48 protein-coding genes and 3 pseudogenes (1 of these 51 running past the window's edge) are annotated in these 57,671 nt (G+C 60.1%); 22 read left to right on the plus strand and 29 right to left on the minus strand.

From position 1 onward, the window contains the following. Window positions 1-252 precede the first annotated feature (252 nt). Window positions 253-783, plus strand: coding sequence for a GNAT family N-acetyltransferase (locus CIB54_RS21355; protein ID WP_101220872.1), 531 nt, complete (start codon window positions 253-255; stop codon window positions 781-783). Window positions 784-925: 142 nt separating this feature from the next. Next, a complete protein-coding gene (locus CIB54_RS21360) occupies window positions 926-2,338 on the plus strand; it encodes an MFS transporter (protein WP_101220873.1) in 1,413 nt (470 codons plus the stop codon). Here CIB54_RS21360 and CIB54_RS21365 read toward each other — a convergent pair. Continuing rightward, window positions 2,325-3,293: a DMT family transporter gene (locus CIB54_RS21365; protein WP_101220874.1), complete on the minus strand. Its 969-nt coding sequence runs from the start codon at window positions 3,291-3,293 to the stop codon at window positions 2,325-2,327. The two genes, CIB54_RS21360 and CIB54_RS21365, sit on opposite strands and share 14 nt — an antisense overlap. Window positions 3,294-3,385: 92 nt before the next feature. Here CIB54_RS21365 and CIB54_RS21370 point away from each other — a divergent pair, with 92 nt between their 5' ends. Beyond that, window positions 3,386-4,294, plus strand: a complete 909-nt coding sequence (locus tag CIB54_RS21370) for a LysR substrate-binding domain-containing protein (protein ID WP_065952566.1) — start codon at window positions 3,386-3,388, stop codon at window positions 4,292-4,294. Window positions 4,295-4,324: 30 nt separating this feature from the next. On the opposite strand, the gene CIB54_RS21375 is transcribed toward CIB54_RS21370, so the two are convergent. The 3 genes from CIB54_RS21375 to CIB54_RS21385 all read right to left on the minus strand — a co-directional run bounded on the left by CIB54_RS21375 (window position 4,325) and on the right by CIB54_RS21385 (window position 6,474). Then, entirely contained in the window at window positions 4,325-5,617 is a 1,293-nt protein-coding gene (locus CIB54_RS21375; RefSeq protein ID WP_101220875.1) for a PQQ-dependent sugar dehydrogenase, read from the minus strand. Then, a complete protein-coding gene (locus CIB54_RS21380) occupies window positions 5,614-6,036 on the minus strand; it encodes a DUF2231 domain-containing protein (RefSeq protein WP_065952568.1) in 423 nt (140 codons plus the stop codon). Before CIB54_RS21380 ends, CIB54_RS21375 begins: the two co-directional genes overlap by 4 nt. A 114-nt stretch (window positions 6,037-6,150) precedes the next feature. Continuing rightward, a complete protein-coding gene (locus CIB54_RS21385) occupies window positions 6,151-6,474 on the minus strand; it encodes a hypothetical protein (RefSeq protein ID WP_065952569.1) in 324 nt (107 codons plus the stop codon). A 252-nt stretch (window positions 6,475-6,726) separates the two neighbouring features. Here CIB54_RS21385 and CIB54_RS21390 point away from each other — a divergent pair, with 252 nt between their 5' ends. From CIB54_RS21390 to CIB54_RS21415, 6 genes are all read left to right on the plus strand, one after another. Beyond that, window positions 6,727-7,755 carry an apurinic/apyrimidinic endonuclease family protein gene (locus CIB54_RS21390; RefSeq protein WP_065952570.1) on the plus strand — a complete coding sequence of 343 codons (1,029 nt, stop codon included), beginning with the start codon at window positions 6,727-6,729 and terminating at the stop codon, window positions 7,753-7,755. Window positions 7,756-7,795: 40 nt separating this feature from the next. Next, window positions 7,796-8,275: a P-loop nucleotide/nucleoside kinase family protein gene (locus CIB54_RS21395; protein ID WP_101220876.1), complete on the plus strand. Its 480-nt coding sequence runs from the start codon at window positions 7,796-7,798 to the stop codon at window positions 8,273-8,275. Next, a complete protein-coding gene (locus tag CIB54_RS21400) occupies window positions 8,272-9,048 on the plus strand; it encodes a nucleotidyltransferase domain-containing protein (protein ID WP_420094164.1) in 777 nt (258 codons plus the stop codon). The genes CIB54_RS21395 and CIB54_RS21400 overlap by 4 nt, the downstream gene beginning before the upstream one ends. Before the next feature lie 126 nt (window positions 9,049-9,174). Next, entirely contained in the window at window positions 9,175-10,584 is a 1,410-nt protein-coding gene (locus CIB54_RS21405) for an XAC2610-related protein (RefSeq protein WP_101220878.1), read from the plus strand. A 119-nt stretch (window positions 10,585-10,703) separates the two neighbouring features. After that, window positions 10,704-14,186, plus strand: coding sequence for an AAA domain-containing protein (locus CIB54_RS21410; RefSeq protein ID WP_101220879.1), 3,483 nt, complete (start codon window positions 10,704-10,706; stop codon window positions 14,184-14,186). Between the two features lie 144 nt (window positions 14,187-14,330). Continuing rightward, window positions 14,331-16,529: an OsmC domain/YcaO domain-containing protein gene (locus CIB54_RS21415; protein WP_101220880.1), complete on the plus strand. Its 2,199-nt coding sequence runs from the start codon at window positions 14,331-14,333 to the stop codon at window positions 16,527-16,529. 478 nt (window positions 16,530-17,007) lie between these two features. Here the strand turns inward: CIB54_RS21415 and CIB54_RS21420 are convergent, their stop codons facing one another. The 4 genes from CIB54_RS21420 to CIB54_RS21435 form a co-directional block, all read right to left on the minus strand. After that, the gene (locus CIB54_RS21420) at window positions 17,008-18,174 is read right to left on the minus strand and encodes a cystathionine gamma-synthase (RefSeq protein WP_101220881.1); all 1,167 of its coding nucleotides are present in this window, start codon (window positions 18,172-18,174) and stop codon (window positions 17,008-17,010) included. Continuing rightward, entirely contained in the window at window positions 18,171-19,547 is a 1,377-nt protein-coding gene (locus tag CIB54_RS21425) for a pyridoxal-phosphate dependent enzyme (RefSeq protein WP_065952577.1), read from the minus strand. The genes CIB54_RS21420 and CIB54_RS21425 overlap by 4 nt, the downstream gene beginning before the upstream one ends. Before the next feature lie 289 nt (window positions 19,548-19,836). Next, a complete protein-coding gene (locus tag CIB54_RS21430; RefSeq protein ID WP_065952578.1) occupies window positions 19,837-20,223 on the minus strand; it encodes an ester cyclase in 387 nt (128 codons plus the stop codon). Between the two features lie 16 nt (window positions 20,224-20,239). Next, window positions 20,240-21,445, minus strand: a complete 1,206-nt coding sequence (locus CIB54_RS21435) for an MFS transporter (RefSeq protein ID WP_101220882.1) — start codon at window positions 21,443-21,445, stop codon at window positions 20,240-20,242. 94 nt (window positions 21,446-21,539) lie between these two features. Between CIB54_RS21435 and CIB54_RS21440 the strand changes: the two genes are divergently transcribed. Further along, a complete protein-coding gene (locus CIB54_RS21440) occupies window positions 21,540-22,433 on the plus strand; it encodes a LysR family transcriptional regulator (protein WP_101220883.1) in 894 nt (297 codons plus the stop codon). 326 nt (window positions 22,434-22,759) lie between these two features. Continuing rightward, entirely contained in the window at window positions 22,760-24,781 is a 2,022-nt protein-coding gene (locus CIB54_RS21445) for a methyl-accepting chemotaxis protein (RefSeq protein WP_101220884.1), read from the plus strand. 89 nt (window positions 24,782-24,870) lie between these two features. On the opposite strand, the gene CIB54_RS21450 is transcribed toward CIB54_RS21445, so the two are convergent. Continuing rightward, on the minus strand, window positions 24,871-25,818 hold the full coding sequence (locus CIB54_RS21450) for a helix-turn-helix transcriptional regulator (protein ID WP_101220885.1): 948 nt from the start codon (window positions 25,816-25,818) through the stop codon (window positions 24,871-24,873). Between the two features lie 173 nt (window positions 25,819-25,991). On the opposite strand from CIB54_RS21450, the gene CIB54_RS21455 reads away from it, so the two are divergent. The 3 genes from CIB54_RS21455 to CIB54_RS21465 are packed head-to-tail and all read left to right on the plus strand — an operon-like array spanning window position 25,992 to window position 28,457. Next, entirely contained in the window at window positions 25,992-26,420 is a 429-nt protein-coding gene (locus tag CIB54_RS21455) for a hypothetical protein (RefSeq protein ID WP_101220886.1), read from the plus strand. A 3-nt stretch (window positions 26,421-26,423) separates the two neighbouring features. Continuing rightward, window positions 26,424-27,755 (plus strand): M48 family metallopeptidase, encoded by a 1,332-nt coding sequence (locus CIB54_RS21460; RefSeq protein ID WP_232790587.1) that lies wholly within the window; start codon window positions 26,424-26,426, stop codon window positions 27,753-27,755. A 33-nt stretch (window positions 27,756-27,788) separates the two neighbouring features. Then, a complete protein-coding gene (locus tag CIB54_RS21465) occupies window positions 27,789-28,457 on the plus strand; it encodes a hypothetical protein (RefSeq protein ID WP_232790588.1) in 669 nt (222 codons plus the stop codon). A 123-nt stretch (window positions 28,458-28,580) separates the two neighbouring features. Here CIB54_RS21465 and CIB54_RS21470 read toward each other — a convergent pair whose 3' ends face one another. Next, window positions 28,581-29,132, minus strand: coding sequence for an ankyrin repeat domain-containing protein (locus tag CIB54_RS21470; protein ID WP_101220887.1), 552 nt, complete (start codon window positions 29,130-29,132; stop codon window positions 28,581-28,583). A gap of 235 nt (window positions 29,133-29,367) precedes the next feature. Between CIB54_RS21470 and CIB54_RS21475 the strand changes: the two genes are divergently transcribed. Continuing rightward, window positions 29,368-30,420 carry a DUF1176 domain-containing protein gene (locus tag CIB54_RS21475; protein ID WP_101220888.1) on the plus strand — a complete coding sequence of 351 codons (1,053 nt, stop codon included), beginning with the start codon at window positions 29,368-29,370 and terminating at the stop codon, window positions 30,418-30,420. 73 nt (window positions 30,421-30,493) lie between these two features. Here the strand turns inward: CIB54_RS21475 and CIB54_RS21480 are convergent, their stop codons facing one another. Beyond that, complete coding sequence (locus CIB54_RS21480; RefSeq protein ID WP_101220889.1) at window positions 30,494-31,309, minus strand: hypothetical protein; 816 nt, start codon at window positions 31,307-31,309, stop codon at window positions 30,494-30,496. Between the two features lie 69 nt (window positions 31,310-31,378). Further along, window positions 31,379-31,873, minus strand: a complete 495-nt coding sequence (locus CIB54_RS21485; RefSeq protein ID WP_232790589.1) for a hypothetical protein — start codon at window positions 31,871-31,873, stop codon at window positions 31,379-31,381. A 425-nt stretch (window positions 31,874-32,298) separates the two neighbouring features. On the opposite strand from CIB54_RS21485, the gene CIB54_RS21495 reads away from it, so the two are divergent. Beyond that, entirely contained in the window at window positions 32,299-32,553 is a 255-nt protein-coding gene (locus CIB54_RS21495) for a hypothetical protein (protein ID WP_101220890.1), read from the plus strand. Window positions 32,554-32,740: 187 nt separating this feature from the next. Here the strand turns inward: CIB54_RS21495 and CIB54_RS21500 are convergent. Beyond that, window positions 32,741-33,211 (minus strand): annotated as a pseudogene (locus CIB54_RS21500) (GNAT family N-acetyltransferase); the annotation flags it as partial. A gap of 119 nt (window positions 33,212-33,330) precedes the next feature. Between CIB54_RS21500 and CIB54_RS21505 the strand changes: the two are divergent. The 3 genes from CIB54_RS21505 to CIB54_RS21515 all read left to right on the plus strand — a co-directional run bounded on the left by CIB54_RS21505 (window position 33,331) and on the right by CIB54_RS21515 (window position 36,535). Then, on the plus strand, window positions 33,331-33,846 hold the full coding sequence (locus CIB54_RS21505) for a GNAT family N-acetyltransferase (protein ID WP_101220891.1): 516 nt from the start codon (window positions 33,331-33,333) through the stop codon (window positions 33,844-33,846). A gap of 224 nt (window positions 33,847-34,070) precedes the next feature. Then, window positions 34,071-35,702: an AAA family ATPase gene (locus tag CIB54_RS21510; protein WP_232790590.1), complete on the plus strand. Its 1,632-nt coding sequence runs from the start codon at window positions 34,071-34,073 to the stop codon at window positions 35,700-35,702. A gap of 179 nt (window positions 35,703-35,881) precedes the next feature. Continuing rightward, window positions 35,882-36,535 carry a hypothetical protein gene (locus CIB54_RS21515; RefSeq protein WP_101220892.1) on the plus strand — a complete coding sequence of 218 codons (654 nt, stop codon included), beginning with the start codon at window positions 35,882-35,884 and terminating at the stop codon, window positions 36,533-36,535. 278 nt (window positions 36,536-36,813) lie between these two features. Here CIB54_RS21515 and CIB54_RS21520 read toward each other — a convergent pair. Next, window positions 36,814-37,046, minus strand: a pseudogene (locus CIB54_RS21520) (DUF6124 family protein). A 727-nt stretch (window positions 37,047-37,773) separates the two neighbouring features. On the opposite strand from CIB54_RS21520, the gene CIB54_RS21525 reads away from it, so the two are divergent. Both CIB54_RS21525 and CIB54_RS21530 read left to right on the plus strand, forming a co-directional pair. Then, window positions 37,774-38,211 carry a GNAT family N-acetyltransferase gene (locus tag CIB54_RS21525; RefSeq protein WP_198557212.1) on the plus strand — a complete coding sequence of 146 codons (438 nt, stop codon included), beginning with the start codon at window positions 37,774-37,776 and terminating at the stop codon, window positions 38,209-38,211. A 209-nt stretch (window positions 38,212-38,420) separates the two neighbouring features. Continuing rightward, window positions 38,421-39,635, plus strand: coding sequence for an aldose 1-epimerase family protein (locus CIB54_RS21530; RefSeq protein WP_101220894.1), 1,215 nt, complete (start codon window positions 38,421-38,423; stop codon window positions 39,633-39,635). Between the two features lie 55 nt (window positions 39,636-39,690). Here the strand turns inward: CIB54_RS21530 and CIB54_RS21535 are convergent, their stop codons facing one another. Beyond that, window positions 39,691-40,311, minus strand: a complete 621-nt coding sequence (locus tag CIB54_RS21535) for a LysE family translocator (protein ID WP_065952597.1) — start codon at window positions 40,309-40,311, stop codon at window positions 39,691-39,693. Between the two features lie 171 nt (window positions 40,312-40,482). Between CIB54_RS21535 and CIB54_RS21540 the strand changes: the two are divergent. Continuing rightward, window positions 40,483-41,021: pseudogene (locus CIB54_RS21540) on the plus strand (GNAT family N-acetyltransferase). 711 nt (window positions 41,022-41,732) lie between these two features. On the opposite strand, the gene CIB54_RS21550 reads toward CIB54_RS21540, so the two are convergent. The 14 genes from CIB54_RS21550 to CIB54_RS21615 form a co-directional block, all read right to left on the minus strand. Further along, a complete protein-coding gene (locus CIB54_RS21550) occupies window positions 41,733-42,353 on the minus strand; it encodes a hypothetical protein (protein ID WP_101220895.1) in 621 nt (206 codons plus the stop codon). A gap of 69 nt (window positions 42,354-42,422) precedes the next feature. Then, window positions 42,423-43,370, minus strand: coding sequence for a hypothetical protein (locus CIB54_RS21555; RefSeq protein ID WP_101220896.1), 948 nt, complete (start codon window positions 43,368-43,370; stop codon window positions 42,423-42,425). A gap of 138 nt (window positions 43,371-43,508) precedes the next feature. After that, complete coding sequence (locus CIB54_RS21560; protein WP_101220897.1) at window positions 43,509-44,654, minus strand: sensor histidine kinase; 1,146 nt, start codon at window positions 44,652-44,654, stop codon at window positions 43,509-43,511. Between the two features lie 159 nt (window positions 44,655-44,813). Beyond that, window positions 44,814-45,053, minus strand: a complete 240-nt coding sequence (locus tag CIB54_RS21565) for a hypothetical protein (RefSeq protein WP_065952603.1) — start codon at window positions 45,051-45,053, stop codon at window positions 44,814-44,816. 259 nt (window positions 45,054-45,312) lie between these two features. Continuing rightward, window positions 45,313-46,806: a methyl-accepting chemotaxis protein gene (locus CIB54_RS21570; protein ID WP_101220898.1), complete on the minus strand. Its 1,494-nt coding sequence runs from the start codon at window positions 46,804-46,806 to the stop codon at window positions 45,313-45,315. A gap of 173 nt (window positions 46,807-46,979) precedes the next feature. Continuing rightward, window positions 46,980-49,136, minus strand: coding sequence for a TonB-dependent siderophore receptor (locus CIB54_RS21575; protein ID WP_101220899.1), 2,157 nt, complete (start codon window positions 49,134-49,136; stop codon window positions 46,980-46,982). Between the two features lie 123 nt (window positions 49,137-49,259). Further along, a complete protein-coding gene (locus CIB54_RS21580; protein ID WP_101220900.1) occupies window positions 49,260-50,060 on the minus strand; it encodes a PIG-L deacetylase family protein in 801 nt (266 codons plus the stop codon). Between the two features lie 141 nt (window positions 50,061-50,201). Next, window positions 50,202-50,861: a glycosyltransferase family 2 protein gene (locus CIB54_RS21585; RefSeq protein ID WP_101220901.1), complete on the minus strand. Its 660-nt coding sequence runs from the start codon at window positions 50,859-50,861 to the stop codon at window positions 50,202-50,204. Next, window positions 50,858-51,457, minus strand: coding sequence for an SAM-dependent methyltransferase (locus CIB54_RS21590; RefSeq protein WP_101220902.1), 600 nt, complete (start codon window positions 51,455-51,457; stop codon window positions 50,858-50,860). The genes CIB54_RS21585 and CIB54_RS21590 overlap by 4 nt, the downstream gene beginning before the upstream one ends. Continuing rightward, window positions 51,454-52,212: a PIG-L deacetylase family protein gene (locus CIB54_RS21595; RefSeq protein WP_101220903.1), complete on the minus strand. Its 759-nt coding sequence runs from the start codon at window positions 52,210-52,212 to the stop codon at window positions 51,454-51,456. Before CIB54_RS21595 ends, CIB54_RS21590 begins: the two co-directional genes overlap by 4 nt. After that, window positions 52,209-53,207, minus strand: a complete 999-nt coding sequence (locus CIB54_RS21600) for an acyl-CoA dehydrogenase family protein (protein WP_101220904.1) — start codon at window positions 53,205-53,207, stop codon at window positions 52,209-52,211. Before CIB54_RS21600 ends, CIB54_RS21595 begins: the two co-directional genes overlap by 4 nt. Before the next feature lies 1 nt (window position 53,208). Further along, the gene (gene glgX, locus CIB54_RS21605) at window positions 53,209-55,368 is read right to left on the minus strand and encodes a glycogen debranching protein GlgX (RefSeq protein WP_065952611.1); all 2,160 of its coding nucleotides are present in this window, start codon (window positions 55,366-55,368) and stop codon (window positions 53,209-53,211) included. A 129-nt stretch (window positions 55,369-55,497) separates the two neighbouring features. Then, the gene (locus CIB54_RS21610) at window positions 55,498-55,758 is read right to left on the minus strand and encodes a DUF2934 domain-containing protein (RefSeq protein WP_101220905.1); all 261 of its coding nucleotides are present in this window, start codon (window positions 55,756-55,758) and stop codon (window positions 55,498-55,500) included. 21 nt (window positions 55,759-55,779) lie between these two features. Further along, a protein-coding gene (locus CIB54_RS21615) for a malto-oligosyltrehalose synthase (RefSeq protein WP_101220906.1) crosses the window boundary here: on the minus strand, window positions 55,780-57,671 show its 3' portion. Its footprint extends 859 nt past the window's final position; only the last 1,892 of its 2,751 coding nucleotides appear in the window; the start codon falls outside the window, past its right edge; its stop codon occupies window positions 55,780-55,782.

Raw genomic sequence — 57,671 nt, forward strand, 5'->3', positions numbered from 1 at the left:
CGCCGCAATGGGCCATCCCTGGCCCAGTGCGGCTAACCCGGCGTCCTGCCGGGTTGCCCACGGATTCAAGCCTGCGTTCGGCCAGCGTGGTTTAACGGGGCGCCTGAGATCAAAAGCAGATCAAGATCAAGATCAAGATCAAGAGCGGCTCGCTTCGCATCGTGGTGACGGGTGGGCGCTACAGAGTTGTGTAAATGCCTATGCTGGGTGGGTTTGAGAGCCATTAGTTTTTTACCCCAGTGGAGCCATCTGATGCCAGACAGCGTGTCACGTCTCGTCTATCGCACACCTGTTCCGGAAGACGTAGAGCGTTTATTCGCCATCTTCGGCGATCCCCAGACCAACCTGTTCAATCCTGCCGGCCCCATGGCCGGTATCGAGGACGCCCAGCGCCTGCTGGGCCGATGGATCGAGCAATGGTCCAGCGAGGGCTACGGCTGGTGGGCGATTGCGCGGCGCGAGAGCCCCGAGCAGATCATCGGTTTCGGCGGCATTGCACCGCTCGAGTATCTAACCGCGCGGCGCATTAATCTCGGTTATCGATTCGCCGTCGAAGCCTGGGGGCAGGGCTATGCCACCGAGGTCGGACGCGATGCCTTGGCGCTGGCGTTCGACTCGCTGGGTTTGCCTGAAGTGTTCGGCCTGGTACGGCCGGATCATGCGGCGTCGATCCGGGTGTTGAAAAAAATCGGCTTGCAGCCATTCGGCCTGCTGGACGATGTGCCCGGCCAAGCGCCTAGCCTGGTAATGCGCGCTTGTCATCCTACAACTCGCTCAGCCTGATTTTCGTCTCTCCCCTATACACCTTGGCTGACCTTGATTTTTCAGATTGACACCGTCAGAACAGCTCGATATAAAAGTCGCGGTTGTACGACGACATATGACGTTACATATGTCCTATCTAACAAAAATAAAAAGTGATGCCATGAATCTGAACGAGCCCATCAGTGCCCATCGTGTCGGCCAGGCGGTCGGCAGCTATCGCTGGACGATCTGCGCGATGCTGTTTTTCGCCACGACCGTCAACTACCTCGACCGTCAGGTGCTCAGCCTGCTGGCGCCGCAGTTGTCGACGCAATTTGGCTGGAGCAATACCGATTACGCCAACATCGCGGCGGTGTTCCAGTTCGTCTACGCGATTTCCATGCTGTTCGCCGGACGCTTTGTCGACAAGATCGGCACCAAGGCCGCCTACGTCGTGGCGATCGGCATCTGGTCCACCGGCGCGATCATGCATGCGTTCTCGGTGCAGATGGGCGAGGGCATTGCGGCAGTCAGCAGTGCCATCGGCCTGGCGGTGATTCCGGTGTCGATTGCTGGCTTCATGCTGTCACGCGCGGTGCTGGCGATTGGCGAGGCGGGCAATTTTCCCATCGCGATCAAGGCCACGGCTGAGTACTTCCCCAAGAAAGAGCGCTCCTTTGCCACCGGCATCTTCAACTCGGGGGCCAACGTGGGCGCGATCCTGGCGCCAATCTGTGTGCCCTTGATCGCCGGCATGTGGGGGTGGGAAGCGGCCTTTATGGTCATCGGCATGCTGGGCTTCGTGTGGGTGGCGGTCTGGGCCGCGGTGTACGAAAAACCTGAGCAGCAAAAGCGCCTGTCGGCCGAAGAGTTGGCCTACATTCGCAGTGATCAGACCGTACAACCCTTCGCATCAACCTCAGTGGGCCCTGCGGGCGCAACCGCGAAAAAAGTCTCATGGTTCAAGTTGCTCACCTACCGCCAGACCTGGGCCTTTGCCTTCGGCAAGTTCATGACCGACGGCGTGTGGTGGTTCTTTCTGTTCTGGCTGCCCACGTTCCTGTCGGCGCAGTACGGCATGAAGGGCGCCGATATCGTGATGCCGCTGGCCGTGCTGTACAGCATGACCATGGTCGGCAGCATCGGTGGCGGCTGGTTTCCCAGTTATTTCATGGCGCGGGGCGATGCGCCCTATGATGGCCGCATGAAAGCCATGCTGGTGATCGCGTTGTTCCCGCTGGTGGTGTTGCTGGCGCAGCCGTTGGGCTACATCAGCTTCTGGGTTCCGGTACTGCTGATCGGCGTGGGTGCTTCGGCGCACCAGGCATGGTCATGCAATATCTTCACCACGGTGTCGGACATGTTCCCGCAGAAAACCGTCGCGTCGGTGGTCGGTATCGGCGGCATGGCAGGCGGCCTGGGCGGTGTGGTGATGACCAAGATCGGCGGCTGGGTATTTGACTACTACAAGTCCATCAACGACATCCACACCGGCTACATGATCATGTTTGCGATCTGTGCCCTGGCGTACCTGGTGGCGTGGAGCGTGATGAAGGCGCTGGTGCCGCGCCACAAGGAAATCACCGACCTGTAGCGCGGCCTGGAAACGTCGCATCGGCCAGAATGATCCGCACCGACATCATGACGCCGACCAGCACTGCGGCCAGCCCTGCTGTTTCCATGGGGGTTGGCCAGCGCTGATGAAACCAGAGGCCGAGCAGCGTGGCGAACAAGGACTCAAGCGCAATCAATTGGCCACTGAGCACCATGGGCAGGCGCCGCGTTGCCGCGTTCCAGGCCCAGGCACCGACGACGGTGGACATCACGGCAATCACCAGGCTCCAGGCATACAGCGCCCATGCCTGGCTCCAGCCAGCGCCCAGGGTTGGCAAGCGCAACAGGCCCGTCGCGTATGTCCATGGGAGGATCAACAGCGTTGCGACACCTGCGCCCGTCAGCATCAGGGCGGTCCACAGGCCTGTCACGTTGGCGGGCAGGTGCGCCATCTGCTTCTGGTTGATCACGCTGAAGCCCACCCATAAGGCCACCGCGACCAAGGAGAAAAACAGCCCGGCCAGCCAGGATTGGGGGCTCGGAGAGGGCTGGTGGACGCTGCTGATATTGGTCAGCAACAGCCCCACCGTGATACAGCACAACGGCCTCACCAATTGGCGCCAGCGCAGGGTTTTATGGCTGGAGTTGCCGAGCAGCGCCAGTAGCACCGGTACCATCCCAACAAACGCCGGCGTCAATACCGGGCCGCCGACTATCACGCCGGCAGCAATGCATACGCCATAACCCAGGCAACCCCATGCGCCCAGTACTGCCGCGAGCAGGCATTGGCCAAGGCTCAGCGCACGCAGTTGCGCGCGGCACAGGATCACCCCGGCCACGCCCAGCCCACCGGCCATCAGAAAGCGCACGCTCATCAGGTCGTAGATGCTGTAGGCGCCTGTGACATAGGGCGCAATGAAATTCAGCGCCCAGCCGAGGGTGGCGACCATCGCGAATATCACGCCGGCAATTACAGGGGAGGGGGAAGTGCTCATCAGGCTGATCCATGAAGTAATGGGTCCATGGTGCCCAGCCACGCGGGTGTGCTACAAACGAGTTCTCGGTCCTGAGTACATAACCTGAGATTATGAATCTACTTGGAAAAACCCTACCGCCTCTTGCCAGTTTGTTGCCGTTTGAAGCCGCAGCGCGCCTGGAGAGTTTTTCCAGGGCGGCCGATGAACTGCACATCACCCAGGCGGCTGTCAGCCGGCAGATACGCGGGCTGGAAGACAATCTTGGGGTGAAGCTGTTCTGCCGACGCAACCGTGCAGTGTTCCTGACTCAAGAGGGGCGTGAGTTGGGGCGGGTGGTCAGCCTCGCGTTGCAAAGCATCAGTGAGGGCGCGGCCAGCCTGAGGGCGTCCCCGCGGCGCAATCGGGTGGTGCTGCTGTGTCAGCTGTGCGAGGCGTTTTATTGGTTGATGCCGCGGTTGGCGACGTTCCACCAGCAATACCCGCAGATTGAAATCCAGGTGGTGACCTGCACGCGGCCGATCACGCAGTTCAATGACCCTTTCGATGTCGCCCTGCAAAGTACCCGGCGCGCCAGTGGCGCCCACGCGCTGATGTTTACCGCCTCCGATGAAGTGTTCCCGGTGTGCAGTCCCGCTTACCTGTGCCCGGAACAACCGCTGGCGCTGGCTGAATTGGCGGCCTGCACGTTTTTGCACCACAGCAGCGAACCTCCGCACTTGATGGCGTGGGATGAGTGGCTGAACGTGTTCGGTCAGTCGTTGGCCCGTGACGCGCGCAGCGTCACGTTCGACAGCTACCCGCTGATGTTGCAGGCCGCCGTGGAAGGACATGGTATGGCCATGGGCTGGCGTCGTACCGCAAGCAGGCTGATTGAGAGTGGAGCATTGGTCAGGCCCTGTGCCGAGAGCGTGTTTTTGCCAGAGGCTATTTCGGTCTACAGGCAGCAAGGGGCAGGCAATCGGGATGAGGTCGTGGCACTGCTGGCCTGGCTCGAGGCGCAGTTGCAGCGTGACGGCTGACAGGGGCGCGACGGCCCCTGTCATCCCCGGTTATTGATTACGTGTCACGCGCCAGACCGTATTGGCCAGGTCATCGGCAATGATCAGCGCGCCTTTCGGGTCGACTGTCACGCCCACCGGACGCCCACGGGTCTTGCCGTCGTCACCGCGAAAGCCGGTGGCGAAGTCGACAGGCTCGCCGGCCGGTTTGCCGTTGCTGAAGGGCACGAAAATCACTTTGTAGCCCACCGGATTGTCACGGTTCCAGCTGCCGTGTTCGCCAACGAATACGCCGTCGGCGAATTTTTCGCCCATGGCCGGGATGGAGAAATCCACGCCGAGTGCGGCTACGTGAGAACCCAGGCTGTAATCCGGTTTGATCGCCGACGCGACCTTGGCCGGATTCTGCGGTTGCGCACGCGGGTCCACATTCTGGCCCCAATAGCTGTAGGGCCAGCCATAGAAGGCGCCTTCGCGTACCGAGCTGAGGTAATCGGGCACCAAGTCCGGGCCCAATTCATCGCGTTCGTTGACCACGGTCCACAACTGCCCCGAACCCGGTTGGATGGTCAGCGCCGTCGGGTTGCGCAGGCCGGTGGCGTAGGGTCTGTGCGCGCCGGTGGCGGCGTCGATCTGCCAGACCATCGCCCGGTCGATTTCCACTTCCATGCCGCGCTCGGTGATGTTGCTGTTGGAGCCGATGCCGACGTAGAGCTGGCGTCCGTCCTCGCTCACGGCCAGGGATTTGGTCCAGTGATGATTGATCTGGGCCGGCAGGTCGGTGACTTTGGTCGGGGCGCCGCTGGCCTTGGTCTGGCCGTCGGTGTAGTCGAAGCGCACCAGCGCATCCTGGTTGGCCACGTACAGTTTTCCATCGGCGTAAGCCAGGCCATAGGGCGCATTGAGGTTGTCGGCGAATAAGGTCTTGAGTTCGTAGGTGCCGTCACCGTCGGCATCGCGCAACAGGGTGATGCGATTGCCGCTCTTGACCTTGGTATTGCCCTCGGCCTTGATCAGGCTGGCGATCACGTCCTTGGGCTTGAGTTTGGCCGCGCTGCCGCCACGACCTTCGGCGACGAGGATATCGCCGTTGGGCAGTACCAGGGTCTGGCGCGGAATGGCGAGGTCGGTGGCAATGGCCGTGATGCTGTAGCCCTGCGGTACCTTGGGTTTCTGATCGCCCCAGGCGGCCGGCTCGGCGATTTTCATGCTCGGCAGCAGGCTGCTTTGTTGCGCTGGCAGCTTGGGATCGGGGCCGTGGACCTGGGTCTTGTCGCCTTCACCACCGCAGGCGCTCAGTACCAACGCTGCGCTTAACAAGGTCAATGTGCGGGTGGTTTTCATTGGGCAGCTCCCGAGCGCAGGTTAGTCAGGCCGATCCAGGTCGCCAGCATCGCCAGCAGGGTGACGACTGCCGACAGCACCAGGCCGGTCGGCATCATGGCGTAGGCATCCTTGGCGTGCTGGAAGGCGTTGATCAGCCCCAGCACCCAGGCGGCCAGCAACAGGAGAAAGTAGGCCGCAGGGCGCCCGGCCTTGCGGTCGGCGCGCAGCAGATTGACCAGCGCGAACAACAGGGCAAATCCACTGAACACCAACGCACCGGCGATCAGCCAGGAGGCGAAGTTGGCCCATTGGATCTGGTAGGTCTGGCCGTAGGCAACGTCACTGAGCAGGGCGCCCAGGAACAGCGGCACGCTGCCGGCGAGCAATGTCGCATGCAGCGGGCCTGGTGTGCAGCGATAGGCGGGGAGGGTAGTCATGGGCGGTGCAGCTCCTTATCGTTCGGCACGCCTTGGTGGCAGGTGTGCGATGACTTTGCAGAGTCTTTGCATAGAGACTTGCTTAGGAAAGGAGCGTGTCGTTTGTGAGAAAGTTCACTGGGGGTTCGTGTCGGAATGTTTATCGAACCAGTCGGCGTAGGGTGTGTTCACCACCTTGTAGCGATTGAAATCCGGGCTGCCATCCGTCCACCACACCGGCCCGCGCTCACCCAGTGCGACCTTCGCGCGCTGTACCTGCTCGCGGGCCTGCTTCAATTGTTGTGGGTCGCCGCAGGCCTTGGCCGCTTTGACGGCACGACGTGCATCCATCAACGCATCCACCCAGCGCTGGCGTGCGGGCTCATCCAGCGCCGGGTTGGTACGCCGCCAGAGTCGACCCTTGAGCACGAAATAGCGCCCATCCGGGGTGTTAATCATGGTGCCAGCGCAGCACCCGCAGCACGCCCCACATCATCGACATCACAATAGCCAGCCAACCGGCGAACAGGCTGAAGAGTGTCATTGCAAGGTTCATAACCACCTCTCTAACGTCGTCGTTCCAATGTTGTCCTGCAATAGGTGACCCCGCTCAGGGCGCAGGATTCAACCGAATTTGACGAATGAACCCTTGGCAGCATCCATCGCCTAAGCCTCTATAATCTCCCCGATGGCATATCACCAGGCGCTCCCATGACCCACCCCCGCATCGGCTTTGCATGCCAATACAAGCATCCGGAACGACTCCCGTCCGCCAGCGCCCTGAAGGTGATCGAAGGCCCGTTCAACCCGCGTACCACCACGCTGCGCTGGATGGACAGCGTCGAGCCGCAGGTGGCACGTGGCAAACTGGTCGAGGTGGTCACACACAATCTCGCCGCCCAATTGCGCCTGCTGGCCTACGTCGCCGAGCTGCCGCCGACCTTGCGCATGCTGCGCCTGAGCAGTGATCTGTTGCCGTTCTACAGCCATCCGAAAGTCGCCGCCGTGTATCAAGACCCTGCCATCGCGCGCCAGTTGCAGGACGGCTTTGCCGCCATCGGCGCGCTGGCGCGGGCGTCGGATATCCGCCTGTCGTTTCACCCCGGCCAATACTGTGTGCTGGGCTCGGAAAACCCAGGCGTAGTGGAAAACAGCCTGGCCGAATTCGAATACCACGCCGACATGATCCGCATGATGGGCTACGGCCGGCGCTTCCAGGACCTCAAGTGCAACGTGCATATCGCCGGTCGCCTGGGCGTGGCGGGTACCCGCGCGGTGTGGTCGCGCTTGTCCGACGTGGCGCGCAACTGCATCACCTTTGAAAATGACGAGAAGACCTACGGCCTGGACCATTGCCTGCAAGTCGCTGACCTGGCGCCGGTGGTGTTGGATATTCACCATTGCTGGATCAACGAGGACGAGTACATCGACCCGCACTCGCCCCGCGTCGCCAGGGTGATCGACAGCTGGCGCGGCGTGCGCCCGACCCTGCATTACTCCCAGCCCCAGGAAAGCCTGCAGGCATTGGGGTTTGACGCCGAGCACAAACTGGAAATGACCGCCTTGTTGAAGGTGGTTTCCAAGCGCGACCTCTACGGCCACAGTGCGCAAATGTGGAACCGCTGGACCAACGACTATGCGCTGCAGTTTCTGGATCGCTTCGACATCATGCTTGAAGCCAAGGATAAGAACGTCGCGGCACTGGCGTTCTACAGGTATTGGCAAAGCCAATCGGCCTGAACCATGGCATGCTTGACGGCCTGACAAAAGGAACCGTCCCATGGCTACCCTGCATCTGCTCTGCGGCAAGATCGCGTCCGGCAAATCCACCCTTGCCGGCCGTCTTGCCACCGATCACGCCGCTGTCCTGCTCAGCGAAGACCACTGGCTTGCTACGCTGTATCCCGGCCAGATCCAGACGATTGCCGATTACCTGACCTGTGCCCGGCAGATTCGCGGTGTGGTGGGGCCACTGGTGATCGATCTCCTGAAGTCCGGCGTCAACGTGGTGCTGGACTTTCCGGCCAACACCCTGGCCAATCGCCAATGGCTGCTGGGCCTGGCCCAGGCTGCCCAGGCACTGCATTGCCTGCATTACCTGGAACTGGATGACGCCGCCTGTCGTGCGCGGCTGCACGCACGCAACGGCAGTGGCGAGCATGACTTTGCAGCAACCGACGCCGAGTTCGACCTGATTACCCGCCACTTTTGTGTGCCGAGTGAGGAGGAGGGGTTGGTGATCGAGGTGCATCGGCCGTGAGCGCCGGACACTCCATGGGTGTAGACCTTAATGGCCACGTGGTCAGCGTCGGCACCGTCCCTGTGCAGGCCGAGTTCGAGCCTTTACTGAAGGATGTGTTGGCGACGCTTTCACAGCCCGCATTCGGCCTGGAGGGTATCTACCTGTACGGCAGTGTCGCCCGAGGCGATGCCCATGCCGAAGAATCCGACCTCGATCTCACCCTGGTCCTGCGTGACCCACCCCAGGCCGCGGTGCTTGAACAACTCGAACTGACGCGGCTGGCGCTGGAAAAGCGGCATTCCTGTGTTAGCAAAATCGATTTCGACATCGGCCACCGCGCACAGGTACTGGCGCCGGAAAACCACAATCGCTGGGGCTTCTGGCTCAAGCATCATTGCCGGTGTGTGTGGGGCGATGACCTCGGGTTGCGGCTCGAGCCATTCCGGCCAAGCCGAGACATCGCCCTGGCGCTCAACGGTGATTTTGCGCAGGTGTTGTCAGGCTATCGCGCGACTATCCTGCAGGCCGCGACCACACCGCAGCGCCTGCGCTTGCAGCGCGAAGCCGCACGCAAGTTGATCCGCTCCACGCATACGCTGCGTTCACCCGACGCACTGATGTGGCCGCAAACGCTGGAGGAGCATGTGGCGCTGTTCACCCGGCGTTATCCCACCAGGGTCGCGCAAATCGCGTATTTTCTCTTTGAGGCCAGAAATCCAAGCGCCGAGTGCGCGGCATTTTTGCAGCGTCTTGACGCTTTTGTTGAGTGGATGGCTTCGCAGTCGGAATAAATCAACACCTGGGGGCAGGAGGGCGATCGGCACAACTGAAACGGTGTAGGCGCGTAGCGATTTGTTCGATGCATCCAGCATTTGCCTTTACACTGCGGGCCCCGATTTTCAGCAAGGATGCTTTGAATGCGTTCGCTCGTCAGCGCCGTATGCCTGTTTATGACCTTTTCGGCCAATGCCCTGGCCGAGCCGCGCTCGTTTTCGCTCAACGATCCCAGCGGTCATTACCTGGTGGAAGTCCTGTTCCCGGATGCGCCTCAAGACCTGCAACAACTGGCACCGGCACTTATTACCCTGCGCGACAAAACCACCCTCGACATCCTGCAGCAGTTGCACACCCCGGCCGGCAATTTGCCGCTGGACCAGAACGGCAAGACCGATGCCTATCGTTTGATGGGGCAGTACGGTCTGCTGTACTTCCTGGATATCGACGCCGACGGCCGCCAGGATGTGGCGATCCGCAACGGCAGCAGCGACGATGACGACAGTCAGTACCACTACGATGTCTACCTGCAGGACCCGCAGCAAACGCAATGGCGGCGCAATGGCCCGTTGTCGGCGCTGGCGAACGAAACCTTCGGCGGGATGTTTTCGGTCACCCCGAACGACGGCATCATCCATTCCCAATCCGACCGAGGTTGCTGCTGGACTCGAGCCAGTCGCTTGCAGATGCGCGGCGGCGAGTTGGTGCGACTCGGTGCCTACACCCAGGAGCAGGTCCCGCCCACAGAGTTTGGCGAAAACTCCAGCATGCCCAGCGGCTATATGCTGCGCACGACCGGCGAGTGGAAAGACGGCCAGTGGGTGGAGACTTCCCGGCTCGAAGGACCGGTCAACGAAGACCCGCAATACCTGGTCGGTACGCTCGACGGCAAGATCCCGGTGCAGCTTTGGTACCAGCAGCAGGGCGCGGTGCTGATTGGCGAGTTGCGTTATACCAGGAGCGGCAGCGGCAACCCGATCAAGCTGGTGGGCGACCAGGACGAGTACGATGGCAAGCCGTTCGTGTATCTGCACGAGTATGCCGATGACGGCCATCAAACCGGCATCTGGCGCATCACCCGGCAGACCGTCGCACCTTATCTCTACAGCGGTACCTGGGTCAGCGACGCCAAGGGCAGCCCGCGCGAACTGGCCATCGACCTGCGCTACGAAGACCGCGAGCCGGAATACAAAAAACTCGGCGATGTACCCCGCGACCAGCGCAGTGGCCACTACCAGATGCGCGATGACTTCCTGGGCCGCGACGGTGACCTGGAGCTGAACATCCTGCCCGAGCGCGATGCCCAGGGCCGGGAAATCGCGGAATTGAGCCTGACGCTCAAAGACGCCGGCACCTCCAAGGTGATCGTCACGGCGCAGCACCGCGTGCCGATGGAAACCGACAACCTGATCATCGTGCGTGAACCCCTGGCGCCCAAATCCAACGGGCCATATCACATTCAACTGGTGAAGAACTTTGCCGTGATCAATCACAACTCGGCGCCGGACGCGCAGGATTATCTGACCGGAATGTACCGCAGGCAGCCGCGTTGACGCCCGATAACCCAAGACACAGGTGATTGCCCACTTACGCATGGAACCGTTACCCTCGGTTTTGACTTTACTAGCCACCGACCGTAACAGTGAGTCACGGTCTGCACCGAATCAGGACGATGAACGACTACTCTCTGAAGCTTGCCAACTACTGGCGAAACTCGCTGGCCGACGCGGAAAACGGCAACGGTGCCCTGTCCCCCAGCCATGTCAAAACCTACGCGGTCGTACCTTTGGCCGCCCTGGCCGCCGGTTGTCTGCCGGTCGAGCAGGTGGACCTGCTATTCGCCGGCGAACCTGCGCAACGGCTCCATGTAGATGTCACGCTGCGCCCGTTTGTGTATGCCTCACGCCAGGAACACCGCATGGCGCGCAGAGGGTTGCCGGCCTTTATCACACCGATCATTTGCCGGGTGTCGGTCACCCGTGACGGGCTCATCTATCCGACCGGCCCCACGCTGGTACCCCGCGACATCCTGGAACCGTTGGACCGCGACAATTTCACCATCGGCGCCCAACCTGACCTGGACAGGTTTTTAACCACGCAAGACGCACCCCGATTCGAAGTGCCTGCCCCCGGCACAGAGGTGCAGCCGGACGAATATCGCGACAAATGGCTCACTTACCTGCGTTACTGCAAGACGATGTTCCAAACGGTGTGCAACGCCTGGAACGGCGAGGACGACGGTTTCGATCCGGCCAACTATTGCTACGTGTTCAAGGAGCAGAAGGCGGACGGTTTCAGTCGCAATATCGTTGCGCTATACGATCACCTGCGCCTCGCCAAACCCGAGGCGCCGTTGTTCGAGCGCTTTGCACAACGTGAACCCACGCCCGATGAACCCTGCCTGCCGGCCAATGGCCTGTTCGCCGGACGAGGCGGGCATGCCGGTGACGAATACGCGCTGGCGCCGGCCCAACGCGACAGTCTCGCGCACCTGCTGGTGGGTAACACCGGGGATATCCTCGCGGTCAACGGGCCGCCGGGCACCGGCAAGACCACATTGCTGTTGTCCGTGGTCGCGTCGCTCTGGGCCAGGGCCGCCGCCGAGGGCGGCGAGCCGCCGGTGATTGTCGCCAGTTCGACGAACAACCAGGCGGTCACCAACATCATCAAGGCCTTTGGTAAGGACTTCTCCGAAGGCACCGGCCCCTTTGCCGGGCGCTGGCTTCCCGATATCAGCAGCTTTGGCGCCTACTTTCCGACGGCCTCGGCGGAAGCGGAGATGGCCCGCACCTACCAGACCAGGAGCTTTTACCTGGCGCTGGAAACGCAGGCCTACGTCGATAAAGCGCAGCAGGCTTATCTGGCGCGCGCCGCCATCGCTTTCCCGGGACAGTCGCAGCCCACGCTCAAAAACACCGTAGACGCGCTGCAGGCGCGGATTCGCCTGCGCCTGCAGCAACTGAGTGATATCGAGCAGGGATGGGCCCGATTGCGGGTGGCGCGCGACGCCCTCAAGGCCGTGCTGGGCGATGATCCACAGGCGGCGGTCGCGGGTCTAGACGCTCAACTGCGGGCACATTCGGAGCGGCTGACCAATGCCAAGGCACGTCTGAAAGATTTCAGGCATTACCTGGCCCATGAGTCGCTGGTGTATACGCTGTTCGGTTGGTTCGGCCCGATTGCCGCCAAGCGCCTGCGCCTGGCCAAACTGCACGTCGATGAGGCTGACGTACAGTTGCAGGAGGCCACCGACGTGCATGACATCGAGCGCCGGTTGACGGCCGCAGTGGCGCATCAGGCACAAAGCCTGAAAACCCTCGAAACCCAGCGTGAGCGTGTGGAGCAACTGCTGCGCGGCGAACAGCGTGAACTGTTGAACTGGCAGGCGGTGATTGGCCGGTTACCCCAGGCGGCCGGCAAGCCCGCCGCCCAGGTGACCCTGGAAGACTGCGATCGCTGGGCGGACACCTCGTTGCGCTTCGAGACCTTCCTGCTGACCACGCATTACTGGGAGGGGCGGTGGCTGTTGGAAGTCATCGACGAGCTGCCGCTGATTCTCAAGAGCCGCAAAAAAACCGGCCGCAAGACGTTGGAAAAAAACTGGCGCCGCTGGATGAAGCTCACGCCCTGCGTCGTGGCCACGTTCTACCGGCTACCGAGAGAGTTGTCCTGCGAGCGCCATGATGGCAACGGCCTTGTCGACGATTACGCGCTGAATTTCATCGACCTGCTGATCGTGGACGAAGCCGGCCAAGTGCTGCCCGAGGTGGCGGCGCCGTCGTTCGCCCTCGCGCGGCAAGCGCTGGTGATTGGCGACACGCAGCAGATCGAGCCCATCTGGTCGGTGCCGCCGGCGGTGGATATCGGCAATCTGCTCGCCACCGGCCTGCTGTCACGCAGCCGCGTGGACGATGAGTACGAGGCCTTTTGTGACAGTGGACGCAGCGCCGCCAGTGGCAGCGTCATGGCGATTGCACAGTCCACCAGCCGCTATCATTACGACCGCGACCTGGCGCGCGGCCTTTACCTGTACGAACACCGCCGGTGTTATGACTCGATCATCGATTACTGCAACGCGCTCTGCTACAAGGGCAAGCTGCAACCACGGCGCGGCGCCAAGCCCGATGGCGGCCTGCCGGGGCTGGGGTACCTGCATATCGACGGGATCTGTCAGCAAAAGCAGGGCGGCAGCCGCCATAACCTGCTGGAAGCCCAGACCATCGCCGCCTGGATCAAGGCCCATGAACAGCCACTCACTGAACGCTACGGCAAAGACCTCTGGGAAATCCTCGGGGTGATTACCCCATTTGGCGCCCAGACCCAGGCCATTACCCAAGCGTGCAGCGCGCTGGGTATTCGTACCGGCAAAGGCGACGGCGAACTCACCGTGGGCACCGTGCATTCCTTTCAGGGCGCCGAACGGCCGGTGGTGATTTTTTCCGCTGTGTACTCCAAGCATGCCGACGGGCCTTTTATCGACCGCCGCGACAGCATGTTGAACGTGGCCGTTTCCCGCGCCAAAGACAGTTTCCTGGTGTTCGGCGACATGGACCTGTTCAGCCAGATACCCGCCAGCAAACCCCGTGGACGTCTGGCGCAGTACCTGCTGAACAGCCCGGAAAATGAGCTCACATTCGACTTCCAACCCCGGGCGGATTTGCTCACGGTGCGCACCGGCTTGAGCCACCTGCATGAATTCGCCGAGCATGATCGGTTCCTGTTGCGAACCCTGGAAACTGCGCGCCAGCAGGTGCAGATTGTCACGCCGTGGGTCAAGTTGCGCGGGATGCGCGAAAGCGGTGCCTTGGACGCGATGGGCGAGACCGTGCAGCGAGGCGTGCCGGTGACGGTCTACACTGACCTGCGCTTCAACACCGAAGGTAAGCCGGCCAAGGCCGCTTACTTTCAGGATGCAATCGCAGCGCTGAAAAACCATGCCGTGCAGGTGCACGTGGTCAACAAGGTACACAGCAAGCTGGTAATGGCCGATGAGGAACTGCTGTGTGTCGGCTCATTCAACTGGCTGAGCGCTGCACGCTCGGGCGATTTTGTGCACCATGAAACGTCCATGGTCTACCACGGGCCGGACGTCAGCAGCGAGCTGGCCATCAACCGCAGGAGCCTGGCGCAACGCCTGAGCTCAAGCCAGCCCTAGTCCCGCGCAACGCTATGCCAGCGGCCACAGGCGGTTGGCATAGCGCTACCGATCAGCAGCCCATGCGCAAAACCCTGCGACTTCCCGGTGAAAATCTTCATAATGGCGGCCATTTTGTTTAGCCCGTTATTCTGGTGTGCCCGCATGGAAATTAAGGTCAACTTTCTCGACAACCTTCGGCTTGAAGCCAAGTTCGATGATTTCACGGTGATTGCCGACCAGCCGATTCGCTACAAGGGTGACGGTTCGGCGCCGGGGCCATTCGATTACTTCCTGGCTTCGTCGGCGTTGTGCGCGGCGTACTTCGTGAAGCTGTACTGCGCCACGCGCAATATTCCCACGGACAATATTCGCCTGTCGCAGAACAACATCGTCGACCCGGAAAACCGCTACAACCAGATCTTCAAGATCCAGGTCGAGCTGCCGGCGGACATTTCCGACAAGGACCGCCAAGGCATCCTGCGTTCCATCGACCGTTGCACCGTGAAAAAAGTAGTGCAGGCCGGGCCGGAGTTTGTGATCGAGCAAGTGGACAACCTCGACGCCGACGCCCAGGCGCTGTTGATGCCCAACTCGACGTCGGAGGCGGGCACCTACATCGCCGGCAAGGACCTGCCGCTGGAGCAGACCATTGCCAATATGTCGGCGATCCTTGCGCGCCTGGGCATGAAGATCGAGATCGCCTCGTGGCGCAATATCGTGCCCAATGTCTGGTCGCTGCATGTGCGCGATGCCCACTCGCCGATGTGTTTCACCAACGGCAAGGGTGCGACCAAGGAGGGCGCGCTGGCATCGGCACTGGGCGAGTTTATCGAGCGGCTCAACTGCAACTTCTTCTACAACGACCAGTTCTGGGGCGAAGAGCTGGCCAATGCGCCGTTCGTGCATTACCCGGATGAGCGCTGGTTCCAGCCGGGCCCCAACGACGAGCTGCCGAGCGAGATCCTCGACGCTTACTGCCGCAAGGTCTACGACCGCGAAGGCGAACTGCGCGGTTCGCACCTGTTCGACACCAACTCCGGTAACGAAGCGCGGGGCATTGTCTCGCTGCCGTTCGTGCGCCAGTCCGATGGCGAAGTGGTGTATTTCCCGTCCAACCTGATCGAAAACCTCTACCTGAGCAACGGCATGAGCGCCGGCAACACCTTGGCCGAAGCCCAGGTGCAGTGCCTGTCGGAGATTTTCGAGCGGGCGGTGAAGCGCGAAATCATCGAAGGTGAATTTGCCCTGCCGGACGTACCTGCCGAGGTATTGGCCAAATACCCCGGCATCCTCGCCGGTATTGAAGGCCTGGAGGCCCAGGGCTTCCCGGTGCTGGTCAAGGATGCGTCCCTGGGCGGTGAATTCCCGGTGATGTGCGTGACCCTGATGAACCCGCGCACCGGCGGTGTCTTCGCCTCGTTCGGCGCGCACCCAAGCTTTGAAGTGGCGCTGGAGCGCAGCCTCACCGAACTGCTGCAAGGCCGCAGTTTCGAAGGCCTGAACGACTTGCCGCAGCCGACCTTCGAAGGCCAGGCGGTTACCGAGCCGAACAACTTCGTCGAGCACTTTATCGACTCCAGCGGGGTGGTGTCGTGGCGCTTTTTCAGCGCCCGATCGGACTACGAATTCGTCGAATGGGACTTCTCCGGCCACGGCGAAGACTCCAATGCCCAGGAGGCCGCAACGCTGTTCGGCATCCTGGAAGGCATGGGCAAAGAATCGTACATGGCGGTTTACCAACACCTGGGCGCCACCGCCTGCCGCATCCTGGTGCCGGACTATTCGGAAATCTACCCGGTGGACGACCTGATCTGGGACAACACCAACAAGGCACTGTTTTTCCGCGAAGACATCCTCAACCTGCACCGCCTTGATGAGGACGCGTTGCAGGCCTTGGTCGAGCGCCTGATCGAAAGCGAGCTGGACGACTACACGGATATCACCACGCTGATCGGCATCGAGTTCGACGACAACACCGCGTGGGGCCAACTGACCATCCTGGAATTGAAACTGTTGATCTTCCTGGCGTTGAAGCAGTATGAAGAGGCCAAGGAGTGCGTGGAAATGTTCCTGCAGTACAACGACAACACCGTCGAGCGTGGGCTGTTCTACCAGGCGATGAATGCGGTGCTGGAAATGGAACTGGACGACGACCTGGAACTGGCCGACTACGAAGCCAACTTCCGGCGCATGTTCGGCAATGAGCGCATGGACGCGGTGATCGGCTCGGTCGAGGGCAGTGTGCGCTTTTACGGGCTGACACCGACCAGCATGAAGCTCGAAGGGCTGGACCGGCATTTGCGCTTGATCGACAGCTACAAGAAGCTGCATGCGGCGCGGGCCAACGTCATTCTTGGCTGATGTACACCGTCAATGTGGGAGGGGGCTTGCCCCCGATAGCGGTGGGTCAGTTGCCAGTAAGCTGACTGATGCACCGCCATCGGGAGCAAGCCCCCTCCCACAGTTTGAGCGATGTTTGACTTCAAGTATTTGCTAGGACCTGGGGCCAGATCTGCCCGCGCCGCCTAACCTCGCGCCGATTAGCACAAACAGTGTGGGAGGGGGCTTGCCCCCGATGGCGGTGGGTCAGATGTGAATAAGCCGACTGACACACCGCCATCGGGGGCAAGCCCCCTCCCACAGTTTGAGCGATGTTTGACTTCAAGTATTTGCCAGGAGCTGGGGCCAGATCTGCCCGCGCCGCCTAACCTCGGGCCGATTAGCACAACCAGTGTGGGAGGGGGCTTGCCCCCGATAGCGGTGGGTCAGATGTGAATAAGCCGACTGACACACCGCCATCGGGAGCAAGCCCCCTCCCACATTTGATTGATGCCTGACTTTAGATGTGTGCCAGGGCTTGGGCCAAATCTGCGCGCAGATCTTCCACATCCTCAACCCCCACCGACAAACGCACCAACCCGTCACCAATCCCCAACTGCGCCCGCGTCGCCGCCGGGATGCTGGCGTGGGTCATGATCGCCGGGTGTTCGATCAGGCTTTCCACGCCACCCAGACTCTCGGCCAGGGCGAAGATGTTCACATTTTCCAGAAAGCGTGTGGCGCCCGCCAGGTCGCTGTTCAAGTCCACCGAAATCATCCCGCCAAACCCGTGCATCTGCCGTTTGGCCAGTTCGTGCTGCGGGTGGGATTCAAGGCCTGGGTAGTACACCCGCGCCACCTGCGGCTGCTGCTCCAGCCAGGTCGCCAGTTCCAGCGCGTTGCGGCAGTGGCGCTCCATGCGCAGGGCCAGGGTTTTCACGCCGCGCAGGGTCAGGAATGCGTCGAAGGGGCCGGCGATGGCGCCCACCGAGTTTTGCAGAAAGCCCAGGCGTTCGGCCAATTCCGGGTTGTCGCCGACAACGGCGATGCCGCCGATCACATCCGAGTGGCCGTTCAGGTACTTGGTGGTGGAGTGCACGACGATATCGCACCCCAGCTCCAGCGGGCGCTGGATCCACGGGCTGGCGAAGGTATTGTCGGCCACGCAGAGAATGCCGCGCGCACGGCACACGCGGGCAATGGCGCTGAGGTCGGTGAGGCTCAGCAGCGGGTTGCTCGGGGTTTCGACCCAGACCATGCGCGTGTCGTCTTGCAGCGCCGCTTCGAAGGCCGACACGTCACTCAGGTCTACGTAGCTGAACCTGTGGCCGGCGCTGCGCTGGCGCACCTTGTCGAACAGGCGGAAGCTGCCGCCGTACAGGTCATTGCCGGAAACGATGTGCGCACCGGCATCGAGCAACTCCAGCACCGTGGAAATCGCCGCCAGCCCCGAGGCGAACGCGAAGGCCTGAGTGCCGCCTTCAAGGTCGGCCACGCAACGCTCCAGCGCAAAGCGCGTGGGGTTGTGGGAGCGCCCGTAGTCGAAGCCTTTGTGCACGCCAGGGCTGTCTTGCAGGTAGGTGGAGTTGGCATAGATCGGCGGCATCAGCGCGCCCGTGGTCGGGTCGGGGGACTGTCCGGCATGGATCACACGGGTGGCAAACGCGCTTTTATCGGGCTGACTCATGCAAGGGATCTCCGTAGATGGTTGAGCAGGTCGACGCGGGTGATCAGGCCATGGAAGCCCGAGGCGTCGGCAATGATGGCGACCAGGCCGCGATCCAGTTCCGCCTGCAGTTCGGCCAGGCTGGCGCCGGGGGCCAGGGTGTGTGGGGTGCGAGTCATGGCGCTGGCCACGCTCATGGAAAAATGCGCGGCGTCCTGATGCAGGCCCAGCAGCAGGTCGGACTCGTCGATGACCCCGGCCAGTTGCTGGCCGTCGATCAATACCGGCAGTTGCGAGACATCCGCCAGGCGCATGCGCTGGAAGGCGGTAAGCAGGGTGTCGTCGGGGCTGACGCTGATCACCCGGCCATCTTCGAAGCGGCGGGCGATCAGGTCGCGCAGGTCGCCGTAATGCTTGTACTGCAACAGCCCGGCGTCATTCATCCACTGGTCGTTGTAGACCTTGGACAGGTAGCGCGTGCCGGTGTCGCACACGAACGTCACCACGCGCTTGGGTTCGGTTTGCTCGCGGCAATAGCGCAGCGCGGCGGCGAGCAGGGTGCCGGTGGACGAGCCGCCCAGAATGCCTTCGGCCTTGAGCAGTTGGCGGGCATGGTCGAAGCTTTCTTCATCGCTGATCGAGTAGGCGTGGCGCACGCTGGACAGGTCGGCAATCGACGGAATGAAATCCTCGCCGATGCCTTCGACGGCCCAGGAACCCGGGGTTTCAAGCTGACCGCTGCGGCTGTATTCGGCCATCACCGACCCCACCGGATCGGCCAGCACCATGGCCAGTTCGGGCTGCACGCGCTTGAAGAAACGGGTCAGGCCGGTAAGGGTGCCGGCCGAGCCGACGCCCACCACAATCGCATCGACATCATGCTGGGTCTGCGCCCAGATCTCCGGTGCGGTGCTGGTTTCATGGGCCAGCGGATTGGCCGGGTTGTTGAATTGATCGGCAAAGAACGAGCCCGGAATATCCTTGGCCAGGCGCGCCGCCACGTCCTGGTAATACTCGGGATGGCCCTTGCCCACATCGGAGCGGGTGATATGCACCTCGGCGCCCATGGCCTTGAGGTGCAGCACCTTTTCCGTGGACATCTTGTCCGGCACCACCAGCACCACCCGATAGCCCTTGGCCCGACCGACCAGCGCCAGGCCCAGGCCGGTGTTGCCGGCGGTGGCTTCGATAATGGTGCCGCCGGGGCACAGGCGGCCGTCGCGCTCGGCGGCGTCGATCATGGCCAGGCCGATACGGTCCTTGATGGAGCCGCCGGGGTTTTGCGATTCAAGCTTGAGAAACAGCGTGCAGGGGCCGGTGTCGAAGCGGCTGACCTTGACCAGCGGCGTGTTGCCAATCAGTTCAAGTACGGCGGGGCGGGAGAGGGTAGGCATGTCGTCACCTGGGTTACGGGATGGGCACAGGGTGGGGGGACAGCAAATTACTGCATGGCTTGAAACATAGGCCGCTATCGCCAGGCTCGCAACCGAGCGGTCCGATGCATGACTTTTTTTGGCGCATGGGCGATCGGGAGGTGGGACTGGTGATGAGCAAATGTGGGAGCGCACGAGCCTTGGCGAGGCCGCGAAGGCGGCGGCACTGCTGGCATTCACGTTGCCTGACCTACCGCCATCGCGGCCTCGCCAAGGCTCGAGCGCTCCCACACCGTCAGTGGGCGTTGCCTCACAACTGCTCGGCGATCGCAGCCTTGTCAATCACCGACCAGACGCGAGCGAATTTACCGTCGACGCATTCATAGAACACGTTCTCGTCGAACACGACCGTCTTGCCATTGATCGGCAGCCCGAAAAACTCACCCCTGGGGCTGACCCGAAAGTTCAGCCGACTGGCGACCGTCGGCGGGTCGGCAACCAGCAACTGAATACGGAACACCAGATCGGGAATTTCCCGGAAGTCCCGCTCCAGCATCGCCCGGTAACCCTCCAGGCCGACCCGGCTCACGTTGTAGGTGACATCGGCGTGGACAAAATCACCCAGGTGCTGCCAATCCTGGCGATTCAGACAATCGATATAGCTTTCGTAGAAGCTGGCGAGTTGGTCGCGGGTCATGGGCTACTCTCTTCGGTTAAACGCGCTCATCCACTGTCGTCGGCAAATGGATGTCGGCGCAAGTGCGTGACCCCTTACGCCGCGAACGCCAGCCCAACCCCAGCACCATCAGCAAACCCAGCCCTGCCATCAGCGCACCGGCCAGGGAAATGGCCGGATAGCCCAAGCCGGCGTTGATCACCGCGCCGCCCACTGCCGCGCCAATCGCATTGCCAAAATTGAAGGCGCCGATGTTCATCGCCGAGGCCAGGTTGGGCGCAGCTTTGGCGGCCTCCATCACACGCATCTGCAACGGCGGCACCAGGGCAAAGCTGGCGGCGCCCCACAGCAGGATCGACAAGGCGGCCGGCAGCGGCCATTGCATCAGCACCGAGAAAGCCAGCAGCACGGCAATCAACACCACCAACGACGTAATGAGCGTACGGTCCACCGAGCGGTCCGCAGACTTGCCGCCCCACACGTTGCCCAGGGTCAGCCCGATACCGAACAGCACGAGCATGCCAGTGACGAAGTTAGTCGATGCGTGAGTAACGTCGCGCAAAATTGGCGCGATGTAAGTGAACACCGTAAACATCGCACTGGAGCCCACCACCGTCAGCGCCAATGCCGCCAGCACCGGCCCGCGACCCAGCACGCGAATCTCCGCCATCAGGCTGCCGCCTTTGGGCGCGGGCGCATTCGGCAATGCCCACCAGAGCGCCGCCATCACCACCGCGCCGAGCCCGCTGATGCCCCAGAACGCCGTGCGCCAGCCGAAGTTCTCACCAAACCAGGTCGCCAGCGGCACGCCTCCGATGGTCGCCAGGGTCAGCCCCAGAAACATCGCCGCGACCGCACCCGCGCGCTTTTCCGGTGCTACCACACTTGCCGCCACAATCGCGCCAATGCCGAAGAACGCCCCGTGGTTCAGCGACGTCACTAGCCTCGCGATCATCAAGGTCTGGTAATTGGTCGCCAGCGCCGACAGCAAATTACCCAGGGTGAAAATCGCCATCAGCCCGATCAGCAGATAACGGCGCGGCACCCTGGCCGTCGCCAGCGTCATGATCGGCGCACCGATCAGCACGCCCATGGCGTAGGCGCTCACCAACAGCCCGGCGGCGGGAATGGATACGCCAAGATCGGCGGCAATACCGGGCAACATGCCCATGGGTGCAAACTCGGTGACCCCGATGCCAAAGGCACCGACGGACAACGCTACAAGGGGTGGATTGATACGCATGGGTGACTCCTCATCTGTGTGCCGAATGCTACAATCCAGCCTTTTCCAGCAGTAGCCCCTGGTTGGGAACTACACCTTTGCGCAGGAGGCAAAAATGGACATGGCCGGCCGCTCAGGCGAGATGGAAGTGTTCACCCTGGTCGCCGAACACGGCAGCCTGTCCGGCGCGGCGCGCGCCCTGGGGCTGACGCCATCGTCCATCAGCCGCATCATCACCCGCACCGAACAGCGCATCGGCACCCGGCTACTGCTGCGCACCACCCGCGCCATCACCTTCACCGCCGAAGGCGAAGCCTACCTGCGCGGCGCCCGGCGCATCCTCGCGGACATGGCCGAAGTCGAAGACGCCATCACCGACCAGGGCGCCCCACGCGGCCGCTTGCGAGTCAGCGCGGCACTGGCCCATGGCCGCATGACCATCGTTCCACTGGTCGCCGCCTTCAGCGCCCGCTATCCCGCCATCGTGGTCGACCTGATGCTCGGCGACGAAGTGGTGGACATCCTCGGCGGCCAGGCAGACGTGGCCATCCGCTTCGGCCCACTCCCCGACAGCCCCTTGACCGCCCGCCATATCGGCGCCACCGGCCAAGTCATCGTCGCCTCCCCGGACTACCTGGTCCGGCACGGCACCCCGGTGACGCCGCAGGACCTACTTCAGCACAACTGCCTGCGCTTCAACTTCCGCCGGGCGGCTCCCGACTGGCCGTTTCGCATGGACGGGCGGGAGTTTTCTTTAAAGGTGGCGGGAACGATTGAAGGGAACAGCGGCGAGGCATTGGCGCAATTGGCGAAGCTGGGGGCGGGGATTGCGCGGGTAGGAACGTTCAGCGTGGCGCAGGATCTTGAACGCGGGGATCTGGTGCCGTTGCTGGAGGCTTATAACCCGGAGGATGTGGAGCCGATTCATGCGGTGTTTGTGGGGGGCACGGCGATGCCGGCGCGGGTGAGGGCGTTTGTGGATTTTTTGCTGGAGCGGCATGAGGGTTGACGATATCCCTGGCTGTATCGCTTGGCGGATAGTGGGTATATGTCGGTTAAGCCCGGGTGCTACGGTGATCATTCGTGACGCCGGGACCGGCGAAGAACTGCGCAGTTTCCTGCTTCTGACGAAGGGCTTGAGTCGGCTAAAAGCGGACACCAGGAGCGTCTACGAAACCCGGAGCGATTCACGCTCGGCCCAAAGCGGCCTGTCAATAAAGGAGAATTCCCTAAAACCGCGTCCATCCGTCACATCCCCCTCCAGCCCCCACCCAACCGGCCGATAACCCTACCAATCGCGTGCCTACCCCTATCCCCCCAAATCGAGTCCACCACATGAACCCACTCTCCCGTCTAAAAAAAGCCCGGGGTGATCGTCAAGGCACCGCCACGCTCACCAGCACTGCCAACGATCTGGACGCCTCCCTCACCGCCTTACGTATCACCCCCACCCTGATCACCGGCTTTATCTCGCCGCATCTGGACATCGACGTAATCTCCGCCAAGCTCAAACGCCGCTTCCCCCAATCCACCATCAGCCTGTGCACCACCTCCGGCGAACTCTGCAATGCACCCAATTCGCTGTATTGCGCCACGGGCGAGCGCTGGGACCGGGTTGTATTGCAGCTGTTCGACGACAGTCTGATCGCCTCGGCCGAGGTGGTGATGGTGCCGTTGGAGTGTGAGGACATTCGCGGTGGCGGTAAGCGGTTGGGGATGCAGGAGCGGATTGCCAAGTTGGTGGCCAATATCAAGCGAGTGCAGGTACGCATGTCGATTGATCATCGCGATACGTTGGCGTATGTGGTGTTCGACGGGTTGTCGGCGTCGGAGTCGTTCTTTATGGAGGCGCTGTATGAGTCGGGGCGGTTTCCATGTTTGTTTGTAGGGGGATCGGCCGGGGGTAAGTCGGATTTCCAGAAGACGCTGATTCATGACGGTCAGCGCAGTTATCAGAACCATGCGCAGATTGTGTTCCTGAAGACGGCGGCAAATGTGCGGTTTGGGGTGTTCAAGAGCCAGAACTTCAAACCGGCGGATTTGACCTTCAGTGTGCTGACCGCGTCGGTGGAGGACCGCACGATTGACCAGGTGATCGACAGCAACGGCAATATCAAGAGCATGGTGCAAGCGCTGTGTGATGCGTTCAGTTGCGTGCCCCAGGCGCTGGAGTCGAAGCTGGCGGACTATTCGTTTGCGATTCGGGTGGGCAGTGAGTTGTTTGTACGATCCATCGCGCGCATCGATTATGAGCAGCAGATCGTGCAGTTGTTTTGCGACGTGGCGCCGGGCGAGGAATTGGTGATGGTGCGGCGTACGCCGTTGCGTGAGGCGACGCGCCTGGACTATGAGCAGTTCCTGCGCGGCAAGGGTGGCCAGCCGGTGGCGGGGATTTTGAATGACTGCATTTTGCGCCGGCTGAACAACGGCGCCGAGCTGGCCAGCATGGCCGGCATTTTTGGTGATGTACCGTTGGCGGGTTTTTCGACCTTTGGGGAGATTTTGGGCTTGAACCTGAATCAGACGCTGACTGCGATTTTCTTCTTTCGGGTGGCCAAGGGTGCGAGTTTCAGTGATGAGTACGTGGACAATTTCATCGCCCATTACGGCGAGTTCAAGGCGTTTTTCCTACGGCGCCAGGTGAAGAAGTTGGCGGGGTTGAACCATGTGGTGGTCAAGCAGATTACCGCGTTCAAGAACAATGACTTCAGCAATACCCTCAATACCCGTGGGCTGGACCGCAATATCCTGCCGGTGTTCGAAGGCTTGGCAGATTTAGGCATGGTGTTGGCCCATGCCGAGCGTCAGCAGGAGGACATCGCCGCGCAGCTCAAGCATTACTCGGGTGAGTTGCACGCGTCGATGGATGAACTTGTGGGTACGATCAACCAGCAGAACGCCGTGTCTGCCCAGGCCGGGACAACGGTGGAAGGGCTTTCCAGCCAGGCGGATGTGGCGGTGGAAGGCGCGCGCACGCTGGCCGGGTCGAGTTTGCGTATCCAGTCGATTGTGCAGGTGATCCAGCAGATCGCCGGGCAGACCAACCTGCTGGCGCTTAACGCCGCTATTGAAGCGGCGCGCGCGGGCGACCTGGGCCGGGGTTTTGCGGTGGTGGCGGATGAAGTGCGCAAACTGGCGGAAATCACCCGTAAGAATGCGGCGGAAATCGGTGTGGATATTGACCTGCTGTCCAGTGAGATCCAGCGTGTTGCCCAGCAGATCGAAGACCAATCCACCGGCGTCGGCGCGTTGCGCGAAATGCTCGATGCACTGGGGGCGTCGAGCCGCGCGACCGAGGGTACGGCGCAACGCACTAAAACCATTGCGGATACGTTGACCGGGCTCACCCATGCGTAGGCGCAAGTCGAGTCGCCAGGGCTACAACGCTTATCCGCAATAATCGGTTGAAAAAGCATCATCAAAGCGGCTGCGGGGCGTAGCGAACGTCAGGACTGCGCCCCTGGCGGATGGCCGAAATACGCCTTATAGGCATGATTGAAGTTGGCAGGGTTGGCGTAGCCCAGACGGTGGGCAATCTGTGCCACGTGCCATTTGCGCTGGCGCAGCAGGTTGCGCGCCAGTTCCAGGCGCTGTTGGCGCACGTAATCGAGCATCGACTGGCCGTACACCCGGCTGAAGGCGCGTCTCAGGGTGGTTTCACCCACGCCCAGTTCCCGTGCCAGCGCCAGAGTGCCGGGTGGGTTCATCAGGTTGGCGTCGAGCTTGAAGCGTGCTTCGTGTGCCAGGTCCGAATGGCTGCGCAACGCGGTCTCAGGGGTGGCCGGCTGTGGCGCCAGGTGCGTCGCCAGCTCGACCAGCACGGCCAGGCTCAGGCTTTCCTGATTCAGCCGTTCCAACGTGCCCTGGTAGGGCGAGTGATAAAGGCGCTCGAACAAACGCCCGACGACACGGCAGCCGTGCAGTTCTGAAAAGTGCATGCCATCGTCGAGCAGCCTGGCCAGCGATTGCAGTGTCGGGTCTTCTTCGGCCAATTCGCGCAGGTAGTCGCCGCCGATGCGCAGCCCGGCCATGCGCGCATGGCTGCCGGCAGGCATCTGGTCCATGGCTTCCATGCTTTCGCTCAAGCCCAGCACATGAGGCGCGCCGAGGGTGTATTCATTTAGCCGACCGTCTACCCGATGCTGCCATTGCCCATTCAGTACCTGCACGATGCACACGCTGTCGGGCAGCACCTTGTGGATGCGTAACGGTTCGGGGAACTGCAAATCGCAGTCGAAATATTGCAGGTGCGACCGCACAGTCTGCGCGCGGTAATGGCCGACCGCGCTGCCGATGACCTGCCGCGCGCTGGCATCGAATACACCGGCCTGGTCCAGGGCCTCTGGGTGATCGAAGCAGAAGTGGGTGTCCAGATAGGGGTTGCGGCGGTCCATTGGTAAAAGCGTCCGTCAGGGCTGGTGGGCAGCGTTGCATGATATCGACATCGGGCAGTCCGATCAGTTGTTGTGACTCACGGCCTTATTGTTGTGCGCCACGGCCGGGCCGCTTGGCACGCGCCGGAGCTTTGATTTCAATGGTTGGCTTTCAACTCTCGAGGAAGCCATAAATGTTGATGTATCGCAAGTGGGCAGCGCTGCTGGGCCTGGTTCTGGCCGTGATCGCGGGCCTCGCCCATGCTGACAATCGTCCGGAAGTCGCGGAAAAAGTGCTGGCCTATGCCGGCGAAGGCGGCGTGAAAGTCTGGACCCTGCGCATCGGTGCGCGCGGTGACAATCAGGCGCTGGTGCAGGTGGAGGGCGTGGACCATGACTGGAACATGAAGATCCAGAAAATGGCCGTGGAAAAGACCAGCAAGGACACCCGTTATTCCACCACCGTGGACGGCCAGAAATTCGTGGTGCTGGTGCTGCAACAAGGTTGGGGCGAGCTGTACCTGCCTGGCGAATCGCAGGCGCTGAACGTCGGCTATGACGAGTTCCTGTCCAGCCAAGGCAATGCACAGGCTTTTTTGACCGATTATTTGCAGGCCAACTGAGCCATGGGCCGGTTCGCGCGGTGGTCGTGGCCGCTGACGATGTTGCTGCTGCCGCTGGTACTGATGGGCTGGGCCAGTGTGCAAGGCGGGCGCGTCGATGACGTGCTGCGCGAAGCACAGGGTATGGGCAGCGACTACGCTTGGCTGCGCGTGCTTGAGGTGCTGGCGGGGCTGGCCTACTGGCTGGCCCTCGCCGCGTTGGTGGCCGGACCTGCGACGTGGCTCAAGCTGAGGCTGGATGCCTGGCGCGCGCTGAAGTCCAGGGATTTTCTCTACGACCGCCTGTTCCTCTGCTGGCGTGCCTTGGGGCATTGGCTGGTGGCGTACACCGGGCTGTTGGTGGGCGCGTTGGCCCTGAGCCTGGTGTATGAACTGAGCTGGGGCTGGGACCACTTCAAGGCCGGTGGCGCGTTCATGCTGGTGGTGGCGGTGCCGCTGATTGCGGTGCTGTGGGCGGGATGTTTGTTGATCGGGCGTCTGCGCCAGCGATGGCATGCCCTGGATAGCCCGTCCTCGGCGCTTCTGGGGCAAAGGATCGGGCGTGACAAGGCCCCGGCCTTGTGGGCGTGGATTGAACAACTGGCCACAGCCACCTGCGCGCCGGTGCCCGACCATATCGTGGTGGGCATCGACCAATCGTTTTTCGTCACCAGCGTCAATGTGGCCCTGCAACCGGCCTGCGACTTGCTCTGCGGGCGTACCCTGTACCTGCCGCTGACCTACCTCTCGACCCTGAGCCAGGCCGAGACCGCGTCGATCATCGGTCATGAGCTGGGCCATTTCAGCCGCCGCGACACCGAGCGCGGCAGCCAGATCGGTGCGCAATTCAGCCTGATGTGCCTGCACTTTGCGTTTATCCGTGCCGAGGATGCCGACCCGGCGTGGATCGAGCGCCCGGCGATCTGGATGACGCAACGTTTCCTGCATTACTTTCAACTGGCGGTGCATCACTGGGGACGCGCTCAGGAATTGGTCGCGGATCGGGTGGGCGCCAATATCGGCGGTGAGCGCCTGTTCTGCCAGGCGCTGTTACGGGTGATCGCGTTGGACGGTGAAATCGCCACGCTGCTCGCCGAGCGTCACTCCAACCTGATCCAGGCCCTGGCCGACCACCTGAGCCACGCGCCGCTGCGCCTGAACGAGGCGGCGCTGGACCACGCCATCGCGCACCCTTTCGATACACACCCGCCGACGGCATTACGCCTCCAGCAACTGGGCGTAACGCTGGATGAGGCGCTGCTGGCCGAGGCCACCCGCGTGCCCACCGAGCACGACCGACACTGGTTCAGCCAACTCACCCGTACGGCGCCGCTGGCTGCCGCGCAGCCCGGATAACCGCAGATACCAAACGCTCAAGGAGAATGACCCATGACCCAACCCTTCGATCCGCTGTCGGATCTCGCCAGTTCACTCAGCCAGGAATATGCCGAATCCCGCGACGCCCAGCGCGAGCGTGCGATGGCCGAACTCGAGCAGGTTATCCAGCGCGTCCCCGAACAGACCGAATTCACCAACTCGCGCCGGTACAAGGTGCGCGGCCCGCTGTTTTTGCTGATTGCCCTGGGCTTGCTGGGGTACGCCCTGAATCGCGGGGCCACCGGCCTGGCCGTGTGTGCCGCGGTGATGGCGGTGGTGTTTGTATTGATCACTTGGCAGCACCGCAACGCCGGGCAACACGCGTTTATGCGCTTGACCCGCCGCCAGTTGTTTGTAGACACCCTGAGCGCACCGTTGAATCTGGTGGACATTGTCGACGTCTGCGCCGGTGAGGAAGGCTGGCTGACGGTGCAGAAACTGATGTTGCGGCCCGATGCGCCCCTGCCTGTTCATCGCTCCGCGCGACAACTGTTCGGCAACCAGGCCCTGGCCCTGAAAAAGCCCCAGCCGCAGATCCGCATCCAATCTGCCGGCCTGATGCATGAGGGCGTTACCCTGGATTGCGACCAGGTTGCACACATCCTCAACGCCTATTGCCAAGCCGCCCACGCGCAACGACAGCTTGATGCGCTGCGCCAGGGCACTCGGAGCGATTCCTGAGTGGTTGTACGGTGAAATCTGGGTCATGAAATCAGGGCAGACCACACTTCAGATAGTGGTGGTCTGACCCTGTTTGTATGGCCCCGCATGTATGCGATGGGCAAGGCCGATAGACAGGGCATTTCACATACGCAGCATCGATTCACCGTCCATTCCGCAGGGAGGATCGAATGTGCCATGCCATCCAATCAGCGGGCGCCCAAACGAATCTGCGTAATACCTGGCGTCGCTGGGAATTTGTACCACTCCTCCCGCATAGGCAACGAGCATCAACGTACTCGCTCGATGCTCATTCGCCTCCTGGAAAAGGTTACTGCTGGGCAGCAGAGCTGGGTTGGACGGAACTGACCACAAGGAGCGATCCTCAAAGCTTGACCGATCCAGTAGAAGAGCGAGTTCACTGTGTCCATGCTCCCGAGCCACCTCAATTGCGGACTTCCCTTTGGCGCTCTGCCTGGCAGCTGAACCACCAAGGCGAATGAGTTCAATGCATGCAGCCTCGTGCCCGAAATAAGCGGCTTGGTGCAAGAATGTCCAGCCGGAGGAGGGCGCCTGGTACAGGCTGCAAAGCCGGCCGAGCAAAGGCTCTTGCATCCACTGCGACATAACGCTGTCCCAGTCTCCATTTTTGGCCTGCTCGTAGATTTGACTTATCAGATAGTTCAGAGCGCTCATGCGTTTACGACCTATGATCGACAGTGTGGTTCTAATCGGGATCAGGTTGCGCGGGATTATCTACGATGGAGGTAACGCTGCGACATATCAGTTTTTCATTTGTTTAAAGTCTGCCCCCTTTTTTTATTGCCGATTGTTCATTACGGCAATTCTGTTGTGACTGACGGCCATGCAATAGGTATGAGCAAATAATTCTGTCCTAATAGGCTTTTACTGGTTCAAAGGCGTCTGTCTGATGATACGAAGCACTTTCATATTCCTTTTGGCTGCAGGCATTGGCTGCGTCCACGCGGCCGAGAAGGTGCCGTTGGAGCGCGAAATCAAGGACTGGATTATCGGCTGCGATAACACACGAACATGCACGGCCATCAGTGCCGTGCAGCAGCGCGATGACACTGGTTTTTCAACGTTCAGCGTACGAATCACACGTGAAGCCGGCCCGCAGGGCGCCTTGCATGTCGGGGTGTTCAGCTACACGAAACCCCTCGGCCAGCCAACACTTGATGACGAACCGCTGAAGTCTCAATTTGAGCCTGGCGAACTGAAAGAAGGCGATACACCCGAGGTGTTTGCGCTGAACGGTAAGTCAGCCCAAGCCCTGATCACAGAATTGCGCAACGGGAACTACCTGGTACTGCCGTTCAAGGAGGATAAATCGTACGCATCGCTAAGCGGGATGAGTGCGGCGCTGTTGCTGATGGACTCGGTCCAGGGGCGGGTCGGCACGCAGGACGCCCTGATCTCCAAGGGGCCGGCGCCCGCTGGCAGCGTGCCGCAAGCCGCCGCCGCTCCGCTAGCGCCAAGTTGGCAGGCACCTGCCGCGCTGACGCCGGACAAAGCAAAAGAGATCACGGATGCCGTGGTGGTCGCCACGCGCAAGGACTGGCAGGAAGATCTGAATGAAGGTATCGCGCCAAAAGCCAAAGCGTATGCCTTGAGTTCAGATCAAGCGCTAGTGATCATCGAAACCGGCTGTGGGGCCTACAACTGTTTCTACACTATTTACCAGGCGCCTCTGGACCACCCGGAGCAGGCGCGTGCGGCGCTGATCGCCGACGTGCCAAACCTGCCGGAAAGAGAGCCCCAGGGCTTTGTAGCGTTTGATCCGGCCACGGGTGAACTTAGCAGTCAGGTAAGGGCGATGAGTATGGGCAATTGTGGCACTGCGCTGCGCTGGCGTTACGATGGTAAGGGTTTCACGCTGACGCATGCGGCTGAAATGATCCCGTGCATGGGACTGGATCAGGTGTACTGGCCTGTGCTGTGGCGTACCCAGGCAAGCCGCTGATACTGTCGGATATCCCACCATGCTGACGTTCCTGATTGATCCGTGCAGTGACACATTGGTTGCTTTGGACTGGTCAGGCCGTCGAAAGAGCAATCGCTTTTTCTAAGACGGCTTGTAACATCTTCTCCGGTGATTGTGCCTTGTTGAAGACGCTCGGTGCCAATGTATCAGCGTCGTTTTCAGTCGATTGCCTGAGAAGGGCGAGCGGCCCCGAGTGTTCTAACTGCTCTTGGTAAAGACTTTTGATACTGTCCCTAAAGCCATCAGGGTATGCCGCTTTCTCGACCGCTGGAAGATCATCGAAATAGTCCATGATGCCTTTGAAGATTTCACTGTTGTCACCGCCGTTCGTGATAGTGGCGTACAACTTGGAAAAATAGGTTTCATCCTGCTTACTAAGCTCCCCATAGGCGGCATATCGTTCGGCATCCGTATAGGTTCCTGAATCATCATAAACAATATTGCTTAGCCCGTTTCGAGCCATACCTTCAAACGGGTTTGGAAGTTTTTCCGGGGGGAGTTTAGAAAGCCCAATTGCGTAATCCAGTGACTGCTGACCTAACGCCAAACGGGCAGGGTCGTCTGTTTTGGGAAGCAGGTCCTCATTATCAAGATTCCCGCCAGCAATCCGCTGCCCGAAATTGTACATATCGCTCTGACCTTTTGCATATTGTCCTTTTAAATCCTTATTGGACATAGAGGCTTGTTTATCATCAGCGTTACTTAATGCGTACAGTGCCCGTGCAGAATCGGAGATTGTGACGGTCTCCGTCGTCTTGAGGGCGACATCCCCTGAAGGTAAATTTACAGGGTTGGACGAAGGCGGCTTCTCTTGTGTAGACACTTTTGCCTGTGTGCTTGCTTGATACGATTTAATCGAAATATCCATGGTGATACTCCATACGCTGGAGATAGATCGAGAGCTATCTTTAGCTAAAGTGCCTATACAAATGTCGGATTATTTGATTTCAAATTCGACAGTGTAGTTATAGGGAGGCGTCGATTGAATGGCTGTGATAGTGGCATTGCAAGTAGCCATATCAGAACCAGTGCTGGTGCCCATTTTAGTCCAGCTAGGAGCTTTAGTCGTTGGATTGACTTGGTGGCTTGCTGCAAAACGACATTTCTTATTACCTGACGTATAGACGAAGCGCATTCCTGAAACCGTATCCGCCACACTGGTCAGGGCAAATGTGGTCGTTGCAGACGGCAGAATCGTACTTGGGGAGGGGGCTACACTCCCTGAAAAGTACTCGAAGGTGTAGGCGGCTGGACCGGTCGTAGAGTTCTTTACCTTGACGGTGACGATTATGCCTGCCTGGGCAGATGCAATCATAGAGGCGAATAGAGTTGCTGCCCCGAACAGTTTAGCGAATCTCATAAATATCCCTTTAATTTGATAATCACTATGACTCTTGTCCTTGCGCGTCGTCTTGTATAGAAAAGACAGCAAGACTCAACCTCTATAACGGCAGGTGACCAGAATTCTTTAAGCCAAGGGTTGCCTTTTTGACACATCGGATGAACAGCGAATTCACTACCTGCAGGAACTAACACATATCCAGCCTGCAACCCTTCAATTTCAATAGCTTGCGCAGTGGTCCTGGTTGCCGCTGCCGGCTATCACCCTAGTCACAGTACATAGGTTGAGTTATTCATTTTCGCCATTGCCTGCCGGCACCACTATGCTCTGCTCGTTTCGGTAGAAAGATGGCACTGCCGCCATCCTCCTGGCAAAGTGGGCGGGCGCGTGGGTAGCGGCCACCGTCGGCAATGAAGAGCAGGCCGCCGTCGCTCGGGCGGCGAGGGCAGATCTGGTGTTGGACCGTCTCGCCCACTTCTGGAGCAATCGCATTGAACGCTTTAAGGACATCACCTGTGAAGTACGCAATCTGCGCCACCTTGCTTCTGGCGCTGAGCGGCTGCGTGACCATGTCGGGTGAGTACACCGTGACGGCTCACGACGCATCCGGCGCTCAGATAACAAAGCTCGGGACCTTCGTTGCCCAGGGCCATAACATTTACCCCATACGCAACGCCTTCTGCCTTAACGCGCCAGGGGCGACGGTGATCATTCGCGACGCCAAAACCGGCGAGGAACTGCGCAGCGAGAGTCCTTACCACTGCCGCTAACCCTGCCAGCAAACCTTCCGCTTCACCCCAAAGGCGGGTCAGGACTATGAATTGATTCTGTTGAACGGTGGCCAGTGCCTGGTCGCGTTGCAGCGTTTGAACCCGGCTGGCCAAACTGAAAACGAGCCTGTTGAAAAGGCACAGCTTTGCGTACGCCGAGGTGCATCATATCCAGCTGGCAGGCTGGGCCAATCGCCGGAACATGCTGACGAACATAATAATTGTCGAATTCACTGCTTTCGATGAACTGGAAGCCATGGCGGGTATAAAAGCGATTGGAAGCGCTTTCTTTGAGAGCGCCCACTTTAAGAGGAAGCGCAGCTGCATCCGCCTCTTTGAAAATCTGCGTGAGAACAGCAGACCCCACCCCTGATCCTTGCGCGCTCGGCCTTACATACAAATGATCGAGCAAGAGTTCATTGTGGTGATGTTTGACCACTACGAAACCCACCCTCTCTCCAGATACCTCGATGTAACGTGTGTAGCGAGCTTCAAAGCCGCTAAGAAACCGCTCCCGCGCACGGACCGGATCAAACCGCCCAACACGCTCCAGACTTTCGCGCATGGCCTCAATTCGAATGGCTACCAGAGTATCCAAGTCGCTTTGTTGAGCGGGGACCAAAATGATGGGGGAATTTTGATTGGGTGTGACGGGCATTTGGTGTGCTCCAACTACCATCCTGGGGGCTCAGTATAGAGAGCCTGATTCTGATGAAGCGACCCGCATGGTATGTTCACGGCATAAATGGAGTAACGGCCGCCAGGAAGGAAATTGCAATGCCAGTCGACACCCACCCAATCCGCATTCTCTCGCAACGCCTTAGTATTGAGCCCTTCTGCGAACAGGACGCTGCTGAGTCTTTCCCTTGTCTCACACCGTCTCTGACTCGCTACATGTCCTGGGAACCGCCTGCCTCGCTAGAAGAGTACGCGCAAGTCTGGGAGCAGTGGCTGCCTGCGATAGCGGATGGCAGCGACATCGTGTTCACGGTCAGGGAACTGGTGAGTGCCCGTTTTACCGGCTTGGTCGGGCTGCACCATACCGGCAGTGAAACACCGGAGTTGGGTATCTGGATCCGTGAAGATAAGCACGGGCTGGGCTTTGGTGGTGAAGCGGTGCGCGCGGTTGTTCAGTGGGCTAGCAAGCGGGTGGCGGCGAAGTGCTTCATCTACCCTGTTGCGACGCAGAATCGTGCGAGTCGACGTATTGCCGAAGCTTTGGGGGGAGTCGTCATTGAGAGGCGAATGACGGAGAAATATGATTCGGTTGTGTACCAGATACCGGGGGGTTAACTCTGGGTAACAGGTTTGCCGATTGTTGTCCTTCACGAACGGCAGAAACCGGCCAGAACCGGTCATTCCATGAGCTACATCCATATTCAGAAAAAGGAATGTTTATCAAGCACGCGAATCTCGCAGCGTAGATTTCCAGAAATATGATTTGCCTACAGTTTGGCTATGCCTTCAATTGGGCTACCATCAAGAATTCTTGATAGAGCGAAATCGAAGGATCCGACGTGGAAAGAGAAGAAAACCATCTGCTAGTTGAAATGCAAATTCCAACGCAACTGGAACCCATTCGTGTCGGAGTGAAAGCTGGACGGCCCATTTTCATTCTGGGGCGCAACGGGACTGGAAAGTCGGCTCTTGTGAATAATCTTGCAGCGCAGTGGAGAGGGCAATGCGTCTATATGCCGGGGTCTCGGCCAAGCTATTTCGATCACGAAAGTTTGTCCATGACTCCCGCATCTCGTCGGGACTTCGGCACTAATCAGAGTTATTACGATTCGCCGGATAGCAGATGGAAGTCCTTATCGGGTACGACTCGAAACGAGAAAGCCATTCATGACCTTCAAGCAGCTGAAACTCAATACAAACTAGACGCAGCTAATCAGATAAAAGCCGAGGGACCAGGATCTTTGGCGATTGTGCGGCTTCAGGCTGATGATTCCCCGCTGGATATCGTCAACTCAGTATTGTCTCAAGCCAATCTAGCAGTGCAACTACAGGTCGCCGGCGGTGAATTACGAGCTATCCAAGCCGGCTCACTGTACAGCTATGCACGTATGTCCGACGGGGAGCGATCTGCACTTATTTTTTCAGCCGAGGTAGTTGCGGCACCGTCGGGCACAGTCTTCCTAATTGACGAACCTGAGCTTCACCTTCATCCATCAATCGTCATCGCACTTATCAAAGCGCTGATACTGACGCGTCCCGACTGCGGTTTCGTGGTTTGTACCCACGAACTTGAGTTACCTATTGCCATAAAAGGCGGGGAGATCGTTCTAGTGCGCGGCAGCGTTTGGCAAAATGAAAACATCTCTTCATGGGATGTTGATGTTATCCATGATCCAGAAAAAATTCCAGAATGGTTATGGGTCGATGTGACCGGCGCTCGACGCAAGCTTCTTTTCATTGAGGGAGATGATAAAACGAGCTTGGATCAACCGTTGTACTCGCTGCTATTCCCGGAAGTTTCGGTTAGAACGATGGAGTCTTGTAAAGACGTAATAAGAGCTGTTGAGGGGCTTCGCGCAGTTGAAGGAGTCCATCGAACTAGAGCATTCGGCCTGATCGATCATGATGGAATGTCCGCAGACCAAATGAGTAAGTTTGAAGATGGGGGTATCTACCCGCTGCCGATTTTCTCTGTTGAAAGCCTGATCTATTCTGAGGAAGCTCAAAGCGCAGTAGCCTTGTTACAGGCAGAAACCTTAGGTGTCGCCTCCCAACTACTATTGGACGATGCGACAAGGCGTGCAATCGATTCGCTGAAAAGTGAGGGTAAGAAAGAACATCTCGCAAGTCGCCTTGCTGAGCGACACATGAGAGACCGCCTGCTTTCGATGATACCTACACGTCAACAGTTGATGGGTCATGACGCTGGTGACATAAGTATCACATTCAGATCGCCATACCCCGACGAGCTTGAACGTCTGACAGCGTTGATTGAGACCAATAATTTAAAGGAGATTGTGAGCCGGTATCCAGTTCGCGAATCGGGCGTTCTAAATGGCATTGCCAAGGGGCTTCGTTTCAACAGCCGTGATGATTATGAGAGAGCTGTATTGAGACGCGTATATACTGACTCCAATCTGCGCAATGTGCTAAAGATGAAATTGAGCAATCTTGCTACGCAGTTGGGGTGAGATCGAGCCAGGATTTCGGCAAACAATAATAATAAATTTATTGCTGCCTGTTGATAAAGGCAGCTTGGGGTCTTATCTGCCCTCCGTGACGGGCAGAAGTCGGCCACTAACCGCCACTCGGCATCACGTCGAAAGCCAGATAGATTTCAAGTACAACGGGAATAACAAGGACCGAAGCAATGGATTACCCCAGTATCGATACGCTCGTTAATTTGTCTGTAGGACTTATCGGCGCAGGCATTGGCGGATTTTGTACACTCAAGGGAACCAATCATGCGCATCGGTTGGCGCTCGAGAAGGAAGCGGCAGCCGACCATGAAAAAATGGTCACTACATTGATGCTGTTGCGCACTGAGATAGAGACGGCGTGGCAGATCTTTGAGGGTGAGATGGGAAGTGAGATACTCGCTCAGGCCGCAGATGAACCCTACCTCGCGATATTCCCTATTGGGGACTCACCGTTTCCCTTTTTCAACTCTGCCCCACAAGCGCTCAATCTACTGCCGTACGACCAGGCCAAAGACGTTGTTCGGTTTTACATGCGCGCCAAAGGCATGATAGCGATGATTGAGATGAACAATCGTGACTACGAAAAGGCGCTTCAACACGCTCGTCATCTGCTGGATTCACATCTAGCACAGGACCGAGATATGCCTCAGAAGTTGCAACAGGAACTCTTCCAAGGCAGCGTCGAGTACATGGCTGCCATGCTGGGGATGGATGCTAACGCGGAAGGAATACGCGGGCTCGCCCGTGAGTTAGCTCCAGTGGTTAAACGCATAACGACTTCCGTCGACGAGCTACTGGCTCCGCACACCAACCGTATGGGCTAGGTGCCCCCGCTCCTTTAGCTCCGTCAAGGCGATAACGTAGGCCTTGGCATATGCCTTCAACCAAGAAGCAGACGCCAAGGGGAAAGTGAATAGCACCCGCTTGGTAGATACTCGACGTCCGCTATTGGCCGAAAGCATTTGCCGCTTTCGTCATCGCAGAGGGTTTTGTGCTGGGGCTGGAGTCCACCAAGGTGATCAAAGAACAAATCGCCGAGTCGTTGTACGTGGCTTACGACGACGCGGCGAGTTATCTAGCTATTGAGTCGAAGGGTTAATCATCAGCCAGGGCAGGGCGCTTCGCGGTCTAGGAGTCTGGCGGTGAGGAGTACGCCCAGTTCGCTCAGTTGGTGGATGGCGAGGCCGATGTCGCGGTGTTTGCCGTTGAGGTCTTCGGACAAGTCGAGCAGCAGGGTGCTGACGCTGGTGAAGGTTTCGTAGCTGTTGGTGATGAGGGTTTCGTTACTGGCGTTGGGGCAACGTTGAAGAGGGCACTTGAATCTGCTTTTGACATGAGTAGACATCCTGAGTGATGCCACCACCTTTCCGCTACTAAACAGTGGGTGGCAGCTGTACGCAGGTTAGTAGACCGGTGGATATCTAAAGCCGGCGCGCCCGGAGACGCCCTACGCACAGCCACCATCAAGCACAGACGCACTGTCTGACTGATGAAACTCATGCACTAATAGATACCCAAGCTCAGGCTACTAAACCCGAATCACTGAACAATTCAGCGACCGAGCCACCTTAGAGACGGCCACCCCAGCGCACAAGCCGGCGGATTCTGACGCACGCGTAGGCAATGGAGCAAGCCGCGGCGAGGGAATCGGATTTTGCCTTCAGGCGCTGCTCTGCGGTGCACTATAGGGGTCATGCACTATAGGGGTCAGACCACTATTAATCAGAAAGCCAGGGTCGGACCACACTCTATATAGTGGTGGCCTGACCCCGTTTGTACTTGCACACCTACAGCCAAAGCAGTTATTACACCCAGCCTGGCTGGAAAGTATTGGAGCGCTTTGAGGCCTGGGGGGAAAGAGCACTACCTTATGTCACGGCGTTTATAGTCAAGGCTGGCTTCAAATTTGTGCCGCTTTTTATAAGCAACAAAACTGTGATTTGACGTCTGCGTTTTCACACAGCCTTAGTCGATAGCTGCCACTGGCGTGCCCACGGCCCACATCAAGATCCCCAGAGACCTCAGAAGGGTCTCGCGCCCGGTCAGGAGAAGATTGACCTCAATGGAGATTCAACGGATCACGCATCTGCCGCCCCAAATCCTCGACCTGGAAAAAGCGGCAGTTGCAGAAGGCTTCAGGTTTCTCACCCGGCTGACTTCAGAATGGCAATCAGGCACCCATCGCTTTGATGCGCCTGGCGAATGCCTCATGGCGGCTTATCTGAACCAGCAGCTTGTGGGCATTGGAGGCCTGTCGGTTGATCCGTTCACCCATGACCGTACAGGAAGGCTGCGACGTGTGTATGTGGCGCCTGCGTCACGCGGGCAAGAGGTTGGCCGCAGATTGGTTGGCGCATTGCTTGCCCACGCCGCAGTGCATTTTGAACGTGTGCGTCTCTACACCGACACCTCCCAGGGGAACACTTTTTACCTGCGCTGCGGATTCATTCGAATAGAAGACGCTCATGCGAGCCATATCGTGCAGGTCACAAGCCTTTGAGTTGTTGGGCATCGGCAAGAATCGGTGACTCAGCTTTTAACAGGTTGCACTGCACGTTCAGATTCATTCGCGTATAGCTCAGGGCACCAAGGGAGCCGACCTACAGCCTCAACCCCTTTTCAGCGCTTGGCCAGATACCGCCTTTTAAGCTTGCTGAAACGTTTCATCGAGTTTATAAATCGCACACAACTCCAAAAAAGGCTATCGCCATGACCCCACTCAAATTCGTTGTCGCCCTCAGCGCACTCTCTGCCGCCTCCCACGCCATGGCCTGGGACTACGTGCTCCTCGACACCGACAAAGCCGCCCAGAACTGGCAGGTCACCAGCCAGCAACTCGGCGTGCAAACCGACAAACCCTTCAGCGTAACCTTGCGCACCTTGCACGGCGGTCGGCAGGAGGGCGTGAGCATTGTCGACATCGATAACGGCACGATGAAGCTCTCGGTAGTGCCAACTCGCGGTATGAATGTGTTGCAGGCTTCGGTCGGCGAGGTGCGCATGGGGTGGGATTCACCGGTCAAGGAAGTGGTCAATCCTTCCTTTATCGAGCTCACTGGCCGCGGCGGGCTGGGCTGGTTGGAAGGTTTCAACGAGCTGGTCACCCGTTGCGGCTACGAATGGGTCGGTCACCCGGGCATCGACAATGGCGAATTGCTGACCCTGCATGGTCGGGCGGCGAATATCCCTGCGAACAAAGTCACCCTGCACATCGATGAAAAACCGCCGTACGCCATCACTCTGCGCGGTGAGCTGAAAGAGCAGGCGTTCAAGAAGGTCGACTTCTCCGTGGCGACCGAACTGGTCACCGAGCCCGGCAGCGTTGTGTTCGCGCTCAACGACACGCTGACCAACAACGGCGACTATCCGAAGGAATACCAGGCGCTGTATCACAGTAACTTCAGCACCCCGTTCCTGGAGCAGGGCGCGCAGTTCGCCGCGCCGGTGAAGCAGGTGTCGCCGTTCAACGACAAGGCCAAGGGCGAATTGGCCGACTGGCAAACCTACCGCGCACCCACCAAGGACTACGACGAAACGGTTTACAACGTGGTGCCCTATGCCGATGCCAAGGGCGATACCTTGACCGTGCTGCATAACAAGGCCGGCAGCCTGGGCGTGTCGGTTGGTTTCAATACGCAGACACTGCCGGTATTTTCCCTGTGGAAGAACACCGATACCCAAGGGCAGGGCTATGTCACGGGGCTGGAGCCGGGGACAAGTTTTTCCTACAACCGTCGTTATCAGCGGCCGCTGAACCTGGTACCTACCATCGGGGCCAAGGAACACAAGCAGTTCCGCATCAGCTACAGCTTGTTGGCGGATAAGGCGGCTGTGGACAAGGCCTTGAAGCAGGTCAGCGAGATTCAGGCGGGTCGCGAGACCGAGGTGCGGCAGACGCCGTTGGTTGATTTGACCAAGGAGTAAGGCCAGCTAAAGCGCGGTCGGGCGCCTGCACTGCTTGCACACGCAGGCGCGGGGTTCACGCCCGGCGCGCGGTCAACAACACCGCCGCCGCCGCCGACAACAGCCCCGCGCAGCAACGATTGAAGAGCCGCTTGCCGCTCGGCTCGGCGAACCAGCGGCGCATGTGCAGGCCCATGTAGGCGTAGGCGCTGATGGCGATCCATTCCAGGGCCAGGAACAGTGCGCCCAACAAAGCGAATTGCGCGGTGATGGGTTGGCCGGGCACCACGAACTGCGGCAGGAAAGCGGTGAAGATCAGGATGGCTTTGGGGTTGCCTGCCGCCACCAGAAACTCCTGCCGCGCCAGGGCCCATAAGCCGACTTTTTTCGTCGCCGTTTCCGCTTCTGCCTGCGGGTCTGCACGCCACAGTTGATAGGCCAGGTAAAACAGATACGCCGCGCCGAGCAGCTTGATCGCGTAGAACAACAACTCCGATGTTTGCAGCACCACCGCCAGCCCGGCGGAGGCGAGGGCGATCATGCCGGCGAAGGCCAGCAAGCGGCCGATACCGGCGAGGCAGGAGGTGCGGTAGCCGTAACGGGTGGCGTTGCTCACCGACAGCAGGTTGTTGGGGCCGGGTGCCATGTTGAGGGCGAAACAGGCGGGCAGGAAGAGGGCGAGGGTGGCGAGGTCCATGGCGGCTCCGGAGTGGGTCGGGCGGGAGTGTCGAGAATAAGGGTTGTTGGGGCGGTGCGGCAATCCGTGCGCCGAAAGCGGGCGTTATCCAGCGGGTATTACCCCTAGTCAAACTTAATTTCGTCACAGGGTCGCGTGCATAGTCAGACGACAGCAAGATGGAGCAAACCCATGATCCGCAGAGCGTTACCTGCCGACGCCAAGGCTGTCGCCCAGGTGCATATCAGCAGTTGGCAAGACGCGTATCGCGATCTGATGCCTGCCCATTACTTGAGCGCGCTGAATACAACGCTGGCTCAACGGGAAACGCATTGGCGCCGCTTGATTGCATCGGGCGAGTCGACGTCTGGGTTGCGGAGTTGGACCAGCAGATTGTCGGTTGGATATCGGTCGGCGCGAGCCGCGATGACGATGCCGTTGGGGCAGATGCCGGTGAGGTCATGGCGCTCTATGTGTTGGCCCGGTATTGGCAAACAGGCGTCGGGCTGGCCCTGTGGCGCGCGGGCCTGCGGGATCTGATGGCGCAAGGATATGAGCGTTTGACGCTGTGGGTCCTGGCAGGTAATGAAAGGGCTATCCGATTTTATCGCAAGGCAGGATGTGTTGAGCAAACCGGAACAGAGCGCACGCTTGAGAGGGGCGGTGTCACCCTGGTGGAGGTGAGGTATGGGTTGCCGATAATCCGAGTGACTCAGCCAAGCTTCCTTTGAAAATAAACTGATAGCCCACAATATAAGAACCCACTGTGTTTGCCCGGGCAGTCACCCATACGGCATCCATGCCGCGCTGCCGTTGTTTGTCTAAATCCGATGGGTTTGTACAGAGTTCAGTCCAGCGTCCGGTGTTTATATCCTTGATGCGCAAGCCCGCCTCGCAACGGCTGAATTTGCCAGCGGCGGGCCCTGGGTAAGTGATTTCATACGCCGATTCGTAGTGGATGACGTCCCCGGGCAATAGGTAAGCGCAGACGGCGTAAATATTTAAGGAACACGCAAAACCCAAGCAAAATCCGCCGAAAAAAGGGTCTACGGCCCGTGCTGATGTCTGTTGAGCGGGCCGAGAGTAGAACGCCTTTGCTGCAAAGATCAGCCCTACGACACATCCGGCTGTTATATAAGTGGTCCATTCAGGGATTGACGCCATTAGAACCGTGCGCATGCCAATGCGCGCGGCCCACAGCATGTAAAGTATCCAGGCACCAAACAGTGAACATATGATCGCCAGGAGCGCTGCTTTTTTTAACCTGTTCTCCTGTAAAAAATCCTTCAATTTTTGCGTGCTCTGTTTGTTCTAATCATGAGGATGGCGCTGAGATTGCCCATCATACAGATGCGCTTCCAATGCCCGCGCCTGTGGGGTCACCTTCCTGCGATCGGGCGTGGCTGGGCTTATGTTTCCGAATCGCTGGTGCCGGAAGTTGTCTAGCCTTTGACCTCGTCCGCTTCAGTCGACTTAATCCTCTCCAGATTCGACAGTGCGACCTCTTTGAATCGTGATGAAAGGCGGCGTAATCGCTTATGCATAATGATCGAATACACGCATGTAACGGAGCAGATGACCGTTATGACGGTTTGGTACTCAGGGGGCGCATAAAAAAATGCGGTGACGGCTCCTGCAAAAGCGTTGAGGGCGGCGCCACGGGCAATTCGGTCTCTGCTGACATAGGCCTCCATTGTCCTGACGGCATCTGGAACTGAACGCGCTAGAATTGCCGCGCTTCGTTCATAGGAGTCTTTCTTCGGCGTCCCGGCAATAGCAAAATATATTGAAACGAGCTTAGTTCGAACGCCTTCGGCGATAGTCAGCTTTTCATCCAGTAGGCTGAATATTTCTCCACTTCTTCTTATGAGATAGGAGGACGTGGTGTCGATGTAAATGCCCAAAATGTAAGTGATGGGCAGGTAAATGATAATAAAAACCTCTTTGTAATCATTTATTCTATCGAGTGGCAGCGGATAGTAATGATGGAATATCGCGGTCAGCCACGCTGAGGCGACTACGCCGGAAATAAGATATTCGATCAGGGCTACGGCAAATTGCATTTATTTCTCCGGTAGAGCGTATTCGAGCGCCAATGTGGTTAGGTGTTGGGACGCGTGCGCGCCGAGCGCTCACATATATCCCTGTTGCGTTAGTAACTTGAATGGGGTGGCGTGGATGTCCTCGTAATCTTCTCGCTGGATGAGGATTTCGTTTTTCTTTCTGATCTGCTGGATTTTTTTCATTACGTTTCGGTGCGCTGACAAAAACATCGATTCGTTACCGAAGTAGGGCACAGAGAGAAGTTGTCTTTTCTTCTTTGCAGTGGGCAAAAGCATCTGCTCGTAGCATGGGCGGTACTGCTCGTCACAGCGGGCAAGCCAGCCGGCGTGCAGGCGCGCGGCGGGAAATTTGTCCTCGGTCATTGCGAGGTTCGTGACAGAGTCAATTGTCCCCCAAGTGGCGTCTTGCTGGTTTCTCTGTACTTTTACGGAGTCGTAAGCGATTCCGTGATGCGTTTCATAGTTGCAATAATCGTTGTAGACCCGTCTGATAACCTCATAAAATCTTTCGTCTTTAGTGGCAAATAAAGAACTCAGCAGTTGTGAAAATCTGGAGCCGTCGTGGGCTGCATACGTGAAGTGTGTATCTTTGCTGAACGTAAAATAACTGAATAGAAAATAGTCGCCAGGCTTGATGCCACATTCTTTTAATGCAATAAACGGATGGTCGGCCAAATAAAGCTTGCGTTCGCCCTCGGCGTTGAAGCGGCCGGCACGGACTTGCCCGGCGTTGGATGTTGGGGGGAAGAAGTCATCGACCATTAGAGGAGTTGATGACAGCTTGTCAAGTTTTTCTTCGCTGAGTTTTCGAACTCTTGAAAAGACCGAGCCTTTGCAGTAAGTGCGCGATACGATCTCAAACTCCGCAAAGCTGAAGCTGGCGGGTGATGAGTCTGGCATGAGAAATTTTCGGATCGCCGTGCAATATCCTTCAACCCCTCGGCAGGGATCAAACTTGTCGAAATTGGGTATAGGAGACGCGTAGAAGCGACGCGCGAAAGGCGGCTCTATTTTCATACTTAAATTCCTTTTAAATTATCGAACCTGCTGGCCCAGAGCACAGTCACCACGCCCGTTGTAGTCAGGCGGGTGCATTATGTCTTACTGCGTCTGCCCGCCGCAAAGTGTCTCTGCCAGCGTCAGGGATAATCGACTTCAGGCAACGCCGGGCTCCTGCCTATCAAGCGGCACTCTCACCCGAAACACCGTGCCCTGTTCCGTGTCGGAGCTGACCTCAATCGACCCACCATGGGAGGCGACGATTTCCGAGGCGATGAACAGCCCCAGGCCCAGGCCCTCCGTGGGGCCGTGGTCGATTGCGGTACGCTGGGAAAAACGGCCCATGGGGTTGAATATGAACGGGAGCGCATCCTCGGGTATCGCTTCACCGCTGTTGTGCACGGTGAATACCGCGAAATCCTCTTGTATACCCAGCTCGACCTGGATAGGCCGTGTGGTGTCGCCATGCTGCACCGCGTTACTGATGATGTTTGAAAACACCTGCTCCATCCGCCCGCCGTCAAACTTGCCTGACACGCTTGTGTTCGCGTCGAACGTCACGATGGCTTCGGGATGAAACGCGCGAATTTCCTCGATCACCCGCTGACACAGCGGCGAGAGGTTTATATCGGCGGTTTTGACCGGGATGCCCGGCCCCATCTGGCAGCGTGTCAGGTCAAGCAGGTCGCCGACGATCTGGCTCGCTCGGCGCACGCTGGTGTAGACCTGATTGGCGATCTTGGTCGCCCGGGCTCCGGCGTCCTGGGAGCGTCGCAGCACGTCGGCACCCAGCAGGATTGCGCCGAGTGGGGTGCGCAGATCGTGGCCGAGGATGCCCAGGAACATATTGCGCGAGGCCTCGACCGCTCGTGAATAGCTGGCAATCGATTCGGCCAGGGCCTGGTCAATGGCCTCGTGGAATCGGGTCATGTCGTCGACGTTGATCGGTGTGCCGTCCTTGACCTGGCGCATCCACTGGCTGACCACACTGGTGCGCAGCGCGCGGTATTCCGAGACCATCTGATCGATCGTGAACCCGGCCATCAGCCGCGTCATTGCATGGGTTTCCGCCGCGGTTTCCTGATCATCCGCCGGGGCCAGGCCCTGGGCCTTGTCGATTTGCTCCTGGCGGGTCTGCTTGGTGCGCAGGTCGCTGACGATGGCCAGCAACATCTGCTCGGCATGATCGCGCAGCGCGACGCTGTCGAGTGCCTCGCCCGGGGTGTCGAGGGTTCTGGCAAAATCTTCCCAGGCCTGCAGAATCGGCTCGAGGTTTTCCAGAATGAAGTCGGGCAGGCGCATGTCTGTAATCCTGATGGGAGGCGGGCAGAAAAGCGAGGCTGCAAAGATGAAGGGGCAATGCCCGGCAGTGTAGGAGGTTGTTCGTCGCTTTTAAAGCCCGGCCGCTAGCGTGAGGCCGCTGATCCCATCGGTGCACAGACAGCATTCATGGGGCTGACGCTACAGCCCCAATGTCAGCGACCGCAGCCTTTGTTCCACCACGCTGTCAAAATGGCTTGCCAGCTGCTCGCAGCGCTCCGGGGTGAGCCCTTCACAGCAGGTTATTCCCAACACAAAGCCCTGGGCCTTGGCACCGCCTTTGACGGCAAGAATCATCGACCCCGCCAGCTCGATCTCACGCAGAATTCTGTCAGCCTGTCGCTTTATAGGGCCGGGCAAGTCGTTCAAGGCTTCTTTCATGGCCGTTCTCCGCAGGCATTCACTACACACAAGGCAACAGAGGCACTGTCGGCCTCTTGAAAGCATCGACCGAAGGATGGTGCGAGAGTTTCGTCGTGCGCGATCGGGAGGCGATGATCTGCAGTGCAAAGCCAAACCTGCCCAACCTTTCAGTGTTCTGTAGGAGCGCTCGAGCCCCGGCGAGGCTGCGATGGCGGTGGGTCAAGCGATGAAGAGGTCGACCTTGCGGCCGACCCACGACTGTTCGTACACCCTTGAATCAGGGATGAAACCTGCGCCCCAGCGCATCCAGGCGTACGGCGATCGGTGGCAGGCGTTCGCTGCTGCGGGCCAGGGTTTCCACGTCGTCGGCGGTGTTTTGCGCGATGTGCTGCACCGATTGCAGGCGCTCGACAATTTCCAGGTTCGCCGAGCTTTGCTCGCGGGTGGTGGTGACGATGCGGCCATTGAGTTGGTCGATATGCGCAATGTCTTCGCCCACTGCGCGCAGCATATCGACGGCCACTTGGCTGTCTTCCACGCAACGCTCCACACCCTGGCGGCTGTCGTGCATGGCTTCGACGGCCTGGCGGCTGCCTTGCTGCAAGCCTTCGATGATGGTCTTGATTTCCTGGGTGGAGAGGGCGGTGCGCTGGGCCAGGCTACGCACTTCGTCGGCGACCACGGCAAAGCCACGGCCTTGCTCGCCGGCGCGGGCGGCTTCGATGGCGGCATTGAGGGCAAGCAGGTTGGTCTGGTTGGCGATGCTGCTGATCACCTCCAGCACCGAACCGATTTGCTCCGCCTGCACGGCCAGCGATTGCACGGTCGATTGCGTGCCATTGATGCGCGAGGCCAGTTGCGTGATTTCATGCTGGGCGCGCCCCACGCTTTGCTGACCGCGTTCAATCTGCTGGCTGGCTTGGCCGGCGTGCTCCACGGCCTGTTCGACGTGCACAGTGATGTGGCCCGTGGCGTCTTCCATGCGCTGCATCGAGCCGGTCATTTCATTGATTTGCGCCAGTTGATGCCGCGCGCCTTGTTCCAGGGTGCCGCTGGCCGTGGCCAGTTCCTGGCCGAGTTGGCCCAGGCCATGGGAGTCGCGTGCGACGCCGTCGATCAGGTGAGTGAGTTGCTGCAGGAAATGGTCGAAGCGCTTGGCGAGGGACACATGCTCCTTGTCTTCACCCTTGGCCGTGTCTTCGGTGAACTGCGAGGTGACGGCGAGCATTTTTTCCAGCATTTCCTGACTTTCGACCGCTTCGGCGTGGCTATGCACGGCGAGGTAGAGCAGGGCGACGGTTTCCATCACCACATAGAAGGCGTGGACGAAGATCATCGTCCAGCCGCCGTGATGTGCCATCACAAACACCGGCCAGCCTTGATGCTGCAGGGCATGGAACACCAGGTGATGCACGGCGATGGTCAGCGCCGCCACCAGGATCGGCAGCCAGTCACGGTAGAACGTCAATACCGCGAGCAGCGCGAAGATACCAAAGTGCGCTTCGATGACACCCTGCGCCTGGTTGATGTGCAAGGCGGCCATCACCATCAGGCCGGCACCGAGTGCGCAGCGCATCGCACGGGTGCCGCCAATGGCGCGATACAGCGCGGTCAGCACCACGGCGGTGCCGCCACCGACGATCACCGCCTGGGTGAAGGTGTCATGCCAGAACCCCAGGCCGAGGGAGAACAGGAACATCAGCCAGATCAACGCCAGCATGATGCGGTCGGCCTTGCGGTAGTGCTCCAGAAAGCGTGTGCGGAGGGGCATTGGCGTTTACTCCATGTGATTTAGCCAGGAATCAAGCACGCGGCGTGCCACGCGCGGAGCCGGTAAAGAGCCAGGCAGGTGCGGCGATAAGATCCGGCAAATCGGTTATCGGCACGTCGCAGGGAGACTTTAAGAACGGCTGCCCGGGCGGGCAGCCGAGGTTGCAATGACGATCAGAAGCTGTACTTGGCCGTCATCATCATGTTGCGCGGGCTGCCGTAGGAGTCGCCGCCGTAGCTGACGTCCTCGGAGATGGACTGGTAGTAGTGCCGATCAAAGATATTGTTGGCGTTGAGCTGCAGATCCAGGTGCTGGTTGACCCGGTACCCGGCCATCAGGTCGGTGACGGCGTAGCCGCCTTGCTTGAGCCGATAGGTGCTGCCGTCCGCCAGCTGGATGTCGTTGTACATACGGCTCTGCCAGGACACGTTGCCGCCCACCCGGAGTTTCTCCAGCGGGCCCTGGAAGTTGTAGCGGGTGGTGACCTTGAACAGGTGTTCCGGGGTGTCGGTATCGAACTGCTTGTTGACCTTCTGCGGGTTGGCGTCGTCCCTGATAGTGTGGGTGCGCGCGTAGGTGTAGCCACCGCCGACCTGCCAGTTGTCGGTCAAGGCGCCTTGCAGTTCGAAGTCGATGCCCTGACTGCGGATCTCCCCCGAGGCTTGATAGCAGGCCGCCTGCGGGCAGTCCGGCACAACGATCTGCACGGCACGGTTTTCCTGGTCGACACGGAACAGCGCCACGCTGGCATTCAGTGCGCCGCCCAGGTATTCGCCCTTGATGCCCACTTCATAGTTTTTGCCGACGATGGGCTTGAGCGGCGTCGCGCCGGTGCTCTTTTCTTTTTGCGGCGTGAAGATGTCGCTGTAGCTGGCATACACCGAGTGCTGGTCGTCCAGCTCATAGATCAGGCCTGCGTAGCGGGTGAGGTTGCGGGTGACCTTATAGTCGCCGTCGCCGTCGCGGTTGTCATAGTCGTACCAGTCCAGGCGCCCGCCGAGGATCAGCTTGAGCGGGTCGGCCAGGCTCAGGCGCGTGGTGACGTAGACACCGTCCTGGGTGGTGACGTCACGCTGGTTGGTGGTGCGGGTGAAGTTCGGCTTGCCGGCATTGATCGGCCAATCCAGACGGTACGGGCTGTAACCATGGGTGGTCATGTCGTAGATGCGTTTGCTGGCGCCCACCACCAGCTCATGGGTGCGCCCGAACGCCTGGAACGGGCCGCTGGCAAAGGCGTCGAGCCCGGCCTGGTTCTCATCGAAGGCGGCCTGGTACACCGTACGCGCCAAGGTATTTTCGACCCAGCGCGACTGGTAGGAGCCGGAGAACAGCGCGTTTTGTTCGGCGTAATTGGCATTGACCTGCAGTTTCCAGTCGTTGGCCAGTTGCTGGCGCAATTCGACGAAAACCGTGTTGATCTCCTGGTCCTTGTTCTCCCAGTCGGTGCCGGGATTGTAGGAGCGCGACAGGCCAAGGTGATGGCCGTCCAGGCCGACCATCGACGAGCCCCAGAAGTAGTTGGTCTTGTCTTTCTGGTTGGAGTAGCCGAGCGTCAGGCTCGTGTCCTCGCTCAGGTCGGCTTCGGTCACGGCGTAGAACAGGCCGTGATCCTGCTCGGCCTTGTCGATGAAACTGTTGGCGTCGCGGTAGGAGGTGACCACCCGGCCGCGCCAGGTGCCGCTGTCATTGAGGGGGCTGGAGGCGTCGAGTTCGCCACGGTAGTCGTCCCAACTGCCGGCGGCACCGGTCAGGGTGACTTTCTGCTCGTCCAGGGGCCGCTTGCGAATCAGGTTGATGGCCGCTGATGGGTTGCCGGCGCCGGTGACCAGCCCGGTAGCGCCGCGTACCACCTCGACGCGATCGAACATTGCCAGGTTCGGTTGAGCCCCTACGTCGACGCCGTTATAGCCACTGGGAATGCCGTCGTACATGAGGTTGTCGACGTTGAAACCGCGCGCAGTGTAGGCCTGCCGGCCGGGGCCGTTGGAGTAGTTGAGGAACAATCCCGGCGTGGCATTGACCACATCGTTGATGCTGGTCATCGCCTGGTCATCCATGCGCTGACGGGTAATCACGGTGACGGCCTGCGGCGTTTCGCGCAGTGTCAGCGGCAGCTTGGTCGCGGTGCTCATCGAACCGGTGGTGTACGACTGGCTGCCTTCGGTGGTTTCGCCAAGCTGTTGGCCGGAAACCTCTGTGGCGCCCAGTTCTATGGTGGCGGGCTGGGTGGCGACGTCGGCGGCGAAGGCCGCGTGGGAGGTGGTCAGACAGATGGCCATCGCTATCAAGCTGGGTGAAAACCCTTTATCGCCGTGGTGGTGCACAGACATGAATGTAACTCTCCCGGAATGCCGTCCGTGGCGAATAATAAAGCTGTTGATAATTATTCGCAGCAGTGTGGCAGATCAGGTCTGTGGGAAAAAGCCCAATGAATGAATCAGTTAACGAATTTTTCACGCGTGGGGAGGGCCAGTGCGTTTTGCTGCCTGTGCCGGGATGAATACGATTTCGTAAGGCTCACGCATGCGCTCCAGCAACACCTGGGCGAGCATCGGCGCCAGGCCGATCGCGGGGTCCCCCGTGAGCTGGCTGGCATAGGCATGCAAGGCGTGGAGTTTGTGCGCCACGCTCCAAGTGTCCAGGCACAACTTGCGCGCACGCTGCCACGGCATCACCGAGCCTTCGCGTGCGGGCCAGTGCCAGGCCCACATCGGCAGTTCATACAATTGCGCGCCCACCCGATTGCATGCCTCGGCGCTGGCACGGCCGACGGCTTCGTGATCATCGTTGCCGTCATGGCGCCACGTGGTAAACACCACATCACCTGGCGTCAGGTATCGGGCGATGAACTGGCTTATCCGTTGCCCGTGGTTGGCCAGGGCGTTGTCGCAAAACCCGCCACGAATCCATTTCAGGCTGTGCAACGGCATACCCAGGCGGCGCAGGGCCTCGGCGCTTTCCTGGGGGCGAATCACACTCAAGCGACCGGCCGACCAGACCCGCGAGCCGGGGTGGCTGGCGCTGCCATCGGTGACGGAGATCAGTTTCAAGGGGTGTTGGCGCGTGCTGAGCATTTGCAGCAGGCCCCCGCAGATGAGCACTTCATCGCCCGGGTGCGGCGCGATCACCACCACGCGAGCACCCGGCGGTATGAGGCTGGACAAACTGATGACGGGGATCTGCGCCAACTGTGGCGCGCTGTTCCAGATTTGCGCGGGGCCGCGACGGCCCTCGCTTAACGAGGCAGTTCTCATGGCGTATTACATCCTTGTCGGTTGACGCTCTTGTGCTCACCCCAGGCTCCGGCTGCGGTGAGCGCGCGGCGCTCCGATCCTGGAGCGCTGTGCGAGACGTTATGAGCATAGACAAGGACGAATGGGCGCAACGTCGTATTTTTACGAAACCTGCAGCAGGCCCTTCAAGTAGTCACCGAAACCACCCTGGGCGCGGCAATCCAGGCGCGCGCTGGTGATCACCTGGGGCGAATGGCTCCAGGCGATTGACGCGCCGCAACGCTCCAGATTGCGCACCAATTGCACATCCTCATGGCAGGCCACTGGTTCAAAGCCACCCGCCTGTAAATACGCGCTGGCGCTGACGCCCAGGTTGGCGCCGTGGACATGCCGATGCCCGTCGCGGGCTTCGTAAGCCTGGTGATAGCGCATCTGCGCCGCCGCGTCGAAGCCCTCGCTCCAGGCGTCTACGGTCACGGTGCCGCATACGGCGTCGCAGCCCAGCGCCAATTGCGCCACCAGCCAGTCCGGGGCAACGCGGCTGTCGGCGTCTGTACAGGCAATCCAGCGCGCGCCCAGGTCCAGCAAATGCCGTGCGCCCGCACCGCGGGCATGCCCGACATTACGTGCCTGCACCGCCAGGCTGTGCACCCCGTGCGTGCGGGCAATCGTCGCACTGGCGTCGCTGCAACTGTCGAGGACGACCAGGATGTGCACCGCTTCACCCTGCAATCCCGGATGGTTGGCGGCGATTGACGCAGCGTTCAGGCATTCGCCCAATAACGCTTCTTCGTTATGCACCGGAATCAGGATGCCGATCATCGCAGGCCCTCAAGACGTGCCACCGAGGTGCCATCTCGGCCCCACAGGTCGAGCAGGAAATCGTCTTCATGGTGGCGTACCACCGCGTGCAGCCCCAGTCGTTGCTCAAGCAGCGCGTGCACCTGTTCGGCGGTTTGCGGGCACCCTTCGATGGGCGGTCGCCAATGGCAGGCCAGTAGTTGGCCGCCCTGCGCCAGGGCGGCGCGGCAGCGCTCGGCCAGGCGCTCAAGATCAGCGGCGTCCAGGTAGTAACAGAATTCGCTCAATACGATGAGCTCGAATTGCCCCGATGGCCACTGTTCGGGCAAACAGCGCTGCTCTATCTGCACGTTGGAAAACCCGGCCAGCCGCTTGCTGGCCAGCGCCACCGCAGCGCTCGCCGTATCGCAGCACAGCAAGCGATCACAACGCGCCGCCAGCTCGGCGCTCAACTCGCCATTGGCGCAGCCGGGTTCGAACACCGAGGTGTAGCGCGCCCGGGTCAGGATGGCCAGGGTCAATGCGCGTTTGCGTTGCTCGTACCAGCGTTGACGAAACGCCCACGGGTCGTCGTTGCCGGCGAACATCTGGTCGAAATAAGGGGTCGTCACGCTCACACGAACACCACTTCAAAAGGTTGCAGCAAACGCTCCACTATATAGGGCGCCAATACAGGCGGCAGACCGGCCTGCGGGTCGCCCTCCAGCTGGCTGGCGAAGGCGTGGATGGCATGGCGTTTGCGCGCCACCCTTTCGGGCGTCAAAGGGATCTTGCGCGCACGGTCCCAAGGCACCATGCCATCTTCAGCGGTCGCCCAGTGCCAGGTCCACACAGGCAGTTCGTACAACGTAGCGCCCACTGCCTGGGCGGCTTTCGCGCTGGCGCGGCCGACGGCCTCATGGTCGCAATGCCCGTCTTCACGCCAGGTGGCGAACACCACATCGTCGGGCTTGAGGTAGCGCTGGATGAAAGCGGCGAGTTCTTCTTCACGCTCGGCAACTTTACTGTCGGTAAACCCGGCGCGCAGCCACTTCAAACTGTGCAGCGGCAAGCCCAGGCGGTGCAACGCCTGGGCCGATTCCTGGGGCCGTACCACGCTCAGACGTTGCACCGGCCACCGTTTGGAGCCCGGATGGCTGGCGCTGCCGTCGGTGACCGAGATCAGTTGAATGGGCCGGCCCAGTTCGGCCAGACCTTGCAGCAAACCGCCGCAGCCGAGCACTTCATCGTCCGGATGCGGCGCAATGATGACTGCGCGCCGCCCCTCGGGCACCAGTTGTTCAACGCTGATATGCGGCAATTCAGCCAGGCGCGACGAGGTTTGCCAGTAATGCAGCGACGTACCCTGGCCGACAATCGGGTTGGGTTTCATAACTGCCACCTCCCTGACGGTTCGCCGGCGACCTGTTCGCCCAGGGCGGCCAGGTCGCGTTCGGCGTGACTTTGACGCACATACACCGGCAAGTCCGCCATCAATTGGGCGAAGTGCGGGTCCTTGCAGTAAGGCCCCGCACCGACGGCACGCCCGACATGATGGATCACCTGCTCGACGGTTTCCTCGACGCACGCGCGCACCTGCTGGGCCAGTAGCCGGGCATCGGCGGTCGGTGCCTGGTCGACCTGCTCGGCACTGGCGCGCAGCACGCAGGCCGCGCTGTTGAGTGCGCTGTCCACCGCGCCGAGGTGGGCCAGGGCATGGGGCTCAGGGTGCTTGCCGCACTGCTCGCGCAACACTTCGGCCAGGCGCTGCGCCGCGCCATACCAGCACGCCGCAATGCCGATGCCGCCGTGCCAGAAGCCCGGGCGGGCCAGGTAGTCGCCTGGCCCGCCAACCGCAAGCCCCGGGGCCTCATCGAAGACGATCTCGACACTGCCAGTAGCCGCCATGCCCACCGCATCCCAGCCTTCATCCGTCACCGTGACGCCGGGCTGGTCCATCGCCACGGCAACCAGTTGCTGGCGATCTTCTTCATCCCACGCGGTCAACAACCCGTGCGAGACAACGGAGGCCCCTGAGCACCAGGCTTTACGCCCGTCGACAATCAGCCGTTGGCCATCGCGCCGCACGCGCGCCCTGGCGCTCGGCGGCTCGGCGGCCCACATCCCCCAGATGCTGCCCAACGGCGGCAGCGGGCTGTCGAGCTCGGCAATGATCGCCAGGGCGTCGGTGTGGCCCTCGAACAGCTTGCACAAGCGCAGGTCATGTCCGGCGACCTGCGCCAGCCCGCTGTAACGCTCCAGCGTCTGGCCGCTGCCGGGCAAGGGCAGTTGGTCCAGGCCTTCTTCCTGAAGGTCCCTTAGGGCATTACCCAGGGCTTGCGTATTCGCATAGCCCCGGTAGCCGGAAAGGAATCCGTGCAACGCCATTTCACACCTCGTCGTCGTGATGCAGCTCAAACAGAAGCAGCGAGCGGCCGGTTGCAGCGTACTCGTGCTCAAACTCAAAACGCTCCTGGCCACGGACTGCCGGGTCATTGGTATCGAGCAGGCAATTCCAGTACTCGCCCTGGGGCACCGGTGGCAGGCGGAAATTGACCATGTCGTGATGGGCGTTGACCACCAGCAGCAACGTCGCGTCGGCGCCGGCACGTCGAATCCCGGTCTCCTGGGCGCGACCATCCATCAGCATGCCCAGGCAACGACCATGGCTGTCTTCCCACTGCTCGGTGGTCATTTCATTGCCATCCGGGGCCAGCCAGGTGACGTCTTTTACGCCGATATCTTCGTTATAGTCGCCGACCAGGAAGCGCCCACGGCGCAGGATCGGGTACGCCAGGCGCAACTTGATCAGGCGCTTGACGAACTTGAGCAGCGCCTTGCCGTCGTCGTCCAGTTCCCAGTTGACCCAACCGATCTCACTGTCCTGGCAATAAGCATTGTTGTTGCCATGCTGGGTGCGGGCGAATTCATCGCCGGCCACGATCATCGGCGTGCCTTGGGCCAGCAGCAGGGTAGCGAAGAAGTTGCGCATCTGGCGCAGACGCAACGCGTTGATTTCCGGATCTTCGGTAGGGCCTTCGACACCATGGTTCCACGACAGGTTGTTATTGCTGCCGTCCTGGTTGTTCTCGTCGTTGGCTTCGTTGTGCTTGTCGTTGTAGGACACCAGGTCATGCAGGGTGAACCCGTCATGGGCGGTGATGAAGTTCACCGAGCTGTAAGGTCGGCGCCCACGGTGGTTGAACATTTCGCCCGAGGCGGTCATGCGCCCGGCGAAGTCCGCCAACTGGCCGTCATCGCCTTTCCAGAAGGCGCGCACGGTGTCGCGGAAACGGTCGTTCCATTCCGCCCAGCCCGGTGGGAAATTGCCCACCTGATAGCCGCCCGGTCCGCAGTCCCAGGGTTCGGCGATGAGTTTGAGCTGACGCAGGATAGGGTCCTGGCGGCACGCCACGAGGAAGCTGTGACGTTCGTCAAAGCCGTCGCGATAGCGTCCGAGGATGGTCGCCAGGTCAAAGCGGAAACCATCAACGTGCATCTCGGTCGCCCAGTAACGCAGGGAGTCGGTGACCATCTGCAGCACGCACGGGTGACTCAGGTCCAGAGTGTTGCCCGTGCCGGAATCATTGATGTAGAAGCGCTTTTCGTCGGGCATCAGGCGGTAGTACGAGGCGTTGTCGATGCCGCGCATGGACAGGGTAGGGCCGCGCTCGTTGCCTTCGGCGGTGTGGTTGTAGACCACGTCGAGGATCACCTCGAGCTTCTGCTCATGCAGGTGCGCGACCATCTCCTTGAACTCGGCGATCTTGCCGCTGGCCAGGTAGCGCGGGTCGGGCGCAAAAAACGCAATGCTGTTGTAGCCCCAGTAGTTGGTCATGCCTTTTTCCAGCAGATGCTGGTCGTTGACGAAGGCATGGACGGGCAACAGCTCGACCGAAGACACCCCCAACTGGCGGATATGCTTGAGCACGTCATCTTCCATCAGCCCGGCGCAGGTGCCGCGCACGGATTCGCCGACCGAAGGATGGCGCATGCTGATGCCGCGCAGGTGGGTTTCATAGATGATCGTGCGGTCCCATGGCACGCGCACCGGCTGGTCATTGCCCCAGGTGTGCGCCGGGTCGATGACCTTGCACTTGGGCACGAACGGCGCGCTGTCGCGCTCGTCGAAGCTGAGGTCGTCGTCGGGGTGGCCGATGGTGTAGCCAAACAGCGCTTCGGACCATTTGAGTTCGCCCACCAGTTGCTTGGCATAGGGGTCGATCAGCAATTTGTTGTGGTTGAAGCGATGGCCGTTTTCCGGGTCGTAAGGGCCATACACACGGTAGCCGTAAATCAGCCCGGGATGGGCGTCGGGCAGGTAGCCGTGGAAGATTTCATCGGTGTACTCAGGCAGCTCGATGCGCTCCAGTTCCACTTCGCCGGCATCGTCGAACAGGCACAGCTCGACCTTGGTGGCGTTGGCTGAAAACAGCGCAAAGTTGACGCCCAGGCCGTCCCAGGTGGCGCCGAGGGGGAAGGGCAAACCTTCACGAATCCGCGACGGCTCATGGTCCGGCGTGGTTGAGGCTTTATCGGGTTTGCTCATGGTGTTGCTCCTGCAAGGATTCTTTTTTCGGGCCGAACGCGGCCGTACTGACAGTTATTCAGCGTATGACGTAGACAGTTGAGGGCCCCCTGACGGCAATGCGGTCAGGAGGCGCGGCGATCGATGAGCTTAGGGCTTGGGTTTCTTCGGTGCCGCGGGCTTCTTCGGCGCAGGTTTGGCAGCGGCGGGCGCCGCCGGCTTGGCTTTGGCCGCAGGCTTGGGCGCGGTCTTGGGCTTGGCGGCCGGCTTGGGCTTGCTTGGCGTCAATGCCTCGGCTTCGGCCAGCTTGCGTGCCATTTCCCAGTGACGCGCATCTTCACCGTGGGGCTTGCCTTCGGACTCCCAGATCTGGTGTGCCAGTTCGCGGATGCGTTTGTCTTCATTACTCATCACACACTCCTCAGAAAATGTTCAGCTTTCTTGAATATCGGCATTGATAAAGACATTGACCGGGAAATCCCCCAGGGCAGCGCTGATCAACAGCTCCTTGTCTGGTGTGACTGCGCTTGTCTGAAAAAGTCCCTTCCAGTTTTGAGTTGTGGCGGCGAACGGTAATTTCACCCGCGTATCGCCCCAAACCTGGGCAGGAATCAGGGGCAGCAGCGCATTTTCGAGCAGGCGCCGGGGCCAGCGAGGCACCACCACCAACACGTGTTTGCCGTGAAGTTCGCGGCAGAACGCAACGACATGATCGGCCAGTGGGCCAACCACCTCCAGAGCGGTGTAGGCGCCGTCGCTGAACAGCTCGACGTTAGCCTTGCGCAAGGCGAGTACTTGCCCGATCACCGCCTGCTTGATACGCCCGTCGCGCCAGCTGGACAGCAGTTCACCGATGTCCGCCGGGTTTTCCAGGGCGCGTTGCCGCGCCTGGAAGTCCACCGGGCGCCGGTTGTCCGGGTCGACCAGGCTGAAGTCCCAGTACTCATCGCCCTGGTACACGTCCGGCACACCCGGCACGCTCAGATGAAGCAAGGTCTGCGCCAGCCCGTTCAAGGCGCCGGCGGGAGCGATGGCCTGGGCTGCGCCGGCAAGAGCGTCGCGCAACGGCTTGCCGGTTTCACTGAGCAATACGCGCTGCACAAAGGTCTCGACGCCGCGCTCGTATGCCTCGTTCGGCGCGCTCCAGCTGCTTTGCAGCTTGGCTTCGCGCAGCGCTTTCTGTTGCCACTGCCAGAGGCGTTGCTGATAGGCCTCAAGGTCAGGGTTCGGCTCCAGCGGCCAACTGCCGAGCAGCACTTGATAAAGGATCAACTCGTCGCCCGCCGAGGGGCTGTCTGGCGTCTCGCGCAACGGCGCGGCCAGGCTGCGCCAGTGTTCGACCTGCTCGGCGTACCAGGGCGCGCACTCGCTCAGTACCGCCAGACGCGCACGGGTGTCTTCGCCACGTTTATGGTCGTGGGTGGCGGTGGCCAGCAAGTTATGGGGGAAGCTCTTCAGACGCTGCTGATTCACTGCATGAAAATCGGCCAACGGTGCGCTGAACTGCTCGGTGCTGAAGCCTACGTCGTTACGCGACAGCAACACCGCCGAACGATAGAACGCCGTATCTTCCACGGCCTTGGCTGCGGCAGGTGAGGTCAGTTGCTGGAAGCGCACGCAGGCATGCTTGAGCATCTTGCGCGCACGGCCCAGCGGGCGATTGCGCCACGGTTGCCCACCCAGCCATTGTTCCAGGTGATCGAGTACCGGCCAGTCGCCCTCGTTCAGCGTGCTGCGCGCGCCCTCCATGGCCTGCTGGAAGATCTTGTCGTCAGCCGCGCTGCGCCCGCGAGCGCTGATGTAGGTGCGGTACACCGGAAAATGCACGATCAGTTCCTGTAACGCGCGGCGGATCGCGCCCAGGGTCAGGTCGCGGGTCATTACGTCGTCACGGGCCACTTGCAACAGCGCCTGGGCCACACTCTCGAAATCGCCGCCCAATGAACCGTTGAGGATTTGCTGGCGGGCCAGCCGCGCCTCTTCGATAAACGCCGACGGCCGTTCGCTGTGGCGCGACCATAACTCGGCGAGCGGCGCGAAACCGTCCGGGTGATGCTGCAGCAATGACAGCTGGTTCATGAATTCGTAGCCGGTAGTGCCGTCCACTTGCCAGTCTTCGCGCAGGGTCTCGCCGTCACCGAGGATTTTTTCCACGAAGATCGGCAAATGCCGCTGCGGCGACAGCGCATCCACCCGGCGCCGCAGCTTGCGGCAGTAACCACGTGGGTCGGCCAGCCCGTCGATATGGTCGATGCGCAGGCCATCGATCAGGCCTGCGCTGATCAACTCGAAAATCTTCCCGTGAGTGGCCTCGAACACCGCCG

Origin of the sequence: Pseudomonas fluorescens, from assembly GCF_002837185.1 — a bacterium.
GTDB lineage: Bacteria > Pseudomonadota > Gammaproteobacteria > Pseudomonadales > Pseudomonadaceae > Aquipseudomonas > Aquipseudomonas fluorescens_AM.

Bases quoted from the DNA above. Each gene is read 5' to 3' on its own strand.
- CIB54_RS21355 (WP_101220872.1), top strand. From the start codon at position 253: ATGCCAGACAGCGTGTCACGTCTCGTCTATCGCACACCTGTTCCGGAA.
- CIB54_RS21360 (WP_101220873.1), top strand. From the start codon at position 926: ATGAATCTGAACGAGCCCATCAGTGCCCATCGTGTCGGCCAGGCGGTC.
- CIB54_RS21365 (WP_101220874.1), bottom strand. From the start codon at position 3,293: ATGAGCACTTCCCCCTCCCCTGTAATTGCCGGCGTGATATTCGCGATG.
- CIB54_RS21370 (WP_065952566.1), top strand. From the start codon at position 3,386: ATGAATCTACTTGGAAAAACCCTACCGCCTCTTGCCAGTTTGTTGCCG.
- CIB54_RS21375 (WP_101220875.1), bottom strand. From the start codon at position 5,617: ATGAAAACCACCCGCACATTGACCTTGTTAAGCGCAGCGTTGGTACTG.
- CIB54_RS21380 (WP_065952568.1), bottom strand. From the start codon at position 6,036: ATGACTACCCTCCCCGCCTATCGCTGCACACCAGGCCCGCTGCATGCG.
- CIB54_RS21385 (WP_065952569.1), bottom strand. From the start codon at position 6,474: ATGATTAACACCCCGGATGGGCGCTATTTCGTGCTCAAGGGTCGACTC.
- CIB54_RS21390 (WP_065952570.1), top strand. From the start codon at position 6,727: ATGACCCACCCCCGCATCGGCTTTGCATGCCAATACAAGCATCCGGAA.
- CIB54_RS21395 (WP_101220876.1), top strand. From the start codon at position 7,796: ATGGCTACCCTGCATCTGCTCTGCGGCAAGATCGCGTCCGGCAAATCC.
- CIB54_RS21405 (WP_101220878.1), top strand. From the start codon at position 9,175: ATGCGTTCGCTCGTCAGCGCCGTATGCCTGTTTATGACCTTTTCGGCC.
- CIB54_RS21410 (WP_101220879.1), top strand. From the start codon at position 10,704: ATGAACGACTACTCTCTGAAGCTTGCCAACTACTGGCGAAACTCGCTG.
- CIB54_RS21415 (WP_101220880.1), top strand. From the start codon at position 14,331: ATGGAAATTAAGGTCAACTTTCTCGACAACCTTCGGCTTGAAGCCAAG.
- CIB54_RS21420 (WP_101220881.1), bottom strand. From the start codon at position 18,174: ATGAGTCAGCCCGATAAAAGCGCGTTTGCCACCCGTGTGATCCATGCC.
- CIB54_RS21425 (WP_065952577.1), bottom strand. From the start codon at position 19,547: ATGCCTACCCTCTCCCGCCCCGCCGTACTTGAACTGATTGGCAACACG.
- CIB54_RS21430 (WP_065952578.1), bottom strand. From the start codon at position 20,223: ATGACCCGCGACCAACTCGCCAGCTTCTACGAAAGCTATATCGATTGT.
- CIB54_RS21435 (WP_101220882.1), bottom strand. From the start codon at position 21,445: ATGCGTATCAATCCACCCCTTGTAGCGTTGTCCGTCGGTGCCTTTGGC.
- CIB54_RS21440 (WP_101220883.1), top strand. From the start codon at position 21,540: ATGGACATGGCCGGCCGCTCAGGCGAGATGGAAGTGTTCACCCTGGTC.
- CIB54_RS21445 (WP_101220884.1), top strand. From the start codon at position 22,760: ATGAACCCACTCTCCCGTCTAAAAAAAGCCCGGGGTGATCGTCAAGGC.
- CIB54_RS21450 (WP_101220885.1), bottom strand. From the start codon at position 25,818: ATGGACCGCCGCAACCCCTATCTGGACACCCACTTCTGCTTCGATCAC.
- CIB54_RS21455 (WP_101220886.1), top strand. From the start codon at position 25,992: ATGTTGATGTATCGCAAGTGGGCAGCGCTGCTGGGCCTGGTTCTGGCC.
- CIB54_RS21460 (WP_232790587.1), top strand. From the start codon at position 26,424: ATGGGCCGGTTCGCGCGGTGGTCGTGGCCGCTGACGATGTTGCTGCTG.
- CIB54_RS21465 (WP_232790588.1), top strand. From the start codon at position 27,789: ATGACCCAACCCTTCGATCCGCTGTCGGATCTCGCCAGTTCACTCAGC.
- CIB54_RS21470 (WP_101220887.1), bottom strand. From the start codon at position 29,132: ATGAGCGCTCTGAACTATCTGATAAGTCAAATCTACGAGCAGGCCAAA.
- CIB54_RS21475 (WP_101220888.1), top strand. From the start codon at position 29,368: ATGATACGAAGCACTTTCATATTCCTTTTGGCTGCAGGCATTGGCTGC.
- CIB54_RS21480 (WP_101220889.1), bottom strand. From the start codon at position 31,309: ATGGATATTTCGATTAAATCGTATCAAGCAAGCACACAGGCAAAAGTG.
- CIB54_RS21505 (WP_101220891.1), top strand. From the start codon at position 33,331: ATGCCAGTCGACACCCACCCAATCCGCATTCTCTCGCAACGCCTTAGT.
- CIB54_RS21515 (WP_101220892.1), top strand. From the start codon at position 35,882: ATGGATTACCCCAGTATCGATACGCTCGTTAATTTGTCTGTAGGACTT.
- CIB54_RS21525 (WP_198557212.1), top strand. From the start codon at position 37,774: ATGGAGATTCAACGGATCACGCATCTGCCGCCCCAAATCCTCGACCTG.
- CIB54_RS21530 (WP_101220894.1), top strand. From the start codon at position 38,421: ATGACCCCACTCAAATTCGTTGTCGCCCTCAGCGCACTCTCTGCCGCC.
- CIB54_RS21535 (WP_065952597.1), bottom strand. From the start codon at position 40,311: ATGGACCTCGCCACCCTCGCCCTCTTCCTGCCCGCCTGTTTCGCCCTC.
- CIB54_RS21550 (WP_101220895.1), bottom strand. From the start codon at position 42,353: ATGCAATTTGCCGTAGCCCTGATCGAATATCTTATTTCCGGCGTAGTC.
- CIB54_RS21555 (WP_101220896.1), bottom strand. From the start codon at position 43,370: ATGAAAATAGAGCCGCCTTTCGCGCGTCGCTTCTACGCGTCTCCTATA.
- CIB54_RS21560 (WP_101220897.1), bottom strand. From the start codon at position 44,654: ATGCGCCTGCCCGACTTCATTCTGGAAAACCTCGAGCCGATTCTGCAG.
- CIB54_RS21565 (WP_065952603.1), bottom strand. From the start codon at position 45,053: ATGAAAGAAGCCTTGAACGACTTGCCCGGCCCTATAAAGCGACAGGCT.
- CIB54_RS21570 (WP_101220898.1), bottom strand. From the start codon at position 46,806: ATGCCCCTCCGCACACGCTTTCTGGAGCACTACCGCAAGGCCGACCGC.
- CIB54_RS21575 (WP_101220899.1), bottom strand. From the start codon at position 49,136: ATGTCTGTGCACCACCACGGCGATAAAGGGTTTTCACCCAGCTTGATA.
- CIB54_RS21580 (WP_101220900.1), bottom strand. From the start codon at position 50,060: ATGAGAACTGCCTCGTTAAGCGAGGGCCGTCGCGGCCCCGCGCAAATC.
- CIB54_RS21585 (WP_101220901.1), bottom strand. From the start codon at position 50,861: ATGATCGGCATCCTGATTCCGGTGCATAACGAAGAAGCGTTATTGGGC.
- CIB54_RS21595 (WP_101220903.1), bottom strand. From the start codon at position 52,212: ATGAAACCCAACCCGATTGTCGGCCAGGGTACGTCGCTGCATTACTGG.
- CIB54_RS21600 (WP_101220904.1), bottom strand. From the start codon at position 53,207: ATGGCGTTGCACGGATTCCTTTCCGGCTACCGGGGCTATGCGAATACG.
- glgX (WP_065952611.1), bottom strand. From the start codon at position 55,368: ATGAGCAAACCCGATAAAGCCTCAACCACGCCGGACCATGAGCCGTCG.
- CIB54_RS21610 (WP_101220905.1), bottom strand. From the start codon at position 55,758: ATGAGTAATGAAGACAAACGCATCCGCGAACTGGCACACCAGATCTGG.